50 protein-coding genes, 4 tRNA genes and 2 pseudogenes (2 of these 56 cut by a window edge) are annotated in these 56023 nt (G+C 70.9%); 29 read left to right on the plus strand and 27 right to left on the minus strand.

Annotated features, from left to right (window positions below):
* Together ACQPZW_RS04705 and ACQPZW_RS04710 are read right to left on the minus strand one after the other, a co-directional pair.
* On the minus strand, positions 1 to 765 hold the 5' portion of the coding sequence (locus ACQPZW_RS04705) for an MGH1-like glycoside hydrolase domain-containing protein (RefSeq protein ID WP_433793605.1). The gene continues 609 nt to the left of window position 1, outside the view; the window shows 765 of its 1374 coding nt (coding positions 1–765); its start codon is at positions 763 to 765; the stop codon falls past the left edge of the window.
* 129 nt (positions 766 to 894) lie between these two features.
* Positions 895 to 1961, minus strand: a pseudogene (locus ACQPZW_RS04710) (DNA polymerase ligase N-terminal domain-containing protein).
* Positions 1962 to 2322: 361 nt separating this feature from the next.
* Here ACQPZW_RS04710 and ACQPZW_RS04715 point away from each other — a divergent pair.
* From ACQPZW_RS04715 to ACQPZW_RS04725, 3 genes are all read left to right on the plus strand, one after another.
* Positions 2323 to 3429: an FAD-dependent monooxygenase gene (locus ACQPZW_RS04715; protein WP_433793606.1), complete on the plus strand. Its 1107-nt coding sequence runs from the start codon at positions 2323 to 2325 to the stop codon at positions 3427 to 3429.
* Between the two features lie 112 nt (positions 3430 to 3541).
* Positions 3542 to 5296 carry an aa3-type cytochrome oxidase subunit I gene (gene ctaD / locus ACQPZW_RS04720; protein ID WP_433793607.1) on the plus strand — a complete coding sequence of 585 codons (1755 nt, stop codon included), beginning with the start codon at positions 3542 to 3544 and terminating at the stop codon, positions 5294 to 5296.
* Between the two features lie 471 nt (positions 5297 to 5767).
* Positions 5768 to 7120: an MFS transporter gene (locus ACQPZW_RS04725; RefSeq protein WP_433793608.1), complete on the plus strand. Its 1353-nt coding sequence runs from the start codon at positions 5768 to 5770 to the stop codon at positions 7118 to 7120.
* A gap of 1133 nt (positions 7121 to 8253) precedes the next feature.
* On the opposite strand, the gene ACQPZW_RS04730 is transcribed toward ACQPZW_RS04725, so the two are convergent.
* The 5 genes from ACQPZW_RS04730 to ACQPZW_RS04750 all read right to left on the minus strand — a co-directional run bounded on the left by ACQPZW_RS04730 (position 8254) and on the right by ACQPZW_RS04750 (position 12368).
* The gene (locus ACQPZW_RS04730; RefSeq protein WP_433793609.1) at positions 8254 to 9270 is read right to left on the minus strand and encodes a hypothetical protein; all 1017 of its coding nucleotides are present in this window, start codon (positions 9268 to 9270) and stop codon (positions 8254 to 8256) included.
* Between the two features lie 68 nt (positions 9271 to 9338).
* Complete coding sequence (locus tag ACQPZW_RS04735) at positions 9339 to 9929, minus strand: RBBP9/YdeN family alpha/beta hydrolase (protein ID WP_433793610.1); 591 nt, start codon at positions 9927 to 9929, stop codon at positions 9339 to 9341.
* Positions 9926 to 10414 carry an N-acetyltransferase family protein gene (locus ACQPZW_RS04740; protein ID WP_433797423.1) on the minus strand — a complete coding sequence of 163 codons (489 nt, stop codon included), beginning with the start codon at positions 10412 to 10414 and terminating at the stop codon, positions 9926 to 9928. The genes ACQPZW_RS04735 and ACQPZW_RS04740 overlap by 4 nt, the downstream gene beginning before the upstream one ends.
* 79 nt (positions 10415 to 10493) lie before the next feature.
* Entirely contained in the window at positions 10494 to 11072 is a 579-nt protein-coding gene (locus tag ACQPZW_RS04745; protein ID WP_433793611.1) for an isochorismatase family protein, read from the minus strand.
* A 9-nt stretch (positions 11073 to 11081) separates the two neighbouring features.
* Entirely contained in the window at positions 11082 to 12368 is a 1287-nt protein-coding gene (locus tag ACQPZW_RS04750; protein WP_433793612.1) for a nicotinate phosphoribosyltransferase, read from the minus strand.
* A 130-nt stretch (positions 12369 to 12498) separates the two neighbouring features.
* On the opposite strand from ACQPZW_RS04750, the gene clpS reads away from it, so the two are divergent.
* From clpS to ACQPZW_RS04775, 5 genes and pseudogenes are all read left to right on the plus strand, one after another.
* Entirely contained in the window at positions 12499 to 12789 is a 291-nt protein-coding gene (clpS, locus tag ACQPZW_RS04755; RefSeq protein WP_093620264.1) for an ATP-dependent Clp protease adapter ClpS, read from the plus strand.
* A gap of 48 nt (positions 12790 to 12837) precedes the next feature.
* A complete protein-coding gene (locus tag ACQPZW_RS04760; protein ID WP_433793613.1) occupies positions 12838 to 13338 on the plus strand; it encodes a DUF2017 domain-containing protein in 501 nt (166 codons plus the stop codon).
* A gap of 59 nt (positions 13339 to 13397) precedes the next feature.
* Positions 13398 to 13894: pseudogene (locus ACQPZW_RS04765) on the plus strand (Mov34/MPN/PAD-1 family protein).
* Positions 13895 to 13962: 68 nt separating this feature from the next.
* Complete coding sequence (locus tag ACQPZW_RS04770; RefSeq protein WP_317788346.1) at positions 13963 to 14280, plus strand: MoaD family protein; 318 nt, start codon at positions 13963 to 13965, stop codon at positions 14278 to 14280.
* Positions 14281 to 14285: 5 nt separating this feature from the next.
* Positions 14286 to 15251 carry a PLP-dependent cysteine synthase family protein gene (locus tag ACQPZW_RS04775; protein ID WP_433793614.1) on the plus strand — a complete coding sequence of 322 codons (966 nt, stop codon included), beginning with the start codon at positions 14286 to 14288 and terminating at the stop codon, positions 15249 to 15251.
* Here the strand turns inward: ACQPZW_RS04775 and ACQPZW_RS04780 are convergent.
* On the minus strand, positions 15248 to 15631 hold the full coding sequence (locus ACQPZW_RS04780; protein WP_433793615.1) for a hypothetical protein: 384 nt from the start codon (positions 15629 to 15631) through the stop codon (positions 15248 to 15250). The two genes, ACQPZW_RS04775 and ACQPZW_RS04780, sit on opposite strands and share 4 nt — an antisense overlap.
* Positions 15632 to 15904: 273 nt before the next feature.
* On the opposite strand from ACQPZW_RS04780, the gene ACQPZW_RS04785 reads away from it, so the two are divergent.
* The 4 genes from ACQPZW_RS04785 to rdgB are packed head-to-tail and all read left to right on the plus strand — an operon-like array spanning position 15905 to position 19281.
* Entirely contained in the window at positions 15905 to 16651 is a 747-nt protein-coding gene (locus ACQPZW_RS04785; protein WP_433793616.1) for an MBL fold metallo-hydrolase, read from the plus strand.
* A 50-nt stretch (positions 16652 to 16701) separates the two neighbouring features.
* The gene (locus ACQPZW_RS04790; RefSeq protein WP_433793617.1) at positions 16702 to 17925 is read left to right on the plus strand and encodes a glycosyltransferase; all 1224 of its coding nucleotides are present in this window, start codon (positions 16702 to 16704) and stop codon (positions 17923 to 17925) included.
* A 10-nt stretch (positions 17926 to 17935) separates the two neighbouring features.
* Positions 17936 to 18664 carry a ribonuclease PH gene (gene rph / locus ACQPZW_RS04795; RefSeq protein ID WP_433793618.1) on the plus strand — a complete coding sequence of 243 codons (729 nt, stop codon included), beginning with the start codon at positions 17936 to 17938 and terminating at the stop codon, positions 18662 to 18664.
* A complete protein-coding gene (rdgB, locus tag ACQPZW_RS04800) occupies positions 18661 to 19281 on the plus strand; it encodes an RdgB/HAM1 family non-canonical purine NTP pyrophosphatase (protein WP_433793619.1) in 621 nt (206 codons plus the stop codon). Before rph ends, rdgB begins: the two co-directional genes overlap by 4 nt.
* Here the strand turns inward: rdgB and ACQPZW_RS04805 are convergent.
* Positions 19278 to 20522: an alpha/beta fold hydrolase gene (locus ACQPZW_RS04805; protein WP_433793620.1), complete on the minus strand. Its 1245-nt coding sequence runs from the start codon at positions 20520 to 20522 to the stop codon at positions 19278 to 19280. The genes rdgB and ACQPZW_RS04805 overlap by 4 nt on opposite strands.
* Before the next feature lie 164 nt (positions 20523 to 20686).
* Between ACQPZW_RS04805 and ACQPZW_RS04810 the strand changes: the two genes are divergently transcribed.
* Both ACQPZW_RS04810 and ACQPZW_RS04815 read left to right on the plus strand, forming a co-directional pair.
* The gene (locus ACQPZW_RS04810) at positions 20687 to 21733 is read left to right on the plus strand and encodes a MerR family transcriptional regulator (protein WP_433793621.1); all 1047 of its coding nucleotides are present in this window, start codon (positions 20687 to 20689) and stop codon (positions 21731 to 21733) included.
* Positions 21730 to 23019, plus strand: a complete 1290-nt coding sequence (locus ACQPZW_RS04815) for an MFS transporter (RefSeq protein ID WP_433793622.1) — start codon at positions 21730 to 21732, stop codon at positions 23017 to 23019. The genes ACQPZW_RS04810 and ACQPZW_RS04815 overlap by 4 nt, the downstream gene beginning before the upstream one ends.
* 171 nt (positions 23020 to 23190) lie before the next feature.
* Here ACQPZW_RS04815 and hutH read toward each other — a convergent pair whose 3' ends face one another.
* From hutH to ACQPZW_RS04845, 6 genes are read right to left on the minus strand one after another with little or no spacing between them, the layout of a single operon-like run.
* Positions 23191 to 24726 (minus strand): histidine ammonia-lyase, encoded by a 1536-nt coding sequence (gene hutH / locus ACQPZW_RS04820; RefSeq protein WP_433793623.1) that lies wholly within the window; start codon positions 24724 to 24726, stop codon positions 23191 to 23193.
* Positions 24723 to 25910 (minus strand): imidazolonepropionase, encoded by a 1188-nt coding sequence (gene hutI, locus ACQPZW_RS04825; protein WP_433793624.1) that lies wholly within the window; start codon positions 25908 to 25910, stop codon positions 24723 to 24725. Before hutI ends, hutH begins: the two co-directional genes overlap by 4 nt.
* Positions 25907 to 27184 carry a formimidoylglutamate deiminase gene (locus ACQPZW_RS04830; RefSeq protein ID WP_433797424.1) on the minus strand — a complete coding sequence of 426 codons (1278 nt, stop codon included), beginning with the start codon at positions 27182 to 27184 and terminating at the stop codon, positions 25907 to 25909. Before ACQPZW_RS04830 ends, hutI begins: the two co-directional genes overlap by 4 nt.
* Positions 27184 to 28338, minus strand: coding sequence for an allantoate amidohydrolase (locus ACQPZW_RS04835; RefSeq protein WP_433793625.1), 1155 nt, complete (start codon positions 28336 to 28338; stop codon positions 27184 to 27186). Before ACQPZW_RS04835 ends, ACQPZW_RS04830 begins: the two co-directional genes overlap by 1 nt.
* Positions 28335 to 29966 (minus strand): urocanate hydratase, encoded by a 1632-nt coding sequence (gene hutU, locus ACQPZW_RS04840; protein WP_433793626.1) that lies wholly within the window; start codon positions 29964 to 29966, stop codon positions 28335 to 28337. Before hutU ends, ACQPZW_RS04835 begins: the two co-directional genes overlap by 4 nt.
* A 22-nt stretch (positions 29967 to 29988) precedes the next feature.
* The gene (locus ACQPZW_RS04845) at positions 29989 to 30834 is read right to left on the minus strand and encodes a MurR/RpiR family transcriptional regulator (protein ID WP_433793627.1); all 846 of its coding nucleotides are present in this window, start codon (positions 30832 to 30834) and stop codon (positions 29989 to 29991) included.
* 112 nt (positions 30835 to 30946) lie between these two features.
* Here ACQPZW_RS04845 and ACQPZW_RS04850 point away from each other — a divergent pair, with 112 nt between their 5' ends.
* The gene (locus ACQPZW_RS04850) at positions 30947 to 31768 is read left to right on the plus strand and encodes an MOSC domain-containing protein (RefSeq protein WP_433793628.1); all 822 of its coding nucleotides are present in this window, start codon (positions 30947 to 30949) and stop codon (positions 31766 to 31768) included.
* Between the two features lie 43 nt (positions 31769 to 31811).
* Entirely contained in the window at positions 31812 to 32756 is a 945-nt protein-coding gene (locus ACQPZW_RS04855; RefSeq protein ID WP_433793629.1) for an expansin EXLX1 family cellulose-binding protein, read from the plus strand.
* 52 nt (positions 32757 to 32808) lie between these two features.
* Here ACQPZW_RS04855 and ACQPZW_RS04860 read toward each other — a convergent pair.
* The 5 genes from ACQPZW_RS04860 to ACQPZW_RS04880 form a co-directional block, all read right to left on the minus strand.
* Positions 32809 to 32892: transfer RNA gene (locus ACQPZW_RS04860), tRNA-Leu, on the minus strand.
* 12 nt (positions 32893 to 32904) lie between these two features.
* Positions 32905 to 33372 (minus strand): helix-turn-helix domain-containing protein, encoded by a 468-nt coding sequence (locus tag ACQPZW_RS04865; RefSeq protein ID WP_433793630.1) that lies wholly within the window; start codon positions 33370 to 33372, stop codon positions 32905 to 32907.
* Positions 33373 to 33627: 255 nt separating this feature from the next.
* Positions 33628 to 33852, minus strand: a complete 225-nt coding sequence (locus ACQPZW_RS04870; protein WP_433793631.1) for a hypothetical protein — start codon at positions 33850 to 33852, stop codon at positions 33628 to 33630.
* 170 nt (positions 33853 to 34022) lie between these two features.
* Positions 34023 to 34499 carry a thioredoxin-dependent thiol peroxidase gene (gene bcp, locus ACQPZW_RS04875; RefSeq protein ID WP_433793632.1) on the minus strand — a complete coding sequence of 159 codons (477 nt, stop codon included), beginning with the start codon at positions 34497 to 34499 and terminating at the stop codon, positions 34023 to 34025.
* 19 nt (positions 34500 to 34518) lie between these two features.
* Positions 34519 to 34944 carry an S-adenosylmethionine decarboxylase family protein gene (locus tag ACQPZW_RS04880; RefSeq protein ID WP_433793633.1) on the minus strand — a complete coding sequence of 142 codons (426 nt, stop codon included), beginning with the start codon at positions 34942 to 34944 and terminating at the stop codon, positions 34519 to 34521.
* A 301-nt stretch (positions 34945 to 35245) separates the two neighbouring features.
* Here ACQPZW_RS04880 and ACQPZW_RS04885 point away from each other — a divergent pair, with 301 nt between their 5' ends.
* Positions 35246 to 35617: an Asp23/Gls24 family envelope stress response protein gene (locus ACQPZW_RS04885; RefSeq protein WP_433793634.1), complete on the plus strand. Its 372-nt coding sequence runs from the start codon at positions 35246 to 35248 to the stop codon at positions 35615 to 35617.
* 178 nt (positions 35618 to 35795) lie between these two features.
* On the opposite strand, the gene ACQPZW_RS04890 is transcribed toward ACQPZW_RS04885, so the two are convergent.
* The 4 genes from ACQPZW_RS04890 to ACQPZW_RS04905 all read right to left on the minus strand — a co-directional run bounded on the left by ACQPZW_RS04890 (position 35796) and on the right by ACQPZW_RS04905 (position 38614).
* Entirely contained in the window at positions 35796 to 36770 is a 975-nt protein-coding gene (locus ACQPZW_RS04890; protein ID WP_433793635.1) for a hypothetical protein, read from the minus strand.
* The gene (locus ACQPZW_RS04895; RefSeq protein WP_433793636.1) at positions 36767 to 37489 is read right to left on the minus strand and encodes a DsbA family protein; all 723 of its coding nucleotides are present in this window, start codon (positions 37487 to 37489) and stop codon (positions 36767 to 36769) included. Before ACQPZW_RS04895 ends, ACQPZW_RS04890 begins: the two co-directional genes overlap by 4 nt.
* Entirely contained in the window at positions 37486 to 37977 is a 492-nt protein-coding gene (locus ACQPZW_RS04900; protein WP_433793637.1) for a MauE/DoxX family redox-associated membrane protein, read from the minus strand. The genes ACQPZW_RS04895 and ACQPZW_RS04900 overlap by 4 nt, the downstream gene beginning before the upstream one ends.
* An 88-nt stretch (positions 37978 to 38065) precedes the next feature.
* The gene (locus tag ACQPZW_RS04905) at positions 38066 to 38614 is read right to left on the minus strand and encodes a sigma-70 family RNA polymerase sigma factor (protein WP_433793638.1); all 549 of its coding nucleotides are present in this window, start codon (positions 38612 to 38614) and stop codon (positions 38066 to 38068) included.
* Positions 38615 to 38679: 65 nt separating this feature from the next.
* On the opposite strand from ACQPZW_RS04905, the gene ACQPZW_RS04910 reads away from it, so the two are divergent.
* The 8 genes from ACQPZW_RS04910 (at position 38680) to ACQPZW_RS04945 (ending at position 49288) form a co-directional block, all read left to right on the plus strand.
* On the plus strand, positions 38680 to 40335 hold the full coding sequence (locus tag ACQPZW_RS04910; protein WP_433793639.1) for a copper resistance CopC/CopD family protein: 1656 nt from the start codon (positions 38680 to 38682) through the stop codon (positions 40333 to 40335).
* 158 nt (positions 40336 to 40493) lie between these two features.
* Positions 40494 to 44420 (plus strand): hypothetical protein, encoded by a 3927-nt coding sequence (locus ACQPZW_RS04915; protein ID WP_433793640.1) that lies wholly within the window; start codon positions 40494 to 40496, stop codon positions 44418 to 44420.
* Positions 44421 to 44479: 59 nt separating this feature from the next.
* Positions 44480 to 45550 carry a winged helix DNA-binding domain-containing protein gene (locus ACQPZW_RS04920; protein WP_433793641.1) on the plus strand — a complete coding sequence of 357 codons (1071 nt, stop codon included), beginning with the start codon at positions 44480 to 44482 and terminating at the stop codon, positions 45548 to 45550.
* Positions 45551 to 45787: 237 nt separating this feature from the next.
* Positions 45788 to 46345 carry an oligoribonuclease gene (gene orn, locus ACQPZW_RS04925; RefSeq protein ID WP_433797425.1) on the plus strand — a complete coding sequence of 186 codons (558 nt, stop codon included), beginning with the start codon at positions 45788 to 45790 and terminating at the stop codon, positions 46343 to 46345.
* Positions 46346 to 46422: 77 nt separating this feature from the next.
* A tRNA-His gene (locus ACQPZW_RS04930) sits at positions 46423 to 46498 on the plus strand.
* A 165-nt stretch (positions 46499 to 46663) separates the two neighbouring features.
* The gene (locus ACQPZW_RS04935) at positions 46664 to 47923 is read left to right on the plus strand and encodes a GH12 family glycosyl hydrolase domain-containing protein (RefSeq protein ID WP_433793642.1); all 1260 of its coding nucleotides are present in this window, start codon (positions 46664 to 46666) and stop codon (positions 47921 to 47923) included.
* A gap of 80 nt (positions 47924 to 48003) precedes the next feature.
* The gene (locus tag ACQPZW_RS04940) at positions 48004 to 48522 is read left to right on the plus strand and encodes a SigE family RNA polymerase sigma factor (protein WP_433793643.1); all 519 of its coding nucleotides are present in this window, start codon (positions 48004 to 48006) and stop codon (positions 48520 to 48522) included.
* The gene (locus ACQPZW_RS04945; RefSeq protein WP_433793644.1) at positions 48515 to 49288 is read left to right on the plus strand and encodes a hypothetical protein; all 774 of its coding nucleotides are present in this window, start codon (positions 48515 to 48517) and stop codon (positions 49286 to 49288) included. Before ACQPZW_RS04940 ends, ACQPZW_RS04945 begins: the two co-directional genes overlap by 8 nt.
* 58 nt (positions 49289 to 49346) lie before the next feature.
* Here ACQPZW_RS04945 and ACQPZW_RS04950 read toward each other — a convergent pair whose 3' ends face one another.
* Together ACQPZW_RS04950 and ACQPZW_RS04955 are read right to left on the minus strand one after the other, a co-directional pair.
* Positions 49347 to 50528, minus strand: coding sequence for an Ig-like domain-containing protein (locus ACQPZW_RS04950; protein WP_433793645.1), 1182 nt, complete (start codon positions 50526 to 50528; stop codon positions 49347 to 49349).
* Positions 50529 to 50737: 209 nt separating this feature from the next.
* Positions 50738 to 51955 carry an Ig-like domain-containing protein gene (locus ACQPZW_RS04955; protein WP_433797426.1) on the minus strand — a complete coding sequence of 406 codons (1218 nt, stop codon included), beginning with the start codon at positions 51953 to 51955 and terminating at the stop codon, positions 50738 to 50740.
* A gap of 139 nt (positions 51956 to 52094) precedes the next feature.
* Here ACQPZW_RS04955 and ACQPZW_RS04960 point away from each other — a divergent pair.
* The 4 genes from ACQPZW_RS04960 to ACQPZW_RS04975 all read left to right on the plus strand — a co-directional run bounded on the left by ACQPZW_RS04960 (position 52095) and on the right by ACQPZW_RS04975 (position 54448).
* Positions 52095 to 52167, plus strand: a tRNA-Lys gene (locus ACQPZW_RS04960).
* A 50-nt stretch (positions 52168 to 52217) separates the two neighbouring features.
* A tRNA-Lys gene (locus tag ACQPZW_RS04965) sits at positions 52218 to 52290 on the plus strand.
* A gap of 113 nt (positions 52291 to 52403) precedes the next feature.
* On the plus strand, positions 52404 to 53720 hold the full coding sequence (locus ACQPZW_RS04970) for a HupE/UreJ family protein (RefSeq protein WP_433793646.1): 1317 nt from the start codon (positions 52404 to 52406) through the stop codon (positions 53718 to 53720).
* A 74-nt stretch (positions 53721 to 53794) separates the two neighbouring features.
* Entirely contained in the window at positions 53795 to 54448 is a 654-nt protein-coding gene (locus ACQPZW_RS04975; protein ID WP_433793647.1) for an NADPH-dependent FMN reductase, read from the plus strand.
* Between the two features lie 22 nt (positions 54449 to 54470).
* On the opposite strand, the gene ACQPZW_RS04980 is transcribed toward ACQPZW_RS04975, so the two are convergent.
* Positions 54471 to 56023: the 3' portion of a sulfatase family protein gene (locus ACQPZW_RS04980; RefSeq protein ID WP_433793648.1), read on the minus strand. Its footprint extends 7 nt past the window's final position; 1553 of the gene's 1560 nt are visible here — the last part of the coding sequence; its start codon lies off the right edge, out of view; the stop codon is at positions 54471 to 54473.

The following is a 56023-nucleotide window of genomic DNA, read 5'->3' on the forward strand; positions in this document are numbered from 1 at the left end:
CGGGTGCCGCTCCGCCAGGTCGGTGTCGGAGTAGCCGCCGTCCCGGTAGTTCTCCACCAGCCCCAGATAGCGCGCGTAGTCGGTGTCGGTGGGCCGGTGTGTGACGTCCGAGACGTCCAGGTCGCGCCGGTGGTAGGTGTCCAGCAGCCGCAGGTCGGCCGGGACCGTGGCGAGGGCGTCGTCCCAGGCCGGGCTGTTGTCCAGCCCCGACTCCCACGGGTGCACGATCGAGGCGAGCCCACCGCCGCCCGCGTCCCGCCGATCGCCCAGGAACTCCTGCTGGGCCACCAGCCGGGGATAGAGCCAGCCCAGCTCGATGCGGGCCTGCTGGACGGCGTCCGCCCCGTGCGCGGCCGCGTGACGGTAGACCTCCCAGGCGGCGAGCGCGTGCATCGGCGGCTGGACCAGCCCGGTGCTGCCCCGCGCCGGCCGGCCGTTGTAGGCCGGCACGTTCCAGAACCGCGGCCCCGGGAAGTAGGCGTCCTCCGGGATCTCCGCGTCGAAGACGATGTGCGGCACCCGGCCGTCCGGCCACTGCGCCTCGAACAGGCTCCGCAGGTCACGCCAGGCCCGGGCCGGGTTGACGTAGGCCAGGCCGATCGCCGTGAACGCGGTGTCCCAGCTCCACTGGTGCGGATAGAGCGTCCGCGACGGGACGGTGTGGCGGCCGGTCCAGTTGGCGTCGAGCACCCCGGCGGCCGAGCGCCACAGCTCGGCGCACATCTCCGGGACGACGGGCGCGGTCGGGGACGGGACGGGGTGCATGCTGGCAACGCGCCTTTCCACTGGGCCGCCCGGATCATCGGCCGGCACGCCGCCGGCGCCAGGAGAACGGGCGCACGCATTCTGGCGTCGCCGGCGGGCAGCCCGTAGACCGGGGTGCCGGTTTTCTCGTCAGGCTTCGATCCTCCTCCAGAGGCGGCTCGCGCGGCCGGGCAGATAGGGGGAGTCCAGGCGTTTCGCGACGATCCCCGGCAGGCCCTGCGCGCGGGCGGCCTCACACGCGAACTCGCCCCCACCGGCGAAGAACGGTGGCGTCTGCCAGTGCGGGCCGGTCAGCGCCAGACTCTCCAGCAGCTCGCGGCGCTCGGCGTAGCGAACCAGCTCCACCGTGGAGTGACCCTCCAGCCACAACAGGTCATACAGCAGCAACTGCGCCGGCGTCCGCTCGGCGGCACGTTTCGCCGCGGCGGCGTCCTTCGGAGCCTCGCGGCGGGCCAGCAGGCCGGGATCCGGACGGGCGCCGGCGAAGGCGACGATCTCGCCGTCGAGCACGGCCTCGATCGGCGCGAGCGCCGGCCCGAGTGGCCGGATTTCCGGAAACCACCTGGTCACATCGGTCCCGGTCGCGTCGATGAGACGAAGCCTTCCCCCGAGACGTACGCGAGGACGCGCCGCCCGCCCCACGCCATCTCATATCCCCAGTCGGCGTCGTCGGGTGGCAGCCCCGCGAGCCGGGTCGCCAGCATCGGTGCCACCTCCTCGGGCATCGGCTCCCAGCCCGGCTCGGATGGATCCATCCGCCGGACCATCCAGTCGCGGTCGCCGGTCTGGAAGAAGACGTAACGCCCGTTGGTGCGCTCGCCGTGGAAGGTCACGCCGATCTCGTCGTCACGCCACTTGTCAGCCTCGTAGGTGCCCCGGTCGAAGATCGTCATACGGCCCCCGCCGTACTCCCCGGAGGGGATCTCGCCGGCGAACGCCAGATACTCCAGGGGGTGGTCCTCGGTGTGCCTGGCCAGGTGGTTGCGGGCTTGGTCGCGGGGGAGACCGCGGGGCACGGCGAACGAGACGAGCACGCCGTCGCGCTCCAGCCGGACATCCCAGTGCAGGCTGCGCGCGTGGTGCTGCTGGATGACGAACCGTTTGGTGCCGGTGATCCGCGGGCTGCTCCGTGGCACCGGCTCGGGGGTGCGCCGGGCGTCGCGCTTACGCCGGTACTCGTCGAGTCGGTCGGTCATGCCTCGATTGTCTGCCCCGGGTACGACAGAAATACACCGGTGTAACTCGCTGCGGCCGGGGTCGTCAGCCGAAAGTGTCGTACCCCGGTGGTTGGCTGTCGCCATGAACCGCTCCCCGCGTTCCCTCCACCGTATTTTCGCCCGTCGTCGGGCGGTCGCCCTGGCCCGGGCCGAGCGGGCCTTCGCCGCCGTGACCATCGAGGTGCCCGTCATGCCACAGGAGACTGTCCTCACGGGTTGCACAACCTAAGATCCCGCCCAAATCGGACCTGAGCCTGATCGCGGGTGTTCCCCCGCGACGGTTGCGGGGGGTAATGTTCTGGCTCCCACGCGTATCCATCGACAAGAAAGCGTTGGTGTGATGAGCTTGCGCATCCTCGTGGTGGGCGCCGGCATCGCCGGCTTGGCTGCGGCCCGGGGGCTGCGCGTCGCCGGCTTCCGGCCCGAGGTGGTGGAGGCGCTGCCCGCCACCGTGGTGCCCGGGGCCGGCATCTATCTCCCCGGCAACGCCTCGCGTGCCCTCCGGCTGCTCGGCCTCGACGTCCCGTTGCGCCCGCTCGGCGATCTGATCTTCCGGCAGGTCTTCCTCGACACCCGGGGCCGCGATCTGTTCGAGATGGATGTGGCCGGGCTGTGGTCCGGCGTCGGCGAGTCCCGCGCCCTGTCCCGGGCCGACCTCCAGCAGGTCCTGCTCACCGGGGTCGGCGGCGAGGTCCGCTTCGAGACCGAGGTGCGCGACGTGCAGATCGTCGACGGCGCGGCCAAGGTCGAGTTCGGTACGGGCGCGGTGACGGAGTATGACCTGGTCGTCGGCGCCGACGGGCGGCGCTCGCTGATCCGCGACAAGGTCGGCCTCGGCGGTGCGGCCACGCCGACCGGGCAGATCGTCTACCGGTCGGTCGTCACCGGGGGCCCGCCGCTCACCGACTGGACCGCGGTGCTCGGCCGTCGCTCGGCGTTCGTCGTCATGCCGATGGGTGGCCGCCGGCTGTACTGCTACGCCGACGAGACCGCGCCCGACTCGCCGAACCCGGAGGATCCCAAAGAGCGTCTGCGCGAGCTCTTCGGCTCGTGGGGCGGCCCGATCCCGGCCATCCTCGACAAGATCGAGAAGGTGCAGGTCGCGCGGACCGACGAGGTGGTCCTGCCGTCCTGGTCGACCGGCCCGGTGGTGCTCGTCGGCGACGCGGCACACGCCACCGCTCCGACGCTCGCCCAGGGCGCGGCGATGTCCTTCGAGGACGGGTGGGTGCTCGGCCAGGAGCTGCGCTCCTCCTCCACCGACATCCCGGCGGCGCTGCGGGCGTATGAGGATCGCCGGCGGTCCCGGTGCACCGAGGTGCGCGAGCGGACCCGCGAGCGGGACCGCGCCCGCGACGTCCCACCGCCGTTGCGCGACCCGATGCTGCGCCGTCGTGGCGCCCGCCTCTTCACCGATCACTACCGCGCGCTGGTGTCGCCGGTCTGACGTTTGGTCACCCCGCGACGGCCGAACGACTACGGGGGACTATTCTGCCACCGAGGTACGCCCGATCATCGGGGAAACCCGAGAGGGACGAACGAGACAACGGAGGCAATTCGTGACGACCGTTGCGCCGTCGCCGATCGCGACCCGACCATACCCGGTGCGGCGGCAGGTCAAGGGTTCGGCGTTTGCTCGGATCCTGCGCACGACGGACGCGAAGCAGATCGGGATCATGTACATGATCACGGCCTTCGTGTTCTTCCTGCTGGGTGGCCTGATGGCCCTCCTGATGCGCGCCGAGCTGGCCCGGCCGGGCATGCAGCTGCTCTCACCCGAGCAGTACAACCAGTTGTTCACCATGCACGGCACGATCATGCTGCTGTTCTTCGCGACGCCGATCGTGTTCGCGTTCGGCAACTACGTGGTGCCGATCCAGATCGGCGCGCCGGACGTGTCGTTCCCCCGGCTCAACGCGTTCGCCTACTGGCTCTACCTGTTCGGTGGTCTGATCACCATCGGCGGGTTCCTCACGCCGGGTGGTGCCGCCGACTTCGGCTGGTTCGCCTACACGCCGCTGAGCAACAGCCTGCACTCGCCGGGCGTCGGCGGGAACATGTGGGTGGTCGGGCTGGCGCTGTCCGGGCTCGGCACGATCCTCGGCTCGGTCAACCTGATCACCACGATCCTGACCCTGCGGGCCCCGGGCATGACCATGTTCCGGATGCCGATCATGACGTGGAACATGCTGGTCACCGCGCTGCTGGCGGTCATGGTCTTCCCGTTCCTGGCGGCCGCGTTGTTCGCGCTCGCCGCCGACCGGGTGCTCGGTGCGCACGTCTTCGATGTGGCGACCGGCGGGCCGATGCTGTGGCAGCACCTGTTCTGGTTCTTCGGTCACCCCGAGGTCTACATCATCGCGTTGCCGTTCTTCGGCATCATCACCGAGGTCATCCCGGTGTTCAGCCGTAAGCCGGTCTTCGGCTACAAGGGCCTGGTCGCGGCGACGCTGCTGATCGGCGCGCTGTCGATGTCGGTGTGGGCGCACCACATGTTCGCCACCGGCCAGGTGCTGCTGCCGTTCTTCAGCTTCCTGAGCTTCCTGATCGCGGTCCCGACGGGCATGAAGTTCTTCGTCTGGATCGGCACCATGTGGCGCGGCCAGATCAGCTTCGAGTCACCGATGCTCTTCGCGGTCGGCTTCCTGGTGACGTTCCTGTTCGGTGGGCTGTCCGGCGTGCTGCTGGCCTCGCCGCCGATCGACTTCCACGTCTCCGACTCGTACTTCGTGATCGCCCACTTCCACTACGTGCTCTTCGGCACGATCGTGTTCGCGGTGTTCGCCGGCATCTACTTCTGGTTCCCCAAGATGTTCGGCCGGATGCTCGACGAGAAGCTGGCGAAGATCCACTTCTGGCTCACGATGATCGGTTTCCACGGCACGTTCCTGGTGCAGCACTGGCTCGGCACCAAGGGCATGCCCCGCCGGTACGTGGACTACCTGCCGGCCGACGGCTTCACCTTCCTCAACACGTTCTCCACGATCGGCTCGTTCATCCTCGGCCTGTCGACGCTGCCGTTCATCTACAACGTGTGGAAGTCGTACAAGGTCGGCAAGCTCGTCACCGCCGACGACCCGTGGGGCCACGGCAACTCGCTCGAGTGGGCCACCAGCAGCCCGCCCCCGCTCCGCAACTTCGACCGGATGCCGCGGATCCGCTCCGAGCGCCCGGCCTTCGACGTGAAGTTCCCGGAGCTCGCCGCGGGACACTCGCTGGCCGGCCCGCCGGAGGGTGGCGCCCGGCCGCTCACCGCGGAGTCCGACGGCGGCGCGACCTACCAGGAAGACGTGGCCACCGACCGCGATCGTTGATCGCACGCAAGTCACCGTGATCGGCCCGCACTCATTCCGAGTGCGGGCCGATTCCGTCTTTCCTGTTCCCGTCACCCCTTGTCCCAGGCGCCATCGTTCTCGTCGGTCCTCCGTCTCGTCGGTCTTGTTCTCGTCGGTCCGTCGATCTCGTTCTTTCTGGTCTGGCGTCCCTTCGGTCCTGTTCTCGTCGTTCCTCCGCCCCTTCGGTCTTGTTCTTGTCGGTCTTGCGCCTTGTCGGACCTGTTCTCGGTTGACCTGTGCCCTTCAGCCCGGTTCGCGCTGATTCTGTGAGTGGGGCGAGAAGCGCTCCTGATGTGGTGGCCTGGAGCCGCGACCTGGCTCGGAAGGTCATCCTGGCCTGCGATGCGTCGCTCGTCACACCGGGCGCTCGAATGCCGGGTCGGGGCTCGAAGTGGTTGGCGTTGTGTCGTACCCCCACGGCAGGATGTGCGGTGGAGGTCAGGATCCACCATGTCGCTCACGCCTTACCGCGAAACACTCGCCCTGCCGAAGATCACGTCGGTTCTGGTCGTCGCCACGCTCGCCCGCATTCCGATCGCGGCGGCTGCGGTGGTGCTCACGCTGCACGTCGTCGAAGGGCTTCACCTCACCTACGGTGCGGCCGGGCTGGTCGGTGCGGCCTCCACGATCGGCGGCTCGATCGGTGCTCCGGTGATGGGCCGGCTCATCGACCGATGGGGTTTGCGGCCCGTCCTCGTCCTGACCACGGTGGCCGAGGTCGTCTTCTGGCTGGTGGCACAGGCTCTGCCCTACTGGGCGCTGCTCCCGGTGGCCGCGGTCGGTGGCTTCCTCGCGTTGCCCGCGTTCTCGGTGGCCCGGCAGGCGATCGCCGCCCTCACCCCGGAGTCGCATCGGCTGCCCGCGTTCGCGCTCGACTCGATGACCACCGAGTTGTCGTTCATGGCCGGTCCCGCGTTGGGCGTGCTGGTCGCCACCACCGCCGGCTCCCGCTTCGCGATGATCATGCTGGCCGTCGGCATCCTGTTCGCAGGTGTCGGCCTGTGGCTGCTCGACCCACCGGTCCGAGCCGCCCACGAGGCGCCCGTCTCCGGTGAGCGGGTGCCCCGGCGCAGCTGGCTCAAGCCCCGTTTCGTCGCCATCCTCGCCGTCACGATGGCGGCCACGCTGGTCCTGTCCGGCACCGACGTGGCGGTCGTCGCCGTCCTGCGGGAGACCGGCCAGACCGAGTGGGCGGGCCTCGTCCTGTCGCTGTGGGCGCTCTTCTCCCTCATCGGCGGCTTCCTCTACGGCATGGTCAAGCGCGGTGTGCCGATGCTGCTGCTCTTCACCCCGATGGCGCTGCTCACCATCCCGGTCGGCCTGGTCGGTGACCACTGGGCTCTGCTCGCACTCCTGCTGATCCCGGCCGGCTCGCTGTGCGCTCCCACCATCACCGCCAGCACCGACGCCATCAGCCGCCTGATCCCGGCCGGCGCCCGAGGCGAGGCGATGGGCCTGCACAACTCGGCCCTCACCGTCGGCGTCGCGTGCGGTGCCCCGCTGGCAGGCCTCGCCATCGACAATTGGGGCCCGGCGTGGGGTTTCGTGGCGGTCGGCGCGGTCGGTGTGCTGGTCGCTCTCCTGGTTCTGCCCACCGAGCTACGCCACCGTCGTGACACGCTCGTCCCTGCCACCACTCCACCGCCCGCCGCCGAACGCTCTGTCGCCGCTCCGCCCGCCCACACCGCCGAGCCAGTCGCCGCAGATCCTTCCGATCATGGTGCTGATTCAGCCGCTGCCGGTCGTCCTGTTCACACCGCCGATTCTGCGGGCGCTGTCACTTCAGCTCGTGCCACCGACTGAGCGGCCGCTGCTCCTTCGGTGCTCCTTCGGTTCTCCTTCGGTTCTCCTTCGGTTCGTGCCGGCGAATGAGTGCCCCTATTGCTCCGGTTCGTGCCGCCGATCGAGTGGCTGTTGTTGCTTCGGTTCGTGTCACGGCTGAGTGGCCGTTGTCGCTTCGGCGCGTGTCACGGCTGAGTGGCTGTTGTTGCTTCGGTTCGTGCCGCCGATCGAGTGGCCGCTGTCGCTTCGGCGCGTGTCACGGCTGAGTGGCCGTAGTTGCTTCGGTTCGTACTGCTGGCGGAGTGGCCGCTGTTACTTCCACCGCCTTCCCATGTCCGACTCAGTCCCCGCGTTCGTCAGCGCCCCGGCCGTAACCGGGCCGTCTGCCGGGCCCGGCTCTGCAAGATGCCCTTCATTCGGCTCATGCCTCCGGCCCGACTCCTCGCCCGAGGCACGACAGGGTCTCCGAAGCAGGTAAGCCATCGACCAATTCCTACGGGGTCGTCCGTTGGCAGTCGTGTAGCCCTCCACAGGGAGGTCGGCGCCGCGGGTTGAAGCCGCCGTCACCATCGAGGCGCGACGATGTCCCAGGCCGGCGACTCGCGCCGGCCGTCGGATCCGCCGACCCACGTTGCGCAGGTCAGGATCACATCCGCGAACTGAGTCGTGCATCTTGCCTGGTCAGGGCGAAGCCGTGAGAAACCCCGGCGCGCTTGTCCGGCGACGGCGTGGCCTGGGCCGACGCCAAGGGCCGTGCACGACAAACACCTCGGCAACAGGGCGAACCTCGCGTGCACTGGTGGCATGGCCGATTCACCGATCTGCGAACGTCCGGCAGGTCAGGAGGTCCGAGAGGTGCGGGGGTCCATGGGGTGGGAGCCGGAGGTCCGGGGGTGGGGAGGCCCGGAAGGTCGCGAGGTGCGCGAGGTCCGCGAGGTCCGCGAGGTCCGGGGGGTGCGCGAGGTCCGGGGGGTGCGCGGGGCCGGGGGTGCGCGGGGGCCGGGAGGTGCGCGGGGGCCGCGACGTGCGCGAGGTCCCCGAGGGTGGGAGGTTCGGAGGTCCGAGAGACGCACGAGGCCGGGATCGCCCGAGTGAGGGACGGCGGACCGGGAGAGATGCGTGGTGAGGAGCAGGCCTTCGCGGGTGGAACGGGGTCAGGTGGCGGTCAGACGCAGGAGGACAGGGCCCTCACCGGGCCCGTACTTGGCGGTGTACAGCGCTGTGACCCGGTCCAGCGTCTCCGGGCTGGCCGCGGCCAGGGTCCAGTGGGTGACGCCTTCGCCGGGGGTGGTGACCCGGTGGTCGGGGTGGAAGGCGTGCGGCAGGGCGGCCGGGTTGACGTTCACCCAGTGCTCGCCGTCGTGGACGATGTAGCGGAGCTCGTACTCCGAGGTGTCGTCGTCGACCGTGAGCCGTAGCCGCATCCGGTAGTGCTCGGCGATGTTCCGCAGGCCGACACCGTTCCAGCGGTTCTCGAAAGCTTCGAGGGCCAGCTCGCCGAGGTCTCCGTGGACGCGGACCTCGCGCTGGGAGCTCTCGCTGACGCGCCGGTCGCGGAAGACGCCGTACGACAGCCAGTCGTCGACCCGGTAGAACGCGTGTGCCGGGCCGGTCGTGCTGATCCGGACCTGGAAGGCGGGGCGGTGCCGGGCCGGGAGTCCGGTGGTGAAGCTGTCGAGCCGTTCGATGTTCTGCCGGATCGCCGTGACGGCGTCGGTCGGGGCGACCTGGCGGGCACGTTCGGCGGCGTCGGGGGAGGACGGGTCGGTCAGCATGATCCGGAAGCGGACGCCGCGGTCGAGAGCGCCGCGGATCGCTTCGGCGAACCGTTCCTCGTGCGGGGCCTCCAGTAGTCCGGTCCAGTGTTTCCACAGGTCGACGCGATCGTCTGCGGCCTCGATGCGCCGGATGACAGCGCGGTAGTCGAGCCGGTTGCGCCGTCGCACCGCGTTGCGGCTGAGGTAGAGGACGAGCGGCTGGAGGACGAGCACGGCGAGGGTGAGGTCGATCAGGTTCGCGCCGATGCCGATCCGCAGCTCGTCGGCGAATCCGGGAGTGTGCCGGACCGGGTAGAGCAGCAGGAACGAGGCGATCAGCAGGAGGGCACCGATCGCGGCGTACAGATAGGACAGTCGGTATCTGCTGTCGGACAAGCGACCCCGTCGCGCCATCGGCCCATGATATCGACGCAAGCTGATGGGAACAGGTCGGCCAGGATAAACCAGGCGGGGGGACGCCCTCAGCCCGCCCGATCGGTGAGGGGCGCGTCCGGGGAGCCGCTGAGGCACCAGTCCCGGATCGAGGGCCACGACCCGTACCCGGCGTCCATGTCGAGGTGGGCGGCGCCCGTCAGGACCGTTGTCGGGATGCCGAGTGGCACCCCGTAGTCGGCCGCTGCCCCGGCCGGGCAGTACGGATCGTTGTCGGAGCACACGAGTCGCGTGTGCCGGGCCGCGGCGCTGAGGTGCCCCGCGGTGACGGCCGGCGGATGGAACCCGGCGATCTCCGGGATGCCGGCGGTGACGTCCGGCCCGGGCGGGGCGACGAGCAGCACCCGGTCGACGGGGGCCGGCACCTGGCCGGCGGCGGCCGCGTGCAGCCAGAGCAGGCAGCCGAGGCTGTGGCCGACGACGGTCCGTTCGCCGGCGGGCATCGCGGCCAGGTGGGTCCGGAGAGCGGCGAGCCAGTCGTCGAGGACGGGCTCGTCGGGCTCGGGGAGCTGCGGGTAGACGACGTGCCGGCCGGCCGCGGTGAGCTCGCCGGCGAGCCAGTGGTGCCAGTGGCCGGCCGGGCGGCGATTTTGCCAGCCGTGCAGCAGCAGGAAGCTCATGGGGCGTCGAATTCCAGATACATGACGTGGAGGCCGACCCGGCCGTGGACCGGGTGCCGGAAGGATCGCGGAACGGTGCCGATCACCTCGAAGCCCTCACGACGGTACAGTCCGACGGCGCTGGTGTTGGTCTCGACGACCGCGTTGAACTGCATGCCGGCATAGCCGTTGCGCCGGGCCCAGTCGACGGCGAACCGGCACAGGGCCGTGCCCACCCCGCGCCCGCGTGCCGGGGCCGCCACCATGAAGCTGGCGGTGGAGACGTGCGAGCCGGGGCCGGGCCGGTTGGCCCCCATCTTGGCGGTGCCGACCACCTGCCCGTCCATCACGGCGACGACGGTCAGGCCGGGGGGCTGCTCGACCCACATGGCGCGGGCCACGCCCTCGGGCATGGCCGGGTCGTAGGGGAACGTCTCCTCAGCCGTGACCACGTCCTGAACGACGGCCCACACGGCGGGCCAGTCGGCGTCGGCGAACGGCCGGATCCCCGGCGCCGACGAGCCAGGCGAGCCGTCCGGCGAGGCGAGCGGACGCTCAGGAGAGGACGAGGCGAGCGGACGGTCCTCAGGCGTCAACGACAGGGCTCCCGGTCGTCTCGATCGAGGCGGCGTGGAACTGCTCGATGGCCGCGTCCGTGGTGGCACGGGCCACCCCGGCGGTCAGTTCCAGCAGCACGGTGGTGGCGAATCCCTCTTTCGCGGCATCGAGCGCGGTCGCCCGTACGCAATGGTCGGTGGCGATGCCGACCACCTCGACCTCGGTGACCCCCCGGCCCCGCAGCCACCCGGTGAGGGTTTCGCCCTCCTCCGTCGCGCCCTCGAAGCCGGAGTAGGCGGCCTGGTGGGCGCCCTTGTGGAAGATCGCCTCGATCCGCCCGGTGACCAGCTCGGGGTGGAAGTCGGAGCCGGTGGAACCGGCGACGCAGTGGGCCGGCCAGGTGTCGACGAAGTCCGGGTGATCGCTGAAGTGCGCGCCCGGGTCGACGTGGTAGTCCTTGGTGGCGACCACGTGGTCCCACCGGGCGCCGGCCTTGTCGAGGACCAGCGAGATGCCCTTGGCGACGGCCGCGCCCCCGGTGACCGGCAGCGAGCCGCCCTCGCAGAAGTCGTTCTGCACGTCCACGATGATCAGTGCGCGTGACATGGTTGCCCCCTAGGCGGTGGGAACGATGACGACCGGAATGGCGGGGTCGCCGGCGGAGAGCTTGAGGCCCTCCCACGGGATGGAGATCAGATTCTGCCGGAGGTGGTCGCGTGACTCGGCCAGGCTCGGCGTCTCGAGCACCTCGCCCCCGGCGATGTAGGTGCGCTGCAGCAGCCGGTCGTTGGACTGGTGGTCGGGCACGCCCTGGGAGTAGATGATCTCCTCGGTGGCGGTCCCGGTGGGCTTGTGGCGGCGGATCGCGGTCTTGCGGCCACCGACGGTCGCCTTGTTCTCGGAGCGCTTGACCACCGGGCGGCCGTCGACCTCGACCAGCTTGTAGACCAGGCTGGCGGTGGGCGCGCCGGAGCCGGTGACGACCGCGGTGCCGGCGCCGTAGATGTCGACGGGCTCGGCGGCGAGGGTGGCGATCGAGTACTCGTCCATGTCGCCGGAGACGATGATCTTCGTCTCGGTGGCGCCGAGTGAGTCGAGCAGCTCACGCGACTGCTGCGCGAGAACGGACAGGTCACCCGAGTCGATGCGGACGGCCCGCAGGTCCGGGCCGGCCACCGCGATCGCGTTGCGGATGCCCTGGCTGATGTCGTACGTGTCGACGAGCAGCGTGGTGCTCTTGCCGAGCGCCGCGACCTGCGATGCGAACGCGGCCGGCTCGTCGTCGTGCAGCAGCGTGAACGCGTGCGCCGAGGTGCCCGTGGTCGGGATGCCGTAGGCCCGGCCCGCCGCGAGATTGGACGTGGAGGCGAATCCGGCCAGGTAGGCGGCCCGCGCGGCGGCGACCGCGGCGTGCTCATGGGTGCGCCGGGAGCCCATCTCGATGATCGGGCGCCCACGGGCGGCGGTGACCATGCGGGCCGCGGCGGCCGCGATCGCGCAGTCGTGGTTGAGCACCGACAGGATCAGCGTCTCCAGCACCACGCACTCGGCGAACTTGCCGGAAACGGTCAGGATGGGCGAACCGGGGAAGAACAGCTCACCCTCGCTGTAGCCCTCGATCTCGCCGCTGAACCGATAATCGGACAGCCATTTAGCGGCCACCTCGTCGACGACCCCGGCCGAGCGCAGGAACTCGATCTCGCCCGGCTCGAACCGGAAGTCGCGGATCAGCTCGATGAGCCGCCCGGTGCCGGCCACCACGCCGTAGCGCCGCCCGGTCGGCAGGCGCCTGGCGAAGACCTCGAAGACGCAGCTCCGGTCGGCGGTGCCATCGCGCAGCGCGGCGCTGACCATGGTCAGCTCGTACTGGTCGGTCATCAGGGCCGGCGCGATCGTCTCCACGCTCATACCCTATTGCGCCCACGGCACCGCTGTCCTCCGTGGGGCGGACGACGGGGTCCGACGCGGCCGCTGACCTGGGGTTGGATGCCTGGTTCACCGGTTCGCCGGATCCGGTGGCACCATGGGGGGCATGGCGTTGCCTCAGGTTGCTCCCGTGGAGACGCCGGAGATCGAGGAAGTACCGGCCGAGGACCGGCCGTGGGTGACCATCGTCTGGGACGATCCGGTCAACCTCATGTCATATGTGACCTGGGTCTTCCAGAAGCTCTTCGGCTACAGCAAGGAAAAGGCCGAGAGGCTGATGATGGACGTGCACACGAAAGGGAAGGCGGTGGTCTCCATCGGCGCGCGGGAGCGCATGGAGATGGACGCCAACCAACTGCACGGATACGGTCTCTGGGCCACGGTCGACCGGGGTTGACCGTGGGCCGGCCGGAGAGAGAATCGGCGATCGGGTGGGGTAAAGCACATGTTCCGACGCAACGGTAGCCACTGTGTTGCCACGTTCGCGCACGATGAGGTGCGGGTCCTGCGCAAGGTGGCCGCTGAGGTGGTCGGCCTGCTGACCGACGGGATGGACCACACCGATCCGGTGGTCTCCCGCCTCTTCCCGGACATCTACCCCGATCTCCCGGAGGACTCGCAGGAGTTCCGGCTCTACACCGAGGGCGACCTGAAGACCAGCAAGATCGACCAGGCGGGTGCGATCCTCGCCGCCCTGCCGGACGAGGGCGAGGGGGAGGTCCGGCTGGACGGCGAGGCCGCCGAGGCCTGGCTCCGGGCGATCAACGACGCCCGTCTCGCAATGGGCACCCGGCTGGAGATCCACGCCGACACCGATCTGGGTGACGAGCTCGACCGGGCGGTGCTCGACGATCCGGGGTCGAGCCGGGTGTTCCAGCTGTCGGTGTACGCGTATCTCGGCTACCTACAGGAGTCGTTGTTGAACGCGCTACCCGACATTCAATGATTGCTGATGTGTGCCTCGCCACCGGCCAGGTGGCGAAATGCCACGGTAATGTGAACGCCGTGCTCACCATCGACCGAGCGATCGTCGACGCGATCGTCGCCCACGCCCGCCGGGACCACCCGGACGAGGCCTGTGGCGTCGTCGCGGGCCCGATCGACAGCGACGTGCCGACCCGGCACATCCCGATGGACAATGCTGCACGCTCGATGACGTTCTACGAGTTCGACTCGATGGAGCATCTGCGGGTCTGGCGCGAGATGGACGATCGTGACGAGGAGCCGGTGGTGATCTACCACTCGCACACCGCGACCGAGGCGTATCCGTCTCGCACCGACATCTCGTTCGCCGGCGAGCCCGGCGCGCACTACCTCCTGGTCTCGACCCGCGAGCCGGGCTCGGAGGAGATTCGGTCGTTCCGTATCGTGGACGGTGTGGTGACCGAAGAAGAGGTCAACATCGTGGATGCGACGGTGAAGGCGTGATTTCCGCAGCAGTGCAGTCGTTCATGTTCGGGCAGAGCCCGGCGTCGGTCTTCTATGAGTGTCGCTGCCGCTAGGCGCGTGCGACCCGACCAGACCGACCCGTTCGTCCTTTCATCTCGACTCCTCTAGGAGAAATTCAGCCATGGCCATCGAAGTTCGCGTTCCCACCATCCTGCGCAGCTACACCGGCGGCGCCAAGATCGTCGAGGGCGCCGGTGACACCCTCACCGAGCTGATCGACGACCTGGACGCCAAGCACAGCGGCCTCAAGGGCCGTCTGATCACCCCCGAGGGTGGCCTGCACCGGTTCGTCAACATCTACGTCAACGACGAGGACGTCCGCTTCCTCGGCGCGCTCGACGCCAAGGTCAAGGACGGCGACTCGATCACCATCCTCCCGGCCGTCGCCGGTGGCGCGCTCGGATTCGCTGCCGCCGCGGCGCTGCTCGGCGGTCTGTAAGCTCGATGGCTCGTTACGAGAGCCTGCTGGACGCGTGCGGGGGCACGCCGCTGGTCGGCCTGCCCCGCCTCTCGCCGGCGGTGCCCGAGGGGGCGCCGCCGGTGCGGCTGTGGGCCAAGCTGGAGGACCGCAACCCGACCGGCAGCATCAAGGACCGTGCCGCGCTCTTCATGGTGCGCGAGGCCGAGGAGTCCGGGCACCTGCGCCCCGGTGACACCATCCTCGAGCCGACCAGCGGCAACACCGGTATCGCACTGGCCATGGTGGCCAAGCTGCGGGGCTACCGGCTGGTGTGCGTGATGCCGGAGAACGTGTCGGCCGAGCGGACCCAGATCCTCCGGATGTATGGCGCGGAGATCATCTTCTCGCCGGCGGCCGGCGGGTCGAACCAGGCCGTCGCCACCGCCAAGCAGATCGCCGCCGAGCACCCCGACTGGAAGATGCTCTTTCAGTACGGCAACCCGGCGAACGCCCGCGCGCACTACGAGACCACCGGTCCCGAGCTGCTGCACGACCTGCCCACGATCACGCACTTCGTGGCCGGGCTGGGCACCACCGGCACGCTCATGGGCACCGGCCGCTTCCTGCGGGAGAAGGTCGACGGCATCCAGATCATCGCCGCCGAGCCGCGGTATGGCGAGCTGGTCTACGGGCTGCGCAACATCGACGAGGGTTATGTTCCCGAGCTGTACGACGCCTCGGTGCTGACCCGGCGGTTCTCGGTCGGCACACGGGACGCGGTGTTGCGTACCCGTCAATTGATCGAGGTCGAAGGCATCTTCGCGGGTTTCTCCACCGGCGCGGTGCTGCATGCCGCTCTCGCGGTGGCGCATGAGGCGGTCAAGGCCGGCAACCGGGCCGACGTCGCCTTCGTGGTGCCCGACGCCGGGTGGAAATACCTGTCGACCGGTGCCTACGGCGGCACGCTCAACGAGGCGGAAGAGGCCCTCGAGGGCCAGCTCTGGGCCTAGTACGTCACGGCGAGGTAGACGTCCGCGGCCATCGGCGCGGCGGCGGCCAGTAGTAACAGCCAGGGCAGGGCGCGCTGGTGGATGGCGAGGAACGCGGCCACCACCAGCGCCACGCTCGCCAGGGTGAGCACGGCCAGCGCGGGCAGATACCAGATCGGCGCTCCGCTGAAGACGGCCAGCACCGCGTAGAGGCCGACCGCGACGCCGCACAGGCCGAGTCCGGCGCTGTAGACGGCGATCGCGAGCATCCGCCCGGCGCCCGGCGGTGGGTCGTCCGGCGCCGGGAAACGGAAGACGGCCGGTTCCGTGGGCGCGGGCCGCCTGACGATCTCCGTGGGCGTCACGACGCGAGTGGTGGGGACCTGCTCGAGCGCGGTCACGTCGCCTCCATCCGATGATCTTCAGAGCACTCACCCTGAGCAACGCGATTGGATCACCGGACGTGACGGTGCAAACGTGATGAGCCTGGTCATCACGGTTGTGATGTGCGTTGTCGATTTAGCGACAAATCGATCAGTTGTTAACGTCGAGCGCTGGTCGCGGCGTACGCTTCGCTCCGTGATTGACTGGTCAGACAAGTCCGGCTCGGCCACATCCAGGCCGGGCATCGGCCGGTCCTGTGGGGCAACCCGGTGTGAGCCAGAGGTATCCGGATGCGACTAACCGTTCTCGGTTGTGCCGGCAGTTTTCCCGGCCCCGAGTCGGCGTGTTCGGCCTACCTCGTGGAAGCCGAAGGGTACCGGCTCTTGATCGACTTCGGTTCCGGGTCGCTTTCCGCCCTCCAGCGGTACTCGGACATGCGTCGTGTCGACGCCATCCTGCTCACTCATCTGCACTGCGACCACATGCTCGACGCGTGCACCTACGTCGTGGTGCGCCGTTACGACCCGGCCGGCCCGCTGCCGGCCGTGCCCGTCTATGCCCCGCTGGGCGCCGCGGAGCGGATCGCCGCCGCCTACAGCACCGAGGGCGAGCCGGTCGACGACGTCTACACCTTCTACGGGCTGCAGCCCGGCACGTTCCCGATCGGCCCACTGCAGGTCACCGTCGATCGGGTCAACCATCCAGTCGAGACATACGGCGTGCGCATCGAGCACCAGGGCCGGGTGCTGGCGTACTCGTCGGACACCGCGCCCTGCGAGGCGCTGCTGCGCCTGGCCGCCGGCGCCGACCTGTTCCTGTGTGAGGCGAGTTACCAGGACGGTGTGGAAAACCCGCCCGACCTGCACCTGACCGGCGGAGAAGCCGGCGAGGCGGCGACGAAAGCGGACGTCGGCAAGCTCCTGCTCACCCATCTCGTTCCGGCCTGGGCCAGTGAGGCATCTATTGTGGAGGCGGCTACCGCCGCCTATGCGGGACCGGTCGAAGTCGTCCGCCCCGGCGCCAGATACGATCTCTGAGCCGGAGCGGGGGGTAAGGGACCGGGCAGTCGTGACCTTGGAGTTGTTGCATGCGCATTGTTCGCCTGGCCAACTTCGTCACGGTTCATACCGGTGGCCTGCGGACCGCGTTGCGTCAGCTGGGCCGTGGCTATCAGGCCGCCGGGCACGAGGCTGTCCTGGTCGTTCCCGGTCGTGTGCATTCCGACAAGATGACCAAGCAGGGCCGTGTCATCACCCTGCCCAGCGCCCCGTTGCCGCGCACCGGTGGCTACCGCGTGCTCGCCGGCCGCCGCGAGCTGGTCAAACTGCTGGACGATCTGGAACCGGACCGGATCGAGGTCTCCGACCGCACCACGCTGCGCTGGACCGGTGACTGGGCCCGCCAGCGCGGGGTCCGGTCGATGATGGTGTCCCACGAGAGCCTGGCCGGCCTCCTCGGTGTCTGGGGCATGCCCAAACGCGACGCCCTCGCCGACCGGTTCAACCGGCGCACCGCCGAGGCGTTCGACACGATCGTATGCACCACGGCGTTCGCCGCCGAGGAGTTCCGCCGGATCGGGGTGCCCAACCTCGTCGAGGTGCCGCTCGGCGTCGACCTCGATCTCTTCCATCCGGGCAAGATGGACGTCTCGGTCCGCGCCCGCTACGCCCGTCCCGACGAGCTGCTGATGGTCTACTGCAGCCGGCTCTCCGCGGCCAAGCGCCCCGAGCTGGCCGTCGACACTGTCGCGTCACTGCGCAACGGCAAGGTGCCGGCCGTGCTGGTGATGGCCGGTGACGGCACCCGGCGGACCGCGCTGGCCTATCGTGCCGCCCGGCTCCCGGTCCGGTTCGCCGGGCACATATCCGAGCGTGGTGACGTCGCGGCGCTGCTGGCCAGCGCCGACGTGGTGCTGTCGCCCGGCCCGGTCGAGACGTTCGGCCTGGCCGCGCTGGAGGCGCTGGCCTGCGGCACACCCGTGGTGGTCAACGAGCAGAGCGCACTGCCCGAGGTGGTCGGCGCCGCCGGGGTGGCCGTGCCGGGCACCGCCGAGGCGTTCGCCGACGGCGTCAGCCGGATCATGGAGCGGCCCCGGGTGGAGCGCCGGGCCGGGGCGCGGGCTCAGGCCGAGCGGTTTGGATGGCCGAAATCGGTCGAGGGCTTCCTGCAGGCCCATGAGGCGTATCCGGCGCCGGTGGCCGGTCTCATCAGGCCGGCGGTGCCGTTCAGCGGTCTGCCGTCGCCCCGCCGCTTCGCGGCCCCCGGCCGCGAATCCGGGGCGGACGAAGCGGGAGCCGCACGCTACGCATAAGGTACGTAGCATGGCGCGACCCGACGGCCGTATGGCCGATCAGCTGCGACCGGTGACGCTGACCCGGCGCTGGAGTATTCACCCCGAAGGTTCGGTGCTGGTGGAGTTCGGAAACACCCGCGTGCTGTGCACCGCGAGTGTCACCGAGGGGGTGCCACGCTGGCGCAAGGGCTCCGGGCTCGGCTGGCTCACCGCCGAGTATGCGATGTTGCCGAGGGCCACGGACACGCGCAGCGACCGGGAGAGCGTCAAGGGCAAGGTCGGCGGCCGGACTCAGGAGATCTCCCGGCTGATCGGCCGGAGCCTGCGCGCCTGCATCGATCTGAAGGCTCTCGGCGAGAACTCGATCGTCCTCGACTGTGACGTGCTCCAGGCCGACGGCGGTACCCGTACGGCCGCGATCACCGGGGCCTATGTGGCTCTGCACGACGCCGTCAGCTGGCTCGCCGACCGCAAGTCGCTGGCCGGCAAGATCGACAAGGTGCTGCACACCTCGATCCAGGCGGTCAGCGTCGGCATGCACGACGGCGAGGCGCGCCTCGACCTGGACTATCGCGAGGACGTCTCGGCCGAGGTCGACCTCAACGTGGTGTGCACCGGCACGGGCGACTTCGTCGAGGTGCAGGGCACGGGGGAGAACGGCGTGTTCCGCCGGGCCCAGCTGGACGCGATGCTCGACCTCGGTGTGCAGGGCTGCGCCGAGCTGGCCGTTCTGCAGCAGAAGGCGTTGACCGCGTGAGCGCACGGCTCCTGCTCGCCACCGGTAACAAGAAGAAGCTCGTCGAACTGCAGCGCATCCTCGATGCCGCCCTCGGTGTCGCCCAGATCGAGCTGGTCGGCCTGGGTGACTTCCCGGGCTACCCCGATGTGCCGGAGACCGGCCTCACGTTCGGGGAGAATGCGCTGATCAAGGCCCGTGAGGGCGCGAAACGTACCGGTCTGCCCACGGTCGCCGACGACTCCGGCATCGCGGTCGACGCGCTGAACGGCATGCCCGGCGTGTTCAGCGCTCGCTGGTCCGGCACGACCGGCGACGACAAGGACGACGCCAACCTCGACCTGGTGCTGGCGCAGATCTCCGACGTGGCCGACGAGCACCGGGGCGGGGCGTTCGTCTGCGCCGCGGCCCTGGTCCTGCCGAACGGGCGCGAGCACCTGGTCGAGGGCCGCCAGACCGGCCGGCTGTTGCGCAGCCGGCGCGGCGAGGGCGGTTTCGGTTACGACCCGATCTTCGTCGGGGACGGCCAGGAGCGTACGAACGCCGAGCTCAGCCCCGCGGAGAAAGACGCCATCAGCCACCGTGGCAAGGCGTTCCGCGAGCTGGCGAAGGTGATCGCCAAGGAGTTGCCCCGCTAGTCCCGGACCATCGTGAGGAGACGGTCGAGGACGCGTTCGTCGCGTCCGAGGCCGTCGTGGGCATACTCGTTGGTCACCCAGGGCCGCACGTTCCCGATGTGGCTCGCGGTGGCCAGCGACATGTCCCGGTCCACATACATGTCGTCGAAGTAGACCGCGGCCGCCACCGGCACCTCGTTGGCGGCCAGCCGGTCGACGTCGTAGAGCGGCGCCCAGTCCGCCTTCGCCGCGAGCCGGCCGGCCGCGTCGGCGAGCGGGATCAGGGCCGGGTCCTCCTCGAACAGCCAGGGGTAGATCATCTCCCCGGTGAAGCGGACCGGCCCGCCCGCGTCCAGGTCGAAGGCCGGGAACTCGTCGCGGACCCGATGGGCCGCCCACCCGGTCGCCGCGCCCTGCCCGTAGATCGCCTCGTGCAGTGCCGCGAACAGCGGCTGCTCGGCGAACGAGATCGCGGCGTCGACCCGGCGCAGGAACACCTCCGACAGGTCGTCGCGGTGGAACGCCTCCTCCAGCAGATGATGCAGCAGGTCGAAGCGCGCGTTCGAGCCCAGGTGGATGCCGAGCGTCTGGAACCTGCGCGGGGTGAGCCGGTCCCCGGAAGGCAGCCGGGCGTCCTGCTCCCGCAGCGCGTCGACGACCCGCCGGGCGATCGCCTCGTCCTCCGGATACCGCGCGAAATACCGTTCGTTGTGTGCCAGCACCCGCGGATAGGCAGCCCGGTAGACGTCCTCCGCGGTCGCCGTCAGCCCCGGCAGACCACCCGTGATGATCACCTCACGGAGGCCGTGCGGCGCGAAGCTGAGGTACGTGACGGCGCAGAACCCGCCGAAACTCTGCCCGAGCACACTCCACGGCCGATCGCCGGCCAGGTGGGCGCGCAGCAGCTCGGCGTCGGCCACGATGCTGTCCGCCCGGAAATGTGCCAGATGACCGGCCGGATCCTCGACTCCGGCCAGCGTCTGCCGGGTCAGTGGCGTGCTGCGCCCGGTGCCCCGCTGGTCGAGCAGCACCACCCGGTAGTCACGCGCCGCCCGCCGCAACCACACCGGCAGGTCCCGTGGCGACCGATTCCCCGGCCCACCCTGCAGATAGAGCAGAAACGGCCGGCCTTCAGCCGCAACCCCGGCCTCCCGCACCTCCCGCGCGAAGATCTCAACGCGCGGTCCGTCCGGATCCGCATGACTCAGTGGTACGGCCAGAGTGTGCCCGGCGAAGACGAGCCCGGAGTGACGATGGATCATCCACCGAGCCTCCCGTATCGACGGCGGCCACCGGAACCCCGGTGCCGGCGCCGGCTCGCCCATCGAGAGCCGGCCCGGGCCGGGAAGCCGGCTTGACCTTGCCCTTGGGGCAGGGCCCAGTATTCGACGGTGCCGGTCAGGGCGACCGGGACGAGGGAGGCGCGGTGCGGCTGCTGACGATCGGGGTGTTCGCCCGTGCCGCCGGGCTGTCGCCGAAGGCGCTGCGGCTCTACGACGAGCTGGGGCTGCTGCGGCCGGCCGCCGTCGACGGAGACTCGGGCTACCGGCTCTACGATCCGCAGCAGCTCGAGCGGGCCCGGCTGATCGCCTGGCTGCGCCGGCTCGGCATGCCGCTCGTGGCGATCCGGCGGATCTGTGATCTGCCCGCCGCCGAGGCGGCCGTCGAGGTCGACGCCTACTGGCGGCAGGTGCTCGCCGAGACCGCCGAACGGGGCCGGCTGGCCACCTTCCTCATCGACCACCTCTCCGGGAGGGGCAGCACGATGGGAGCTCTGGGGATCCGCTATGCGGCACGGTCCGAAGCCGGCCCGGTGCGGGACAGCAACGAGGACACCGCCTATGCCGGGCCGCGGCTGATGGCGGTGGCCGACGGGGTGCGGGGCGGGGCCGGTGACCGGGCGAGCGCGGCCGCGGTCGACGCGCTGAAACCACTGGAGACCGTCCCCGTACCGGCCGAGGATCTGCTCGGCGCGCTGGCCGAGGCGGTCCGCGACGCCGGCCGGGCGGTCGGCGCGATCGAGGGCGAGGCGGCCACCACGCTCACCGCGATGCTCTGGTCCGGGTCACGGCTGGCGCTCGCGCACATCGGCGACACCCGCGCATACCGCCTGCGGGCCGGGGAGCTGAGCCTGATCACCACCGATCACACCTACGTACGCACACTGGTCGAGCAGGGCCGTCTCAGCGAGGCGGAGGCCGCCACCCACCCCCAGCGGTCCCTGCTGGTCCGGGCGCTGACCGGACCGGCCGATGTGGAGGCGGACCTGTCGGTGCACGAGGCCGCGGCCGGCGACCGGTATCTGCTCTGCTCCGACGGCCTGGCGGCGGCCGTCCCCGCCGGCGACCTCCACGCGGTGCTGGCCGGTCCCGGCGACCCACGGGAGGTGCTCGACGAGTTGATCGCCCGCGCCTACGCGGCCGGAGCCGACGACAACGTCGCCGCCGTGGTCGCCGACGTGGTCCCGGCGTGAGGGCGGCCCTCACCGACCGTCGGCCCCTGGCCGTGCCCGCGTTCCGCCGCTGGTGGACGGCGTCGCTGGTGACCGCGGTCGGCGGCTCGTTCAGCGTGGTCGCCGTGCCCGCCCAGCTGTACGCGACGACCGGCACCTCCGCGGCGCTGGGCGGTTCGGCGGTGCTGTCGTTCGCCGGCCTGGTGATCGGAGCGCTCACCGCCGGGACCCTGGCCGACCGCTGGGATCGGCGGCGTGTCCTGCTGGCGGCACAGACCGGTCTCGCCATGACCTACGCGGCACTGTGGGCGCTGGCCGTCGCCGAGGGCCCGCTACTGATCCTGCTGGCCCTGGTGACCTGTCAGGGCCTGACCTTCGGAGCGATCTCGGCCACGACGGGCGCGGTCCTGCCCCGCCTGCTGCCGCAAGAGCTGCTGGCCGCCGGAAACAGCCTGAGCTCGCTGGTCCGCTACGGCGGCTGGATCCTGGGCCCGCTGCTCGGCGGCCTGCTCATCCCGGTCGCCGGCCTGAGCACCCTCTACCTCTGCGACGCGGTCGCCCTGCTGGCAGTCCTCCGCGCGGTGCATCGGCTCCCCCCGATGCCCCCGGCCGCCGAAAGCCGGTCAGGCCGGGACGATGGTGGTCCCGGCTCGTCCTCGACGTCCGGGGACCCGGCCGGACGGGACGGCGGTGGCCTGCGTGACGGGTTTCGCCATCTGCGGACCAGCCGCCTGCTGATGGCGGTCCTGGCCGTGGATCTGGCCGCCATGGTGCTGGGCATGCCGGTCGTGCTCTTCCCCGAGCTGGCCCGCGAGACCTATGGCGACCCGGCCGGTGGTGGGCCGGTGCTGGGCCTGTTCTACGCCGCCTATCCGGCCGGGGTGCTCCTGGCCGGGCTCTTCTCCGGCACGTTCACCCGGATCCGCCGCTCCGGCCGGGCGATGGCCGCCGCCGCGACGGCCTGGGGCGTGACCGTCGTCCTGCTGGGTGTCACGGCCCACCTGTGGGTGGCGCTGGGCGCCCTGGTGCTCGGCGGCGCCGTCAACTTCGTGTTGAGCACCCACCGTAACGCGATCACCCAGGCGCACACCGACGATGCCCTGCGCGGCCGGGTACAGGGCCTGCTCACCGTGGTGCTGACCGGCGGCCCGCAGCTTGCGAACCTGCTGCACGGCGCCGCCGGGGCGTGGATCGGCCCACGCCCGGCGATCGTCGCGGGTGGTCTGCTCACGGTGATCGCGGTGGCTGCCACCCGACGAGCCGTCCCCGAGTTGGGCACAGCCGCTGAGGCCCCCGACCTCGAATGATCCCCCACCGTCCCCGGTTAGGAATCGACCGGGACCGGCCAGAGGAGAGCCGGGACCGGCCAGAGGAGAGCCGGGACCGGCCAGAGGAGAGCCGGGACCGGCCAGAGGAGAGCCGGGACCGGCCAGAGGACAGCCGGGACCGGCGAGAAGACAGCCCGAAGGCCGGGATCGTCAGCGGAGGACGCCGACCTCCGCCTCGATCGCCGCGCGCAGCGCCGGCCCGGAGACCACGGCGCGGGCCTGCTCCAGGATCGGGGCCAGGAACACGTCCGGGCCGGGCTCCCCGGCGAACGGGGCGACCGCGGCCAGCGCCGCCCGCCCGGCCGCCGAGGGGGTGAGCGGGGCGCGTAGCTGAAGGCCGCGGACGGCGGAGAGCAGCTCGACGGCGAGCAGGCTGGTCAGGTTGTCCAGGACGGTCCGCAGCTTCTTGGTGGCGGCCCATCCCATCGACACGTGGTCCTCCTGCATGCCGCTGGTCGGCAGCGAGTCCACCGACGCCGGGGAGGCGAGCCGGCGGTTCTCGGCGACGATCCCGGCCGCGGTGTACTGGGCGATCATCAGCCCCGAGTTGACGCCCGCGTCGGGGGAGAGGAAGGGCGGCAGCTCCCGGGAGCGGGTGACGTCGAGCAGACGGTCGACCCGGCGTTCGGCGATGGCGCCGACCTCGGCCGCGGCGATGGCCAGGAAGTCGGCGGCGAAACCGAGCGGCGCACCGTGGAAGTTGCCGGTCGACTCGACCCGCCCGTCCGGCAGCACGACCGGGTTGTCGACGACCGACACGAGTTCCCGCCCGCTGGTCGTGATGACGAAGTCGAGGGTGTCGCGGGCCGCTCCGGCCACCTGCGGAGCGCACCGCATGGAGTACGCGTCCTGCACCGCGTGTGCCAGGTCGTCGCGGTGCGAGTCCATGATCGCCGAGCCCTGCAGCAGCCGGTGGATGTTCGCGGCCGAGGCGGCCTGCCCCGGATGCGGGCGGATGTCGTGCAGCTCGGGCAGGAACGGCCGGTCGGATCCGAGCATCGCCTCGATGGCCAGGGCCGCGGTCACGTCGGCCATGGTGAACAGGTGCCGGGCGTCGGCGATCGCCAGCAGCAGCATCCCCAGCATCCCGTCGGTGCCGTTGATCAGCGCCAGGCCCTCCTTGGCGGCCAGGTCGAGCGGGCTCAGCCCGGCGCTGCGCAGTGCTTCGGCGCCGGCGATCCGGGAGCCGTCCTTGGCGAGCACCCAGCCCTCGCCGAGCAGCACGAGCGCGCAGTGCGCGAGCGGCGCCAGGTCACCGGAGGCGCCGAGCGACCCGTGCTCCGGCACCCACGGCGTGATGTCGTGGTTGAGCAGGTCGACGAGACCCTGGGCGAGGACCGGCCGGACCCCGGAGCGGCCGAGCGCCAGCGACCGCACCCGCAGCAGCATCATGGCCCGCACCACCTCGCGGGGCATGGGCGCGCCGATGCCGGCGGCGTGCGAGCGGATCAGCGCGTGCTGCAGCTCGGCGCGGCGGGCCGGTTCGATGGAGGTGCCGGCGAGAGCGCCGAACCCGGTGGAGACGCCGTAGACGGGCCGCCCGGAGGCCTCGATGCCGTCGACGATGGCCCGGCTGCGGGCCATCGCCTCGACTGCCTCGGGCGCGATCTCGACATGCGCGTCGGTGCGGGCGACGGCGACCACGTCGGCCGCGGAGACGCCGGTGGACTGAACGGTGACGATCATTGAAGCACTCCGTTGTGCAGTACGGAACGGACCAGGGGGACACCGGGCCGGTAGGCCAGATGCAGGTGGGAGGGCGCGTCGAGCACGATCAGGTCGGCGCGGGCGCCGACCGCGATCCGGCCGACGTCGCCGCGGCGCAACGCCTGCGCGCCACCGGCGGTCGCCGCCCACACCGCCTCGGCCGGGGTCATCCGCATCTCACGGACGGCGAGGGCGATGCAGAAGGACATCGAGGAGGTGTACGACGACCCGGGGTTGCAGTCGGTGGCCAGTGCGACGGTGACGTTCGCGTCGAGCAGCCGCCGCGCGTCCGGATAGGGCGAGCGGGTGGAGAACTCGGCGCCCGGCAGCAGGGTGGCGACGGTGCTGGAGTGCCCGCCGTCGGCGCACATGCAGTCGATCGCGGTCGAGGCCAGCGCGTCCACGTCGGCGTCGTCGAGATGAGTGCAGTGGTCGACGCTCGCGGCGCCCATCTCGACGGCGAGCCGCACCCCGGGGCCGGGGCCGAGCTGGTTGCCGTGCACGCGCAGTCCGAGTCCGGCGGCCTGCCCGGCGGCCAGAATGGTGCGGGATTGGTCCTCGTCGAAGGCGCCGCGCTCACAGAACACGTCGATCCACTTGGCGTACGGCTTGGCGGCCGCCAGCATCGGCCCGGTGACGAGGCCGACGTACTTCCACGGATCACCGGCGTGCTCGGCGGGCACCACGTGCGCGCCGAGGAAGGTGGTCTCGCTGGTCAGCTCCGAGGCGATCCGCAGGGAGCGGGCCTCGTCGTCGACGTTCAGCCCGTAGCCGCTCTTGATCTCGACGGTGGTGGTGCCCTGCCGGCGCATCTCGGTGACCAGCCGGGTGGTGGCCCGGCGCAGATCGTCATCGCTCGCCGCGCGGGTGGCGCCGACGGTGGTGCGGATGCCGCCGCCGGTGTAGGGCTCCCCCGCCATCCGGGCCGCGAACTCGGCCGCCCGGTCCCCGGCGAAGACGAGGTGGGCGTGGCTGTCGACGAAACCGGGCAGCACGGCCGCGCCGTCCACGTCGAGGACCGCGTCGGCGGCCGGGGCACGACTGGCCGGGCCGACCCAGGCGATCCGATCGTTCTCGGTCACCACCGCCATGTCTCGGGCGAGCCCGAGACGACGGTCACTGTTGGTGACCAGCTCACCGATGTTGGTGACGAGCAGACTCATCGGAGCACCTTCGCCAGCTCTCGGGGGACGTCGACGAGCGTGTGCACGCCGTCGGCGACGATCCGCCGGCCGCCGGAGATCACGTGCGTGACGTCGGCGGCGGTGGCGGCCAGAATCGCCTGCGACGGGTGCGCGCCGGTGGTCCGTACCGTGGAAAGAGAGATCGCCACCAGGTCGGCCCGCAACCCGGGCGCGATGGCGCCCGCATCGTCCCAGCCGAGGGCCCGATGCGCCGTCGCCGCCGCGACCAGCGACGCGGCCGGGAAATGGCCACGGCTCTCACTGGCCAGCCGCTCGTTCATCTCCAGCCCACGAATCTCCTCGAACGGGTCGATCACCGCATTGCTGTCGCTGCCGAGACTGAGCGGCACATGCGCGTCGGCCAGGGTGCGGGCCGGGCCGATGCCGTCTGCCAGGTCACGTTCGGTGGTGGGGCAGAAACAGACACCGGTGCCGCTGTCCCCGAGCAGCTTCACATCACCCTCGGTGAGGTGGGTGGCGTGTACGGCGGTGGTGCCGGGCCCGAGGACACCGTGCCGGTCCAGCAACTCGGCCGGGGTGCAGCCGTGCACGGCCCGGCACTGCTCGTTCTCGGCCCGCTGCTCGGAGAGGTGCACGTGCAGTGGCGCGCGACCGGCCAGCTCGGCCAACTGGCCGGCGGGCACCGCGCGTACCGAATGGATCGCCGCCCCGACGACCGCGTGCGGCCCGCCGCGCAGATCGGCCACCCGCGCCGCCCACCCGCCGGCGTCGCCGTCGCCGAACCGTTCCTGCACACCGTGCAGCGGTGTGCCGTCCACACCGCCGGTGAGGTAGAGCGTGTCGAGCAGGGTGATCCGGATCCCGGCCTCCTCGGCGGCCTGGATCAGCGCCGCGCCCATCGCGTTCGGATCGGCGTACCGGACCCCGCCCGGCGCGTGGTGCAGGTAGTGGAACTCACCGACGCAGGTGATCCCGGCCAGCGCCATCTCGGCGTAGACGGCCCGCGCCAGCGCCAGATAACCGTCCGGGTCGAGGGTCGCCGCGACCGCGTACATCTGGTCCCGCCAGGTCCAGAAGCTGCCCCGGCCGGTGTGCGTGCGCCCGCGCAGCGCCCGGTGGAAGGCGTGCGAGTGCGCGTTCGCGAGGCCCGGCAGCACCAGCCCGGGCAGTGGCTCGCCCGCGGCCGGCGATCCTGGGGTGACCGCCGTGAACCGGCCGTTCTCGATCTCGATCCGCACGTTCTCGGCCACCCCGTCCCCGACCCAGGCGTGCCGCGCGTGGAACACCGTCATCACGTCAGGTCCTCCAGCACCCGGGCCAGGGCTTCGACACCGGCTTCGCAGTCGGCGTCGGAGGCGTGCTCGGCGGGCGAGTGCGACACCCCGGTCGGGTTGCGGACGAACAGCATCGCGGTCGGCACGTGCGCGGACAGCACCCCGGCGTCGTGCCCGGCCCCGGTCGGCAGGATCGGCGCGCCGCCGAGCAGCGCGGAGATCCGCTGCGCGAGGTCCGCCTGGAAGGCGACCTCGCCGGTCACCGACTCGGCCGTCACCTCCAGGGTGGTGCCGTCCCGGCCGGCCCGCTCGGTCGCCTTCTTCACGACCGTGTCGACCAGTTGGTCGAGGGTGGCCGTGTCCGCGGCGCGGGCGTCGAGCCAGCCGCGGACCAGCGACGGGATGGCGTTGGTGGCGTTCGGCTCGACCTGCACCCGGCCGACCGTGGCATGCGCCCCGGAGAGCCGGGCCTCCTTGTTCGCGGCGAGCACGGTGAACGCGAACGTCAGCATCGGATCGTGCCGGTCGGTCATCCGGGTGGTCCCGGCGTGGTCACCGACGCCGGCGAAGTCCATCCGCCACCGGCCGTGCGGCCAGATCGCGCTGGCCACCCCGACCGGCGTCTGCAGGGCGACACCCTGCTCGATGTGCAGCTCGACCACCGCCGCGAGACCGGTGACCCGTTCGTCCCGCCCGGCGGGCGGGGCCCCGAGCGCCTCAGCGAACGAGACGCCGTCACGATCCGTCAGGGCGGCCGCGCGAGCCGGGTCGACAACCCCGGTCAAGAGCCGGGACCCCAGGCACGGTACGCCGAAACGCGCCCCCTCCTCCTCGACGAAGGCCGCGACGCCGACCTTGCGGTCCGCGGGCACCCGGTCCACGGCCAGGAACGCGCTCACGATCCCCAGCGGCCCGTCGTAACCGCCCCCGTGCGGCACCGAGTCGAAATGCGACCCGGTCAGCACGGTCCCCGGCGCCCACGGCTCACCCCGCCACGCGAACAGGTTCCCGTTGCCGTCGTCGGTGACCGTCATGCCCCGCCGGGCGGCCTGCCCCCGGAACCAGTCCCGCAGCGTCAGCTCCGGCTCGGTCAGCGCGAACCGCAGATAGCCGCCGCTGTCGGCCCGCCCGACCGGCGCGATCTCGGCCCACAGCTCGGCGAACCCGCTCATCGCGCCATCGGGATCTGCACGCCACCGGCCGAGTGCGACTCGTATCCGGCGTCCACGTGCCGCAGCACACCCATCGCCGGGTCGTTGGTCAGCACCCGCTCGATCTTCTGCCCGGCCAGCGCCGTCCCGTCGGCCACACACACCTGACCGGCGTGGATGCTGCGCCCGATGCCCACCCCGCCACCGTGGTGAATCGACACCCAGCTCGCCCCGGAAGCGGTGTTGACCAGCGCGTTCAGCAGCGGCCAGTCGGCGATCGCGTCGGACCCGTCGAGCATCGCCTCGGTCTCCCGGTACGGCGACGCCACCGACCCGGCGTCCAGATGATCCCGCCCGATCACGATCGGCGCGCTCACCTCACCGCGCGCGACCATGTCGTTGAACCGGACACCGGCCTTGTCCCGCTCGCCGTAGCCCAGCCAGCAGATCCGCGACGGCAGCCCCTGGAAGGCGACCCGCTCCCCGGCCAGCCGGATCCACCGGGCCAGCGGGTCGTTGTCCGGGAACAGCTCCAGCACGGCCCGGTCGGTGGCGGCGATGTCGGCCGGGTCACCGGAGAGCGCGGCCCACCGGAACGGGCCCCTACCCTCGGCGAACAGCGGCCGGATGTACGCCGGCACGAACCCGGGGAAGTCGAAGGCCCGCTCGTACCCGGCCAGTCTCGCCTCACCACGGATCGAGTTGCCGTAGTCGAACACCTCGGCCCCGGCGTCCTGGAACCCGACCATCGCCTCGACCTGCCTGGCCATGCTCACCCGCGACCGGTCGGTGAACTCCTCCGGCTTGGCCCGCGCATACTCGGCCATGTCGTCCAGCTCCACGCCGGTGGGCAGGTAGCTGAGCGGGTCGTGGGCGCTGGTCTGGTCGGTGACGATGTCGATCGCCACACCCTTCGCCAGCAGCTCCGGGAAGACCTCGGCGGCGTTGCCGACCACCCCGACCGACAGTGCCTTGCGCTCGGCCTTCGCCTTCAACGCGGTCGCCACCGCCTCGTCCAGCGAATCGGCGATCACGTCCAGGTAGCGGGTGTCGACACGGCGCTGCAGACGGGTCCGGTCGACGTCCACGATCAGGCAGACGCCACCGTTCATGGTCACCGCGAGCGGCTGCGCGCCACCCATGCCACCGCAGCCACCGGTCAGCGTCAGCGTCCCGGCCAGGTCACCGCCGTACTTCTTGGCGGCCACCGCGGCGAACGTCTCGTAGGTGCCCTGCAGGATGCCCTGCGTGCCGATGTAGATCCACGAGCCGGCGGTCATCTGGCCGTACATGGTCAGGCCGAGCTGCTCCAGACGGCGGAACTCCGGCCACGTCGCCCAGTCGCCGACCAGGTTCGAGTTGGCGATCAGCACCCGCGGCGCCCACTCGTGCGTGCGCAGCACACCGACCGGCTTACCGGACTGCACGAGCAACGTCTCGTCGCCCTTCAGCTCGTCCAGCTCACGCACGATCGCGTGGAACGACGGCCAGTCCCGCGCCGCCTTGCCGGTCCCGCCGTAGACCACCAGATCCTGCGGCCTCTCGGCCACCTCCGGGTCGAGGTTGTTCATCAGCATCCGCTTGGCGGCCTCCTGCGGCCAGCCCTGCGCGGTGTACGCCGTACCGCGCGGCGCCCGGATCTCCGACATGCTCGTCTCCTCCCTACGCGCTCTACGCGAGAAAAATGTGCCGCCGCGCGGCGGTGGCCTCGAACTCCTCGAGGCGGCTCTGCACCGGCTCGGGGGCCGCGTCACACATCGCCTGCAACAGCACCATGGCCATCGTCATCGGGCCGGTGTGCAGGTCGAACACGAGCTGCGTGCCCACCGCGGCGGGCAGCACCACGTCGGCGTGCTCGGCCACCGGGCTGACCGCCGAATCCGTGATCGCGACCACCGACAGCCCGGCCGCCCGTGCCTCGCGGACGGCCTCCACCGACTCGCGCGGATAGCGGGGGAGCACGATCGCCAGCATCGCACCGGCACCGTCCGCGCGGGCCTGATCGAGCCGGTCCAGCAGACTCGTCCCACCACCGTCGAGCACTCGCACGCCGGGGAACACCTTGGCCGCGAAATACCCGAAGTACGCAGCCAACGGCGCCGCGGCCCGCAGGCCCAGGACCGGCAGGGGACGGCTCCCGATCAGCAGGGCGGCCGCCTTGCGTACGTCCTCGGGGTCGTGCAGTTGCTCCCCGAGCCGCCGCAGGTGCTCCGTCTCCGCGTGCACCGCGCGCTGCATCGCGTTGCGCTCCGCCGGCTCGGCCGGCGCGTCCGCGGTGAGCGCCCGCAACTCCCGCCGCAGCGCCGGATAGCCCGAGTGGCCCAGCGCCATCGCGAACCGGGTCACCGACGGCTGACTCACCCCGGCCAGCTCGGCGACCTCGGCGGCGGACAGATACGCCGCCTTCGCCGCGTGCTCGACCAGGCTGTGCGCGATGCGCCGCTGCGTGGGGGTCAGGCGCGCGCCCTGGAACAGATCCAGCACACGCCCGGCGGCTTTGACCGCTCCGTCATTCACGGAAGCAGCTTATGCATAAGAACTTTCAGAAAACCAGACTTCATGTCCCTTCAACACCCGACCCGACCCTCCAGAAACTCGACCACGACGCCGCCGTGGCAGGGTTGCGGGCATGCGGATCAGCTCGCTCCACACGTACCCGGTCAAAGGCTGTCACCGCCTCGACCACGACGAAGCCGCTGTCGAACCGTGGGGCCTCGCCACCGACCGCCGCTGGATGATCGTCGACGCCGACGGCGTCGGCATCACCCAGCGGGAGACCGCCACCCTCACCCAGCTCACCGCCCGCCCACACCCCGGCGGCCTGCACCTCAGCGCCCCCGGCATGCCCGACATCGACCTCCCCGAACCCGCCGACGGCCCCGAAGCCCAAGTACGCGTCTTCCGTTCCAAGACACCCGTCCCCGCCCGCATCGCCGACACCGACTGGGTCACCGCCTTCCTCCGCCGCGACGCCCGCCTGGTCTGGCAGGCCGACCCCACCACCCGCGCGGTGACCGAGTTCGCCCAGCCCGACGACCGCGTCAGCCTCGCCGACGGCTACCCCGTCCTGCTCGCCAACACCGCCTCCCTCGACGCCGTCAACGACTGGCTCCTCGAAGCCGGCGACGACCCCGTCCCCATCCACCGCTTCCGCCCCAACATCGTCGTCACCGGCGCCCCCGCCTGGGCCGAGGACGACTGGCTCGGCCGGCGCCTCCACATCGGCGACCTCACCTTCCGCGTCGCCAAGCCCTGCGGCCGCTGCCGCGTCACCACCATCGACCAGGAGACCGGCGAGACCGGCCGTCAACCGCTGCACATCCTCGGCCGCCACCGCCGCTTCGGCACCAGCCTCGACTTCGCCGTCAACCTCATCCCCGACCTGACCGGCCACCTTCACGTGGGTGACCAGGTCACCGTGCAGAGTGACGGCGCCTTAGGAGAGTCTTAGGAGAGTTGCCCCCACCCCCGCCCGGCGACCAGGATGCCAGGTCGTGAGTGCTCATCGATCCGCGTTCAGTGCCCGATGGCTCGCCGCCGGCGGCGCCGCCGTCCTCGCCGGCATCCTCGGCGTCGCCATGCTCCTGACGAACGGCGGATCGGCCTGCGCCGCCCCACCGGGCACCACCCAGAAATCCGGCAAGGCCACCTTCTACGACCTGGCCGGCACCTCCGGCAACTGCTCGCTCGAGGTCCCCGCCGACGACCTCTACGTCGCGCTCGGCCCCTCCGAGTACTCCGCGGGCGCGTCCTGCGGCGCCTACCTCGACGTCACCGGCCCCAAGGGCAAGGTCCGCGTCAAGGTCTTCGACTCCTGCCCCGAATGCCCCGCCGGCCACATCGACCTGAGCCGCACCGCGTTCAAGAAGATCGGCGCCGAGATCGACGGCATCATCCCGATCAAGTACAAGCTGGTGACGAACCCGGCCACCCCCGCCGGCATCAGCGTGCGGATCAAGGAGGGCGCCTCCCAGTACTGGTTCGCGGCCCGCATCGACAACCACGCCAACCTGCTCTCCAAGGTGCAGGTCGCCAGTGGCGGCGGCAGCTTCAAGAGCGCCCACCGCACCGACTACAACTACTGGCTCATCGACGCGGGTGCGGGCTCCGGACCCTACAAGATCAAAATCACCGATGTGTACGGCAACACGGCCACCGTCACCGGCGTGAAGATGTCCCCCGGCACCGTCCAGAAGACGAGCACCCGCATCACCGGCGGCTCCACCACGGTCACCACGGTCGAGAAGGCCGCCACGCCCACCGCCAAGGCCACCACCTCGACCCCGGCCAAGGCTGCCAAGTCGGCGCCCCCGTCCGCCGCGGCGACCTCGGCCGCGCCGCTCCCGGAGTCGGCCACGGCCCCCAGCGCCGAGGCCCCCGCCGCCGACCAGCCATTGGTGGACCTGGCCGCCGCCGAACCGGCCCCCTCCTCCTGCTGACGACACCACAACAAAAGCGGCCCGGCTCTCAGAGCCGGGCCGCTTTTGTGGGTGCGGAAGAGGGGACTTGAACCCCTACACCCTCACGGGCACGGGTACCTAAAACCCGCGCGTCTGCCTATTCCGCCACTTCCGCCCGATTTGCCCGTCAAGGCAAAGCGCTGTGAAGAGTGTAATCGGTCGGATGTCTCTCCAGTCCACTGCTCACGGCCGATCTGGCCGCCGCGGTGTTGAGTCCGGCTTCTCGGAGGATGTTCTCCACGGTGGATGCCGAGACCGTGATGGGCAGCGATGGCCGCACCCGGAGAGCCGCAGCGACCTTACGCGGGCCCCACGTGGGATTCGCCACCGCGAACGCGACGATCTCGGCACGGGTGATGCCGGGAATCCGCGGCCGCCGGCGGGCGGCTGCCACGGCCAGCGTCCCGGTGGCCTCCCAGCGGCGCATCAGTGCGTACACCTGGCTGGTGCTGCAGCCCAGCGTCCGCGCCCCGTCGGCGACGGAAAGGTCTTTGCGGGCCACCCGCTGGATCACCTCGATCCGGGTCTCCTCGGTGAGCTGCTCCGATCGTTGCGGAGTCGCCACGGGATCGCCCCGCTCGTCGACTCGGACCACCGCAATCCGATGGCGGGCCGGTTGCGCCCCGCGTAGTTCGCCGTCTGGCTGTGGCAGTTGGGGCAGAGGAATCGGAGGTTCTCCGCCCGGCAGTTCCAGAACTCGCCGTCGATGTGGTCGACCTGCAGGGTTAGAGCCCGCCCGTTCCAGGCGCCGCCGATGCCGCACTCGGCGCAGAGGTACGGGCGGCCGATCTCTCGAGCGCCCGGCGCAGCAGAGTCGGGGCCTGCCGCTTCGCCTCAGGCGGGCGCATGATCAGGATCTCGTCGGGTCGGCGGCGGCGCGGGCTGCGTGTGCCCCGGGCATGCGCACCCCCAGGAAGTGTGAGGTGTCGATGCCGAGCTGCGTGATCCGTCGGCGGAGGTGAGCGTGTGAGCCGCCGTTCAGTCGAAGGCCGAGGTGGCGCAGGACGCTCGTCATCGTGGTGGAGGCGGCGACAGCCTCCGTCAACATGTCGCGTGTGTACTTGGCGTGAGCCATGGTGTCTAGCGTACAGGGCGCATGGGGTCGCGTGGAATCGTGCACGGCGGCCGCCTTGCGGGTTGGTTACCGCATGACGGCCGCCGTGAGTCCGGGTTCCGCTTGCCGGGGAAGGGTTCGTCCTCACCATCGGCCGGGGGCGCCCGGAGTTAGGGCTTTCCGCTGACTTTTCAGTCGAGGCCCAGGTCGCGGCGGAGCTTGGCGACGTGGCCGGTGGCCTTGACGTTGTAGAGGGCGTGCTCGACCACGCCGTTCTCGTCGATGACGAAGGTGGAGCGGATGACTCCGGTGACGGTCTTGCCGTACAGCTGCTTCTCGCCGAAGGCGCCGTAGGCGATGAGAACGCTCTTGTCCTCGTCGCTGACGAGCGGGAACGTGATGGCGTCGTGCTCGCGGAACTTGGCGAGCTTGGCCGGCTTGTCGGGGGAGATGCCGACGACCTCGTATCCGGCGGCCTGCAGGGAGGCGAGGTTGTCACGGAAGTCGCAGGCCTGTTTGGTGCAGCCGGGCGTCATGGCGGCGGGGTACGCGTACAGCACGACTTTGCGACCGCGCAGGTCCTTGAGGGAGAGGCTGTCGCCGGTGTCGGTGGGGAGGGTGAAGTCGGGCGCTGCGTCGCCGGCGCCGAGACGCACGTTGTCTGTCATGGAACCGACCCTAGTGTGGTCATCCGGGGATTCGTTGTGTGCTCCACAGTTCGCGGGCGGCGGCGAGGTCGCGGGGCCATTCCTCGCCGCGGCGGGTGAGGGTGCGTTCGCTGATCTCGTAGTCACCGACGAGGCGGTGGAATTCGTCGAGAACGTCGGCTTCGCGGAACGGTTTGCAGGAGAAGATGTCCACGAAGATCTCGCGTAGATGCGGGTAGGTGTGGATGGCCGCGTGTGATTCGGCGAGGATGACGACCGCGGATTTCCCGGCCTTTTCGGGCGGTCCGTCCTCGGTGGCGACGAGCGGGCCGGCGATGACCGTCATGCCGATGCGATCGACCAGGTCACGCATGAAGCGGGTGAGGGCCGCGTCGTCGGCCAGGAGCCGGGTCTCGGCGATGCCGGAGAGCCGGAGGGTGAGTTCGTCTCCGTAATGGTCGGGCATCGTTCCTCCTCGAGTAATGCGATAACTGAACGTTAGCAATTGTTCACGCCCCGTGTCCGTATTGGTTCATGCCAATAATGGAGCCCTGTGGATTCCGTTTCGGCGGTCTCGTGGAAGCCGGTTTTCGGTTCCTCCGAATGCTGTTCGGGAACGGAAACGGCGGCGTTCCGCAAGGTGTTCTGCACGTCGAGTGACAGCCTTCGCGAGAATTTCACGTCGCGGGGCGCCGACCGGGATGGCATCGGCGCGCCGTGCGTGAGTACGCTGCGCGGCACAGGCGTCGAGAGTGGAGATCAGCGCTATGAGCGAGGCTACGGACGGCACGACCCAGCCGGGCACCACCACGGTTTCCAGCGAGGTCGTCGAGAAGATCGCGGTCGCGGCGGCGAAGGCCGTGCCGGGTGTGGCGGAGTTGGGCGGTGACGTGGCCCGCTTCTTCAACAGCGTCCTCGACAAGGTCGGGCTGGACCAGGTCGGCGACGGCAGCCGTGGCGTCACCGCGAAGGTGACCGGCAGCGACGTGACGGTGAATGTGGTGCTGGTCCTGGAGGCGGGCCGGGTGGTGGCCGAGGTGACCGCCGCGGTGCAGCAGTCGGTGACGGCGGCTCTGCAGGGTTACGGCCTCAACGTCCTGGCCGTCAATGTCAACGTGGACGACATCGCCGGCGTCTGACCCCTGCCCGGCAGACAGCCAGCCAGACAGACAGGCAGGTGGGCGGGCGGGCGAGCCGGTGGCGGATGGACGTGCCGTCACGGAGAACCGGAGACCGAAGAACCGGAGACCGAAGAACCGGAGAACCGGAGACCGGAGAACCGGAGACCGGAGAACCGGACGACTCGGGGACGGGAAGTCAGGCCGGCGCCGGCTCGGGGACGGCGGCGCGGAGGCGTAGGACGCCGGTGAAGGCCAGGCCGGCGCCCACACCGATGGCGCAGGCCACGGCGACCCGGGGGAACCAGGTGGGCCCGGCGGACGGGACGACGGCGGCGAAGAAGACGTCGGCGCTGCCGAAGCCGGCGAACGCGGCCAGGATGAAACCGGCCAGCGTGAGATAGAACGGCGGGCTCCAGCGGACCGCCGCGCCGGCGAGCAGGCCGGCGAGGATCGGTACGGGCGCCCAGCCGGCCCCGTCCAGGGCGGTCGTCACCACGTACCCCCAGGTGATCAAGCCGCCGAGGAGCGCGAGTGGACCCGCCACCCCGGGCCGCGGCCGGGCGAGAAGGACGACGGTGAGGCCCAGCAGGGCCGAGCCGAGCCACCACGCCCAGGCCGCCGGGGGTGGCTCGTAGTCGATGGCGCCCTGGATCTCGAAGGTGCGCGTCTGGTCGCGCAGGGGCACCACCCATTCGCGCACCCGGTGTGCCCGGCCGGGGTCGGCGGTCACCTCGGGTGGGGGAGCGGGCTCGGTCCAGCGGGCGCGCTGGTCGTGCCAGCGGACGGTGGTGTCGCCGGAGACGCGGCGCCAGGTGGGCGCGGTGGTCGGGTCGGCGGCGGCCGGGATCGCGGTCTCGCCGCCGAGGGTCTGGTTGATGTACGTGGCCGGCGAGTTGACGTTCTCGTAGGTGCCGTCCGGTCGCACTTCCAGGTACGGCTCACCGGAGTAGCCGAGGATCTCGACGGCACGGCCGCTGTCGTTGCCGAGCTCGAGCCGCGCCCCGCCTTCGACGACGCGGACGGTGACACCGTCGAGGGGGCTGCTGAGCCCGGCGACGGTGATCCGGTAGTCGCTGACCGAGGTGGTGTCGCCGGCGTGGGCGGACGCCGGAGTGGCCGGCACGAGGATCGCGCCGGCCACCGCCAGGATCGTGGGGAGGAGCCGTCTCACCCGGCTGCCCTGGTGACGGCCTCGGTGAGCACGTCGGTCGTCGGTTTCTCGATCTTCTGCCCGGCGACGAGGACGGTCGGGGTGCCGGTGTATCCCCGGTCCGAGAACGTCTTGGTCGCCCGGGTCGCCCACGGCTCGTAGGTTCCCTCGTTCACCGCGGCGACGAAGGTGTCGCTGGTCAGGCCGACCGACGCGGCCAGCTCGATGATCTTCGTGTTGCTCAGGCCCTCGGTGTTCTCCTCCGGCCGGTTGGCGTAGAGCACGTCGTGCAGCTCGGTGAACTTCCCCTCCTGGCCGGCGGCCGCGGACGCGGCGGCGGCGCGGGTGGAGTACTCGGTGCCCTTGGAGAAGTGGTCGAGGATCGCCACCGGATGGAACCGGATGGTGATCTTGCCGGAGTCGGCGAGCTGTTTGAGCGCGGGCCCGCTCGTGGTCTCGAAGTTGCCGCAGGCCGGGCACATGAAGTCCTCGTAGACGTCGACAACGACCGGCCCGCTGCCGACGGCGAACGCGGTGCCCTCGTCGACGGCGGCGCTCGGGATGACGAGTGTGCCGTCGTCCTTCCCGCTCAGCACGGTGTAGCCGATCAGCCCGGCGACGAAGAGCACCAGCACTACGGCGACCGAGGTCCAGAGGGTCACGGTGCGGCGCCGCTCGGCCGCCTTCTGGTCGGCGACGATCTGCCGCGCCTTGGCCGCGCGGTCCTTGCCCTTGCTCATCTTTCCCCCAGGAGGACGCCGTCGAGTGAGAACCGGGTACGGGGCCGCCATACCAGGAGCCCGGAGAGTGCCAGGAACGCCAGATCCCGCAGGATGTCGAGGCCGTACGCGGTGCTCTCGCCGCGGCCCAGCTCGCCGCCGCTGCTGAAGCACCCGCAGTCGATCCGCAGGCCGCGCGCCCACGCCGAGACGATGCCGGCGATGAAGACCGTCAGGAGCAGCGCCGAGATGACGGCGGTGAGCCGGGTCGACAGGCCGATCAGCAGGAGCAGGCCGAGCGCGATCTCGAGGAACGGCTGGACCGCACCGACCACCTCGGCGGTGTCGTACGACATCACCTGGTACGCGTTGACGGCCCGGGCGGACGCGGCCAGGTCGCCGACCTTGAGTGCGCCGGCCACCAGCCAGACCGTTGCGAGACCGAGCCGTGCCGCTGTGCCGATCCACGGCCACGCGACCGCCATGCGGGTCCGCAGTGAGGTTTCCATGGTCACCTTGGGGTAGTCGGAGTCCGTTCCTCTGAGGTTCCCGGCCATGGTGACTCGCAGCATCTTCACAGGACCAGAGGCGGAAGTCCTAACTCGCCCGGGCTTGTGCCACAGCCTCCATGAGCTCGTCGCGGGCGCGGGCCACGCGGGAGCGGATGGTGCCGACCGGGACCGACTCCACCTCGGCCGCCTCGGCGTAGGACAGGCCCAGCACCTGGGTCAGCAGGAACGCGGTCCGCCGGTCCTCACCGAGCCGGCTGAGCAGGTCGTTGCTGCTGAGCCGGTGTGCCGGGTCGGGTGCCGGCGCCTCGACGGCGGCCTGCGCCGCGAGCCGGGCGTCGAGCCGACGGCGGCGCACCACCGAGCGCAGGTGGTCGGCACAGGCGCGACGGGCGATGCCGAGCAGCCAGGTCCGCACGCTGGACCGGCCGGCGAAGGTGTCCAGGGCTCGGAAGGCCCGCAGGAACGTCTCCTGGGTGAGGTCGTCGGCGGCGCCCGGGTCGACGAGCGCCGCGGTGAACCGCCAGACCTCGGCCTGGGTGGCGCGCACGAAGGCGGCCTGCGCCGTCCGGTCGCCGTCGCGGGCGGCCAGGGCCAGCGCGGTGGTCTCGTCCGTTTCTCCGTCGCCTGCCGTCACGAGGCGTCATGGTACGCGCTCAGGCAATGCGAGTGACGATCTGGAACCATGCAGGGATGCCAGTCATGACCATGAACCGACGCCGGGTGACGACAGCGCTGGTCGGGCTGTTGATCGGACTCTTCGGGTCGCTGCTGGCAGCGGCGCCGGCGAGCGCGCACGCCGCTCTGACGGGCAGCGACCCGGCCGCCAACTCCGTCGTCCCGGATGCGCCCAACCGGGTGACGCTGAAGTTCAGCGAGTCGGTGCAGTTGATCGCGGGCAAGATCCGGGTGCTCGCGCCCGACGGCTCCCGCGCCGATCAGGGCGAGCCGACGGTCAGCGGCACCGAGGTGACGATCCCGCTGCGCCCGGGCGGCGCCCGCGGGACCTACCTGGTCACCTACCGCGTCACCTCGGCCGACAGCCATCCGGTGGCGGGCACGATCACCTATTCGGTGGGCGCGGCCTCGACGCCCCCGACCGGCGGCGATGATGCGAACGTCACGGTGGATCCGCTGGTCAAGGCCCTGATCCCGGTCGGCAAATATATGGGGTACGCGGGACTCGTGCTCCTGGTCGGCCCGGTGCTGGTGCTGGCGCTGCTGTGGCCGCACCGGCTGGAGCGGCGCGGTCCCGGCCGGCTGGTCTGGACGGGCATCGGACTGGTCGCCGGCAGCACCCTGCTCGGCCTGTGGCTGCAGGCGCCGTACACGTTGGGAACCGGCCTGTTCGACGTCACGGTGAGTGACATTCGCGATGTTCTCGGCACCACCTTCGGGGCGGTCATGCTGGTCCGGCTCGGTGTGGTGGCGGCCGCCGCGTTCCTGCTGCGCCCCCTGCTCGACGGGCCGGGCGGGGGAGAGTCGCGGCTCGACCTGGCGCTGCTCGGCGTGCTCGGGGTGGCGGCCCTCGCGACCTGGCCGTTGACCGGTCACCCGACCGCCTCGCCGGTTGCCGGGGTGTCGGTCGTGATCGATGCTCTGCACCTGGCGGCGATGGCCGTCTGGGTGGGTGGCCTGGTGATGCTCTTCGGGTTCCTGCTGCCCCGGGCGACCGGTCGCGAGCTCGGCGCGATCCTCCCGATCTGGTCACGCTGGGCGATGACCGCGGTGGGGGTGCTGGTCTTCGCGGGCGTGGTGCAGGCGCTGATCGAGGTGTCCGACGTCGATGGGCTGCTCAACAGCACGTACGGCCGGATGATCCTCGCCAAGATCGGCCTCGCGGCGCTGGTGATCGGTGTCGCGGCCTTCTCCCGCAAGCTGGTGGGCAAGCGGGCCGACGACGACTCGCCCGGCCCGCTGCGCCGGATCGTCGCGGCCGAGCTGGCGATCATCGTGGTCATCCTGGGCGTGACGTCCTTCCTGGTGCAGGAGCCGCCGCCGCGGACCGTGCAGGCCGCCGAGAGCGGGCCGGCCTCCACCACGGTCTCGCAGACGCTCACCTCCAAGGACATGTCGCTGCAGGTCAGCATCTATCCGGCGGCGGTCGGGAACAATTCGATCCACCTGTACGCGTACACGCTCGACAGCAAGCCGCTGCCGGTCGTGGAGTGGAAGGCGACGGCCGCGCTGCCGGCGAAGGGGATCGAGCCGATCGAGATCCCGCTGCTGCGGATCACCGACTTCCATGCCATCGGCGACATCGGGCTGCCGCAGGCCGGGGAGTGGACGTTCAAGTTCACCGCCCGGACCAGCGAGATCGATCAGGACACCCTGACGATGACCGCCGATATCTCCTGACGTTCCACGCCGCCTGTCGCGTGCTCGGCGAGGCCCGGCCCCTGCGGGGGTTCGGGCCTCGTTTCACATCTATCGGGGAACGCGTGCTGATTTGACCACTTTGGGGTTATTTGCGTCTGTATGGTGCGCGAGGTAAGGCCCGGGAAGGGGGAGAGAAGATGCGGGTGTTCCGCACGATCCTCGGCATGCTGTTACTCACCATCGGACTGCCCACACTGCTGGGCGGCGGCGGGCTGTGGGCGGTCATGCAGCATCGCGACCCCGGCGGCGCGTTCACCGGCGAGCTCCAACGGCTCACCGTCCCCGGATACGCCGTCGTCATCCCCGACGTCGACCGGCTCCTGCGCGACGACGCCCCGTTTGCCCGCATCGGCGACACCCAGCTACGGCTCTCCGCCGCCACCGTCGACGGCCGTGCGTTCCTCGGCCTCGCGCCGTCCGACGCGGTCGCCCGCTACCTCAACGGTGTGCCGCACACCCAGGTCGACTCCATCGACATCGGCACCGGGCTCCTCCCCGTCACCACCTCGCGTGTCGGTGGCCGCGGCGCACCCGTCGGATCGCCCGGACAACAGTCGTTCTGGACCGCCAGCGGGCCCGGCCTGCTCAGCCTCACCCCCGCTGAGCTCACCGACCGTCCGTACAGCCTCGTCCTGATGAACCCCGACGGCGCCGCCGTCCTCCGCCTCGCGGTCGTCGCCGAGGTCCGCCCCGGCTGGCTCGGCTCCAGCACCTGGGGCCTGCTCACCCTCGGCACCCTCCTGATGATGGCCGGCGTGACCGTCCTCGTCTGGCCGGGCCGTCGCCGCGAGGTCGTCTACGTCGTCGAACCCAGCCAGGTCCCCGAGCTGATGCACGCCATCGGCGCCCCCCTGCCCCTGCCCGGCGGAGTCGCCTACTTCGCCGGCACCCGCAACGGCGGCGCCCACCGCCCCCGCACCCTCGCCGACGTCCGCCCCCGCCCGCCGGCTCTCCCGCAGTTCGCCTGGCCGCCGAACGCCCCGGGCACCCGCACCCCCGAACTCCCGGCAGGCGGGCCCGTCACCCTCGCCACCGCAACCCTCGACCCCACCCCCGGCGGTACGGCCACCGACGACACCTTCGACGAGGAGGACCCCGGTGCCGGCTACCCCGTAGGCGCTGCGCCCGCCGGAGTCCTCGCCGCCCCCGCCGTCCCGTCGGCGGGCCGCAGCCCCGATTCCACCGGAATCTCCACAGCCACCCTGACCCCCGCGGCCCCCTCCGGCCCCTGGACCCCGACCGCCACCTCTTCCGCGGCGACCTCTTCCGCGGTGACCTCTTCCGCGGCGACGTCTTCCCCGGTGACCTCTTCTGCGGCGACCGTTTCCGCGGCCCCCTCTTCCACCGGTTCCTCCTTCGCCCCCGCCCGAACGCCTCTCGTCGGGGCGTCGGGGACGGGTGATGCGGACGCCGCCCCCACCGGCGCGCGCACGCCGGCCCCCGGCCAGCCGCTGAGCATGCTCGGTGAGGCCTCGACCCTCGCCGGGCTCCAGGCCGGCCAGGTCCCCGCCCGCCGCGGCGACCGGCGCCCGCACACCCCGGCCGAGCTACCGCAGTTCCAGGCCACCGCGGTCGGAGCCTGGGTCGCCGCGACCGCCCCCGAACGCGCCCGCCAGACCGAGGCCCGTGCCGCCGCCCGCCTGGCCGAGGCCGCCCGCCGTAACGCCGGCAAGTTCACGCCCACCCAGCCCGGCAGCCGCAACACATCGCCGAACGTCCGCATCCCGATAGCCGCCCCCCGCCGCGACAACGGCGACCTCCCCGCCGCGGCTCCGAAGGACACCTCCGCCTCCACCACCCCACCCGAGGCCACAGCCCTCGAGACCACAGCCCCCGAGACCGCAGCTGTCGAAGCGGCCACCGCACCCGTAGCCCCTTCGCAGGCCGCACCCTCTTCGGTCGTCGCCGCTTCGGCCGCCGGCCCTTCTCCGACGGCTTCCTCGAACAAAGCAGCTGCTCCTTCAGCCGCCGCCTCCTCTCCTGCTGTCGCTGCGTCGTCGGCTGGGGCTGCTTCGTCCCTCGCTGTTCCTTCGTCGGCCGGCGGACCTTCTTCGGCTGCCGTGCGATCCGAGGCCCCCACGCCTTCCGAGGCCCCCACGCCTTCCGAGGCCCCCACGCCTTCCGAGGCCCCCACGCCTTCCGAGGCTGCCGCGCCTTCCACGGCTGGCGCGCCTTCCGAGACGGCGGCGGCTTCCGAAGCTGTCATCACGCGCATCGCTGTTCACACCGGTCCAGCGGTGACCGACTGGATCGCTACCGGGACCAGCCGCATCGGCACTGCTCGCAGTCCCCGTCCTGGCCCGCGTCCGTCCCCGAGGTCCCCCGCCGCCCCGAGCCGTCCCGCGGAGACGGCCAAGGGTGCGGCCCAGGCGCCGCCGCAGAAGAAGTCCACGCCGGACAACACCTCCCCGCGGCCCTCGAACGGTGCCCGGGCCGACGACACGGGCGCGGGTTCCGCCAGCGCGCCGCCCGAGTGGCCTCCGCGGGGGAGGCGAGCCGCCGACGCCCCGACCGATCGACCAGCAGCCGAGAGTGACACCGCCCCGGCGAAGCAGCCCCGAGCCGGTGCGCCGAGGCAGCCCTCACCCAGCGAGGGACGCGGAGCGATCGTGCCGGAGGGCGGGACACCGGAGGAAGTCGCCGAGCAAACGGTCCCGCCCGCGGGCGGAAGGACGGATGGGTTTGACGCTTCGACTTCCGCCGGCTTGACGGGCTCTGTCGCGGACGGCGACCCGGCCGCCGCTGACGTGATCACCGAGACCGGCGGCGTCCGTGCGTCGATCCATGCGGTGGAGACCCCGATCCCGGCCACGGAAGAGTCCGCCACCCGGCCGTCGACGGGCGTCCACACCGTGGAAGAGACCGTTGCCTCCGATGAGGAGGTCCCTCAGCCAGGATCGGCGACGAGGGCCACACCAGCGCCGATGGCGACAGGAACGGCGGCGGCGACGGGAACAGCGACGGGAACGGGAACGGCTGGATCGGGAACGGCGGCGGTAATCGCGAGCGGTCCGTCGTCGGCCAGGCCCGGACCGGCTCGGGCCGTGCGGCAATCCAGCGAGCCCCGGCGGTCGGTGCACGCAGTGGAAGCGGATGGCTTGACCACTCTGCCGAGGAAGCCATCGCCGGTTCCCACTCGGGGCACTGCCGCACCCTCGCGGCACATCCCGTCCGAGCGCCCCGGCGAAGCGGCTCCGAAGGCTACCGGCGAGCCCATCGCGAAGACGGCGGCGGTGACCGACGACGGGCCGAAAGCAGCGGAGGTCACCGAGGCAGCCGAGCGCAGACCGCAGGTGGCCGAGGCGACCGAGAGCAGGCCGCTGGCGGCTGGAATGACCGGGGGCCAGCCGCAGTCGGCCGAGGGCGAGCCGCAGTCGGCCGAGAGCAGGCCGCCGGCGGCGGGAACGACCGAGGCGCAGCCGCATGCGGCCAAGGTGGCCGGGGGCAAGCCGCATGCGGTCGAAACGACCGAGAACAGGCCGCAAGTGACCGAGAGCAGGCCGCAATCGGCGGGAGTGGTCGAAGACCGGCCGCAGCCGGCGGGGGTGACCGAAAGCAACACGGCAGCGAAGAGCGGGAGCGAACCGCGGACGGCCGGGGTGAAGGCGGGCAGGGCACGGGCGGCCGAGGACGCCGGCACCGCGGCTGCGGCGGGGGAGAAGGGCGCGGCGAGGCGGCCCCGGAAGGCGACCGGGGGCAAGGGCGGCGGGGACGATCTGGTGGCCCGGGCTCAGGGGCGGGCTGCCGGCGGGGCGGCCCCGGCTCGGCCCGCGCCGACGGCACGGCGCGCTCCGGCCGCCTGGATCAAGGCCGCCGAGTCGGTGGCCGCGCGTGCCGGCCAGGCGAACAGCGGGACGGCGGCGGGCGTACCGGAGGAGGACGCGCCCACCGGGAGCCCGGTGTCGCCGTCGTCGGCGAGCCGGCTGCTCAGCTACCGCGAGGAGGCCGCCGAGTTGCTGGCCGGTGCCGGGGACGGCGAGCGTCGCCGGCGTCGGACGGTCGGTGGCCGGAGTCGTTCCAAGTCCGACCCGCAGCCGGGTCCGGTGGACCAGGAGAAGCAGTAGCCTTGCGGTCCGCTGCTTTGCGGTCAGGAAGTGGCCGCAGAAGCGCTTAGCGTCGAGGCATGACAGTCCTCTCCACGCGCGTCCTGAACCGGACCTACCTGCGGCGCCAGATGCTGGCCGACCGGGCTCCACGTGGCGCTGCCGAGATCGTCGAGCACCTGGTGGCGGTGCAGGGGCAGGAGTCGGACGCGCCGTATCTGGGGCTGTGGGCACGGTCGGCGGAGTTCGCGATGACGGACCTCACCGGCCTGCTGACGGACCGGACGGTGGTGCGCAGCGCCCTGCTGCGCGGCACCCAGCATCTGTGCACCGGCGACGACTACCGATGGCTGCGGCCGACGATGCAGCCCGCCCTGGAGCGGATGGCGGGCCGGGCGGGACGGCTCGGCGGCTGTGATCCGGAGGCGTTCGACGCTGCGGGCCGGGAGGTCATGGCGGAGGGGATGCTGACCCGGCCGGAGATCGCCCGGCGGCTGGCGGCACGGTTTCCGGAGGCGGACCTCGGCGAGCTGGCTCTGGTCGTACACCTGCGATTTGCTCTCCTGCACCCGCCGCCCGCCGGGACGTGGGGGCATCGCGGGCGGGTCGGATGCGTTCTGGCCGAGGATTATCTGGGGCGTCCGCTGGACGCCGCGCCGAGCGCGGAGACGCTGGTGTTGCGCTATCTGGCGGCGTTCGGGCCGGCGTCGGTGAAGGACGTCCAGGTCTGGTCGGGTCTGACCCGCCTGGCGCCGTTGTTCGGGACGTTGCGGCCGCGGCTGCGGGTCTTCCGGGACGAGAACGGCATCGAGTTGTACGACCTACCGCACGCGCCGATCGAGGACGAGGACGCGCCGGCCCCGGTGGTGTTGCTGCCCGAGTTCGACAACGCGGTCCTGGGGCACGCGGACCGGTCGAGGATCCTGCGTCCGGATGACCGGCCGCTGGTGATGCCGGGCTGGTCACAGGTGCATCCGACGGTGCTGGTGGACGGTTTCGTGGCGGCGACCTGGTCCCGGAAGGGCCCGCTGGTGGAGATCGCCCCGTTCCGCCCGTTGACGGCCGCGGATCGCTCGTCGGTGGAGGCGGAGGCGGAGCGGCTGGTGGGGTTCGTGGCGCCGGGTGAGAAGCCGCAGGTCCGGTGGGCATGAAAGAGCCCTCCGTGCTGCCGACACGGAGGGCCCTTTACCGGGGGGAACGGAGTAACCGAAGGGGGGCTTCGTCCGTTAAGTACACTTTACCCGGCATTCGGCGAAGTGGGAAGTCCGGGCAACAAACCGGACAAACAGCACGTTGAGCGGCTGTGGCCTCGTACGTGCCGAACAACGGCGTGCCGCCCGGCGTAGGCTGTCGGCGTGGCGGATCTTCTGGTGTGGATCGACTGTGAGATGACCGGTCTCGACCTGGGCAAGGACAAGCTCATCGAGGTCGCGGCCCTGGTCACCGATCCGGAGCTGAATGTGTTGGGTGAGGGCGTCGATCTGGTCATCCATGCCGATGACGCGGCGCTGGACGCGATGCCGCCGGTGGTGCGCGACATGCATGCCAAGTCGGGCCTGACCGACGAGGTCCGGCGGTCGGCGATCACCATGGCCGAGGCGGAGGAGGCGGTCCTGGCGTACATCAGGGAGTTCGTGCCCAACCCGCGGACCGCGCCGCTCTGTGGCAACTCCATCGCCACCGACCGCGGCTTCCTGGCCCGGGACATGCCGGCGCTCGATGCCCACCTGCACTACCGCATGATCGACGTGTCCTCGATCAAGGAACTGTGCCGCCGGTGGTACCCGCGAGTGTATTTCGGGCAGCCGGCCAAGGGCCTCTCGCACCGGGCGCTCGCCGACATCCGGGAGAGCATCCGCGAGCTGGAGTACTACCGTCGCACGGTCTTCGTTCCCCAGCCCGGGCCGGACGTGGAGGCGGCGAAAGCGGTGGCGGCGGAGCTGTAGGGAACCCGCTCGACGGGACCCCCGGGGCAGTCGTTATGATTGGTCGGCACCGCGGGGTTGGTAACCGTCAGGGCATGGTGGTCGTAGCTCAGCTGGTAGAGCACCGGGTTGTGGTCCCGGGGGTCGCGGGTTCAAGTCCCGTCGATCACCCCATGTGAAAGGCCTCGTCTACGGACGGGGCCTTTTCGTTGTAGTTCTTTCGGTGGACTCGCTCCCATATGGTGAGCGGCCGAAAAATTTCTCGTGGGAGCGCGCAACCTTTTGCGGTCGTCGAGCCACAGGGGTGTGGATCACTCGTCGTCCCCAGGAGCTCCCCTCATGCTCGCCAAGCGCATCGTCGTACCGCTCTCGGTGCTGGCCGTCGGCAGTGCGGCCGCCGTCGTCGGTGTCCTCAACGCCGATGCCGCCGAGGCCACCGGCTGTTCGGTCACGTACTCCGTCGTCAACCAGTGGGGCTCCGGGTTCACCGGCGACGTGAAGATCAAGAACACCGGCGCCACGACCATCGACGGCTGGAGACTGGATTTCGCCTTCCCGGCGGGACAGCTTCTGGCCGGCGGCTGGAACGGCTCCTGGAGCCAGAGCGGCGCGCGGATCGGCGTGACCGACGCGGGCTGGAACAGGACGATCACCCCGGGCGCCACGGTCACCGTCGGCTTCAACGGCGGATGGACCGACGGCAACGCGGTACCCACGGCGTTCACGGTCAACGGGGTGACCTGCGGCGCAGTGGCCACCACGGGCTCGCCGACGCCCTCTCCCGCGGTCTCGAAGGCGCCCACCACTTCGGCGCCGGTCTCGAAGACGCCCACGGCTTCCCCGTCGGTGTCGAAGGCGCCCACCGCTTCCCCGACGGTCTCGAAGACGCCCACCGCCGCCGCCAAGGGCGCCGAGAACTGCACCGACTATGCGGCCCTGATCCGCGGTGGGTACTGGGTGAACAACAACGTCTGGGGCAAAGCCGACGGCACCGGCTCGCAGTGCGTCTGGGAGAACGGCCTCAGCGGCGACAGTCTCAGCTGGGGTACCAGGTGGACCTGGGCCGGCGACAACACCAAGGTCAAGTCGTACGCCAGCGCCGTCCTCGGCTGGCACTGGGGCTGGAAGGTCCCCGCCGGCACGGGCCTGCCGGTCCAGCTCAGTGCGGGTAAGGCCGTCGACGCCGACTGGAACTTCAAGGTCACCCAGTCGACGGCCAACGTGATGAACGTCGCCTACGACCTGTGGCTGCACGACATGGCCAACCCGGACTGGCAGAACAACCCGACCGACGAGGTCATGGTCTGGCTGTACAGGTCGGGTGGGGCCGGGCCGGTCGGCACCAAGCAGGCGACCGTGACGATCGCCGGCACCACCTGGGACCTCTACAAGGGTGACATCGGCTGGAAGGTGTACTCGTTCGTGCGTACCTCGAACACCTCGGCGGCCGACCTCGACCTGGCCGACTTCACCGACGACCTGGTGGCGCGAGGCTGGCTGGCCAAGACCAAGTATCTCTCCAGCGTGCAGGCCGGCACCGAGATCTTCACCGGTTCGGGGCAGCTCGACACCACCGCGTACTCCGTGAAGATCGGCTGATCTCGGTCGCCCCGGGCTCGTCCCCACGGCCCGGGGCGACCGTCGTTCCCCCTAATCCCCTGACGGTCAGGAACGGTCCCTTGTCCGAGATCGGTACCGAATACGCCTTCCGGCGCTTCTTCGACGACCATCACACCGACCTGTCGCGGCTCGCCTACCTGGTGACCGGCGACTCGCAGGCCGCCGACGACCTGGCCGCGGACGCGTTCGTGGAGGTGTGGCGGCACTGGGAACGGGTCCAGGCCGCGGACAGCCCGATCGCGTACGCCCGCGGCATCGTGACCAACCTGGCCCGTCAATGGATCAAGAAACAGACCAGGGAACGGTCCGGGCTGCTCCGGCTGGGCCTGCTGCGCCGCGAGCGCGGCGAGAGCGACACCCCCGCGGTGCTCGATGTGCGGGCGGCCCTGCAGCGACTCCCGCAACGCCGCCGCGAATGCGTGGTCCTGCGGTACGCGTTCGACGTGCCGGAGCGGGACGTCGCCACGATCCTCGGCATCTCGGTCGGCGCGGTGAAGAGCCACACCTCGCGGGGCGCCGCCCAGTTGAGTGAGTTCCTCCGCGGGATGCCGCTGATGATGGGAGGCCACCATGGCTGAGCGCCCACAGTCCGACCTGGGCTCGGTGCTGCGCCACGAGGCCGAGCGGCACCTGCCCGACCGGGACGTCATGCTGACCCGGATCGTCCAGCGGCGTACCGAGCCGGCCCCGAGCCGGTGGGTGTGGTCGTTGCGGCCGGTCGCCGCCGCGGCGTCGGTGGTGGCGACCCTGGTCGTCGGGTTCGCCGGCATCAGGCTCGCCGGCGACCGTCCCGAGCCCGAGCGGGACCGCGCCCCGGCGGCCGGCGAGGACTCGCCGGCGCCGTCGTCGTCCCCGGCGGCCCGCAGCAAGGCGCCGGCCCGTGAGGGGCCCGGGCGTGAGGAGCCGGTGGAGAGGCGGCCACCGCCCCCGGCGACGGTCACCCCGACCTGGCGGCCGGTGGACGGGTTCCTCAGCTCGGCCGCGGTCGTCGACGGCCACTCGATCGGGACGTGGGCGCAGGGCAACGTCACTCTCACCACCACCGCGACGATCACCGCGCTGGACGTGGTGATCACTGTGGCGAAGACCGCCGAGGTCCAGGAGGCCGGCAGGTGGACGACGATTCCGGCCGACATGGTCACCACGGCGGTGAGCGAGGAGAAGGAACGGCTCGTCTACCGGTTCACGCTGAGACAGGGCACGCTGGCGCCGGGCAGCTATGTCTTCGCGGTGCAGTACACCCATGCCGACGGCGAACGTGACCCGGCGCGCGACACCTACGGGGCACTGGCCACCGCGGGCGGGCGACAGGCCGGTGTGACCGGCGCCTTCCCGGCGACATGACGAGGGCGGGCCCCGATGATCGGGGCCCGCCCTCGTCCAAGCCGTGGGAGAAGAGCCGTCAGCTCAGGTAGCTGCCCTTCTTGTACTCTTCCCAGCTCATGTTCCAGTTGGTCCAGCCGTTGCCGTTCTTCAGCTTCTCCTCGGTCCCGGAGACGGTGATCACGTCACCCATCATGGTCCGCTGGAACAGCCACTCGCCCAGCGCCTCGGAGACGTTGACGCAGCCGTGCGAGACGTTGCGCTTGCCCTGCACGCCCTCCGACCACGGGGCGGCGTGGATGAACTGGCCGCTGTACGTGATGCGCTGGGCCCAGTCGATCGGCGTCTTGTAGCCGTTCACCGGGTCCTCGTCGGTGGTGTCGAAGACGGTGTGCGCCGCCTTCTCCATGACGACCATGGTGCCGCTGGAGGACGGGGTGCTCGACTTGCCCAGGCTCACCGGGATCGTCTTGATGACCTTGCCGTCCTGCTTGACGGTCATCTGCTTGGTCTTGTTGGAGACCGTCATGATCATCTCGCGGCCGATGGTCAGGTCGACGGTCAGGTTGGACCGGCCATACCACCCGTCACCGAGCTGCACACCCTTGAGGTTGACGCTGTAGAAGACCTTCGAGTTGGCCTTCCAGTACGTCTTGGGCCGGAAGTGCACCTCGGTCGCGCTGATCCAGCGCCAGGTGCCCTCCTGTGCGGGGGTCGCCGTCACCACCATGCGGCGCTCCACCTCGGCCCGGTACTTCTCCGGGATGGCCCGCCCGAACTTCATGATCAGCGGCATGCCGACGCCGACCTTCTGCCCGTCGGCCAGGAAGCTGGTCGCCCGCACGACCTTCGACGGCTCCTTCATGGTGGTGAAGGTGCTCGTGGCGGTGTTGGTCTTGCCGTCGGCCGCGGGCGTGCTGACGTTCACCGTGTATTTCGTGTTCCACGCCAGGCCCTCGGCCGGGCGCCAGACATTCGCGTCCTTGTCGACGGTGCCCTTGACCTCTTTGTCCTTGGCGGTCACGGTGACCTCGGTGTTCGCCGGGTCCTCGCTGCTGTATTTCACCTCGGACCAGAGCTCGACACTCTTCGCGTCGGCCGCGGGAGACGTCACCGCGACGGTGCTCAACGTCGGCTCGGCCGCGGGGGCCCGCGACGCGGTGGTCCCCTCGGGAGTCTTGCCGCCGCCCTGCCAGGAGGGCTCGTCGTCGCCGCTGCACGCGGCGGTCAGCAGCAGAGTGCTCGCGAGCACCGCGGCCACGGCGAGACGCAGACGCCCTCGGCGGGCGGCCGGCGCTGACCGCTCTGCCGACCGAATTCCATCCATCTCCATGGTCCCCTCACGGCGTCGTTCTCCTCGGCGCCCAATAGTGCTCCAAAAACAGCGTCGCACCAATCCCGGTTTCGTGCCGTGACCGGCCTTACGCCATCGATGTACCCCGCCGGGGAGAACGAACCACGAGGAGACCCCTAGAGGGCGCTGCCCTCCTTGAACTTCTCCCAGCTCACGTCCCACGGCGTCCAGCCGTCGCCGTAGCCCAGCTCGTCCCCGGTGCCCTTCACCACGACCGGGTCGCCGATCAGCGACTTCTCGAAGAGCCAGCGGGCGTTCGACGGGGACACGTTGACACAGCCGTGTGACACATTCGTGCGTCCCTGCGCGCCGGTCGACCACGGAGCCGAGTGGATGTACTGACCGCTCCAGGTCAGTCGCTGCGCGTACTCGATGTCGGTGCGGTAACCGGCGGCGCCGTCGGTGTCGGTGGTGTCGAAGACGGTCGCCGCCTTCTTCTCCATCACCACCATGTGCCCGCTGGACGACGGGGTGCTCTTCTTGCCCAGGCTCACCGGGATCGTCTTGACCGTCTGGCCGTCCCGCAGGACCGTCATCTTCTTCGAGGCGTTGTCGACGTTCATCTCGAACTTGCGGCCGATCTTCACGGTCGCCGAGCGGTCCTGGTCGCCGTAGCGTCCGCCGCCGGTGGGCAGCCCGCCGACCGCGATCCGGACCTTCATCGCCGTGCCGGTCTGCCAGTACTCGGGGGCCCGGTAGTAGGCCTGCGTGCCGGCCGCGGTCCACGACCAGACACCCGGCTGGGCGGGCGACGTCTCGACGAACATGCGCTTCTGCACGGCGGCCCGGTCGGCCTTCTTGATGCCCGGGTTGAACTCGACGACGACCGGCATGGCCACGCCGTAGGTGTTGCCGTCGAACAGGTACAGACCGGTCCCGGTCTGCCGGCCGGGCGCGCCCATCGTGGTGAACGACGTGGCCGCGGTGGTGCTGCTGCCGTCCGCGCCGGTGGCGACGACCTTGGCGGCGTACTTCTGCTGGGTCTTGAGAGGCTTGTCCGGCACCCACGCCGACTTGTCCTCACGCAGCTTGCCGGAGACCGCCTTGCCCTTGGCGTCGGTGAGCGTGACCGAGGACACCTCGCCGCCGCTGACCTTGACCCCGATCTCCGCGCTGACCGGCACGTCCTTCTTGTTCGCAGCCGGCGTGATGGCCAGCGTCACCGGCCCGGCGGCGGTCGTGCTCTCGGTGGCCGGGGCGGACGCGCCGGAGCTGGCGCCCGCGGAGGGGCCCGGCTCGGCGAAGGCCGGTTCGGATTCGTCGCTGCACGCGGCGGTAGAGGCGATCAGGCCGATCGCCATGATCGTCGCCAGTGAGCGGCGGAGGACAACCATCGTCAAGCCCCGTTCTTTAGTTCTCAGCGCAGACATACTGACGCATCGGTGCAAGCGACGGGTCCCCCTTCCGGTGGTTAGCGGCCGATTTCGAGGATCTTCCGAGCCCGTGCTAACGTTTTCCTCGTTGCAGGGCAGAGCGCTGCTAGCTCAACTGGCAGAGCAGCGGACTCTTAATCCGCGGGTTGTAGGTTCGAGTCCTACGCGGCGCACTCTTCCTGCTGACAACCGATGGGTGTGTTAACGTTCTGCCCGTCATAAGGCGCTGCTAGCTCAACTGGCAGAGCAGCGGACTCTTAATCCGCGGGTTGTAGGTTCGAGTCCTACGCGGCGCACAAGTGATCGAAGGCCCCATCCATGCGGTGGGGCCTTCGCTTGTTTCTGTGACTTGCTGTGAAGACGGCCCGGGCCCTGTTTGCCGACGATTTTGTTGACAATCATGTGCCGGGTGAGACGGATCGCAGTGCTTCTGGCCGTACCCCTGCTGGTGTTCCTCGGCGCGAAGCCGGCCGCCGCGCACCCGATGCCGCACTCGGTGGTCGTGCTCGACGTGCACGAGACGTCGGTCACCGCGTCGCTGGAGCTGCCGGCCGGCGACCTGGCGACCGCCAGTGGGATCGCCACCGACCTGCCGGCCCGCACCGGAGAGCTGCGCGCCTATCTCGCCGCGCACCTCAAGCCGGCCGGCGCCGACGGCAGCGCCTGGTCGGTGACCGTGGGTGACATCGACCTGACCGAGGCCGAGCAGACCTCCACCGGGCCCTATCAGGAGGTCACCGCTGAGATCGAGCTCACCCCGCCGGCTGGAGGTGACGTACGACACTTCACTCTCGGCTACGACATCATCGCGCACAAGGTGGTGACGCACACCACGCTGGTCTCGATCCGGCAGGACTGGGCCGCGGGCCGGGTCACCGAGGGGGACGAGACCGAGCAGGTCGGGGTCATCGCGATCGACAACCGGACGATGACCGTGCCGCAGCTCACCGTCGACCTCGGCGCGGGCAGCTCCTGGCAGGGCTTCCTGGCCATGCTGAGACTCGGCGGCCTGCACATCCTGGAGGGCACCGATCACCTGCTCTTCCTGCTGATCCTGCTGCTGCCGGCGCCGCTCACCGCACAGCGCGGCCGCTGGGCCGGACCGGCCGGTGCCCGACGGGCGGTCCGCCGGATCGGCTGGATCACGCTGGCCTTCACCGTCGGGCACTCGGCGGCGCTCGTGCTCAGCGCGGCGACCCGGGTGACGATCCCGGAGCGGCCGGTCGAGGTGTTCATCGCGGTGAGCATCCTGATCGGCGCCGCGCACGCCGTCCGCCCGCTCTTCCCGGGGCGGGAAGCGCTGGTCGCGGGGCTGTTCGGGCTCGGGCACGGGATGGCCTTCTCCTTCACGCTGGCCGACCTGCGGCTGTCCACCGGGCAGTCGGCCCTCAGCCTGCTCGGTTTCAACCTGGGCATCGAGCTGGTCCAGTTGCTGCTGGTGGCGCTGACGCTGCCGGCCCTGCTGGCGCTGTCCAGGCTGCCGGTGCAGCCGTGGCTGCGCGTCGGTGGGGCGGCGCTGACCGCGGCGGCCGCGGTGGGCTGGGTGCTGGACCGTCTCGGCGTGGCCAACCCGGTCGCCGAGACCGCCGACGCGGTCGGCGCGAACCACCCGGCGATGCTCGCGGTGCTGGCGGCCCTGGCGGTGGCCGGCGCGTGCCGGCTGCTGATCAACAGGGAGCGGGGTGCGGCGAGCCCGGTGTCGGCACGGTCCCGCGGCCGGGCGTGATCGGTCGGAAACCGGCCACACCGTAAGCCTTCCGGGCGTCGGCTCGGGCCCGTCGGGGTCGTATCGTCGGCGGCATGACCCGCGTCCTGCTGATCTCGGGGAGCACCCTGCCCGGCTCGCTGCACACCGCCGCCCTGCGCACCGCCGCCCGGTTCGCGCCACGGGAGATCAACGCGATGCTGTATGAGGACCTGCGCGACCTGCCCGCGTTCGTGCCCGGCGAGACCCCACGGGGAGCGGTCGCCGAGCTGCGCGCGATGGTCGACGCCGCGGACGCGGTCCTGTTCAGCACCCCGGAGTACGCCGGCTCGATGCCCGGCAGCCTCAAGAACCTGCTCGACTGGCTGATCGACGGCGGCGAGCTGGGTGGCAAACCGGCCGCCTGGCTGTCCGTGGTCCGGCCGGGTGTCGACGAGGGCGCCCGGGAGGGCCTGGAGTCGGTGCTCGAGCACGGCGGCGCCCGGCTGCTGCGCCCCGCCTGCATCCGCCTGCCGCTGGAGATGGCCTCGATCGACGACACCGGCGTCATCGCCGACGGCCGTCTGCACGTGGCCCTCCAGGACATGCTGGAGGCACTGGTCCGGGCACTGTCCGAGGCCCGCCCGCGCCCGCAGCCGTCCTGGCAGGCGCACTCCAGCGTCTACCCGGTGGTGCGGCGCCCGGACGGGTCGGGCGGCTCCCCGTTCGGTCACGCGAGCGGCCAGAGCGCGCCGAGCTGGCTCAGCTGACCGCCCGGCCCGGCTGACCGGCTCAGCGGCCCGGTTCGTCGAGGCCCGCCGCGCGGGAGGCGGCCCAGCAGGCGTCCGCGCCGGCACAGGTGGCGAGGCCCCGGACCGCGGACCGCAGTGAGGCGAGCCGCTCCGGGCTCAGCGTCCCGGCCACGTTCTTGATCATTTCCGGGTCGGCGGTACGGTCGAAGTACTCCACAGCGCCGTCGACGTACTCGATGTAGGTGAACGTCTCGGTGCGCAGCGCGTCGTAGGACGGCGGGATGTTCACGCTGTCCCGCTCGTAGTCGGGGTCCTTCGGGTCGGTCGCCGGATCGTGGTGCTCGATCAGCGCGGCGCCGCGCCACTCGGCCGGCGCGCTCCCGGACAGCAGCGGTGCGATGCTCCGGCCGTCGACCTCCTTCGGCGCGGGCAGACCGGCCCACTCGGCGAAGGTGGGCCGCAGGTCGATGTTCGTCACCACCCGGGTGGCCTCGCGCCCCGCCTCGACCCCAGGCCCGGCCATCACGAGCGGCACGTTGACATCGGTGTCGAACGCGGTCTGCTTGCCGGAGGGCAGAGAGTACTCACCCAGGTGGTAGCCGTTGTCCGAGGTGAACACCACCATGGTCCGGTCGGCGACGCCCGCCTTGTCCAGAGTCGACCGCAGCCGGCCGATCATCCGGTCGACCGACTGCACCGACTGGACCCGCAGGCGGAAGTCCTCGTCGATGTCCCGTTTCTGCTCCCGGGTCAGCTTGGGCTTGCCGGCCAGCCAGACGGTGCCCTCCGGCACCCGATTCCACGCGGCGGTACGGGGTGCGCGCAGCCCCGGGAAGAGGTTCGCGTCCCGAGGCGCCGGGGTGTACGGGTGATGCGGCGTATAGGTGGACACCTCGATCATGAACGGCTTCCCGGTCGCCGCCGTGGTGCTGATGAAGTTCACCGCCTTGTCCGCGAGCACGTCGGTCAGGTAGTCCCGCGGCTTCGACCCGTAGGAGACGACCCGCCCGTTCTCGTTGAGCTTGTAGTCGAAGTTGGGGTAGGCGTTGCCACCCGCGAACCACTGGTCCCAGCCCGGCGGAACGTACGGCCCGGGGCCGCCCATCCGGATCCCCGGCTGGTACTCGTTGAGGTACTTGCCGAGGAACGCGGTCCGGTAGCCGGCGCTCTGCAGATCGGTGGCGAATGTGGACCGCTCCTGCCCGCGGCTGTGGAAGAGCCGGAACCCGCCGTCCGACCCGTGGTTCTTCACGATCCCGGTGTTGTGCGGGAACTGGCCCTTGAGCAGCGACGCCCGCGACGGGCAGCAGAGCGAGTCGGTGACCGTGTAGTTGGTGAACGTGGCGCCGTCCTGCTGGAGCTTGCGGACGTTGGGCATGTACGGCACGAGATTCATCGAGAGGTCGTCGACCAGCACCAGCACGATGTTCGGCCGCGCCGACGGAGCCGGGCGCGCGGCCGGGGCCGCCGCGGTGACGGGCGCCGAAGACGCGGGCACGGCGGCGGCGGGCGAGCCGGGTGGCGTCTGGCCCGCGCTGCATCCGGCCGTGACCAGCAGCGTCACGACGGCGGCGAGGTGCCCGAAGGTGCGGA

Source organism: Actinoplanes sp. CA-252034 (genome assembly GCF_050956125.1).
Classification (GTDB): Bacteria; Actinomycetota; Actinomycetes; order Mycobacteriales; family Micromonosporaceae; genus Actinoplanes.

What these genes read in the sequence shown, in the direction of transcription:
- ACQPZW_RS04715 (WP_433793606.1), top strand. Translation starts at nt 2,323, where the DNA reads ATGAGCTTGCGCATCCTCGTGGTGGGCGCCGGCATCGCCGGCTTGGCT.
- ACQPZW_RS04725 (WP_433793608.1), top strand. Translation starts at nt 5,768, where the DNA reads ATGTCGCTCACGCCTTACCGCGAAACACTCGCCCTGCCGAAGATCACG.
- ACQPZW_RS04730 (WP_433793609.1), bottom strand. Translation starts at nt 9,270, where the DNA reads ATGGCGCGACGGGGTCGCTTGTCCGACAGCAGATACCGACTGTCCTAT.
- ACQPZW_RS04735 (WP_433793610.1), bottom strand. Translation starts at nt 9,929, where the DNA reads ATGAGCTTCCTGCTGCTGCACGGCTGGCAAAATCGCCGCCCGGCCGGC.
- ACQPZW_RS04745 (WP_433793611.1), bottom strand. Translation starts at nt 11,072, where the DNA reads ATGTCACGCGCACTGATCATCGTGGACGTGCAGAACGACTTCTGCGAG.
- clpS (WP_093620264.1), top strand. Translation starts at nt 12,499, where the DNA reads ATGGCGTTGCCTCAGGTTGCTCCCGTGGAGACGCCGGAGATCGAGGAA.
- ACQPZW_RS04760 (WP_433793613.1), top strand. Translation starts at nt 12,838, where the DNA reads ATGTTCCGACGCAACGGTAGCCACTGTGTTGCCACGTTCGCGCACGAT.
- ACQPZW_RS04770 (WP_317788346.1), top strand. Translation starts at nt 13,963, where the DNA reads ATGGCCATCGAAGTTCGCGTTCCCACCATCCTGCGCAGCTACACCGGC.
- ACQPZW_RS04775 (WP_433793614.1), top strand. Translation starts at nt 14,286, where the DNA reads ATGGCTCGTTACGAGAGCCTGCTGGACGCGTGCGGGGGCACGCCGCTG.
- ACQPZW_RS04785 (WP_433793616.1), top strand. Translation starts at nt 15,905, where the DNA reads ATGCGACTAACCGTTCTCGGTTGTGCCGGCAGTTTTCCCGGCCCCGAG.
- ACQPZW_RS04790 (WP_433793617.1), top strand. Translation starts at nt 16,702, where the DNA reads ATGCGCATTGTTCGCCTGGCCAACTTCGTCACGGTTCATACCGGTGGC.
- rph (WP_433793618.1), top strand. Translation starts at nt 17,936, where the DNA reads ATGGCGCGACCCGACGGCCGTATGGCCGATCAGCTGCGACCGGTGACG.
- ACQPZW_RS04805 (WP_433793620.1), bottom strand. Translation starts at nt 20,522, where the DNA reads ATGATCCATCGTCACTCCGGGCTCGTCTTCGCCGGGCACACTCTGGCC.
- hutH (WP_433793623.1), bottom strand. Translation starts at nt 24,726, where the DNA reads ATGATCGTCACCGTTCAGTCCACCGGCGTCTCCGCGGCCGACGTGGTC.
- hutI (WP_433793624.1), bottom strand. Translation starts at nt 25,910, where the DNA reads ATGAGTCTGCTCGTCACCAACATCGGTGAGCTGGTCACCAACAGTGAC.
- ACQPZW_RS04830 (WP_433797424.1), bottom strand. Translation starts at nt 27,184, where the DNA reads ATGACGGTGTTCCACGCGCGGCACGCCTGGGTCGGGGACGGGGTGGCC.
- ACQPZW_RS04835 (WP_433793625.1), bottom strand. Translation starts at nt 28,338, where the DNA reads ATGAGCGGGTTCGCCGAGCTGTGGGCCGAGATCGCGCCGGTCGGGCGG.
- hutU (WP_433793626.1), bottom strand. Translation starts at nt 29,966, where the DNA reads ATGTCGGAGATCCGGGCGCCGCGCGGTACGGCGTACACCGCGCAGGGC.
- ACQPZW_RS04850 (WP_433793628.1), top strand. Translation starts at nt 30,947, where the DNA reads ATGCGGATCAGCTCGCTCCACACGTACCCGGTCAAAGGCTGTCACCGC.
- ACQPZW_RS04870 (WP_433793631.1), bottom strand. Translation starts at nt 33,852, where the DNA reads ATGGCTCACGCCAAGTACACACGCGACATGTTGACGGAGGCTGTCGCC.
- bcp (WP_433793632.1), bottom strand. Translation starts at nt 34,499, where the DNA reads ATGACAGACAACGTGCGTCTCGGCGCCGGCGACGCAGCGCCCGACTTC.
- ACQPZW_RS04880 (WP_433793633.1), bottom strand. Translation starts at nt 34,944, where the DNA reads ATGCCCGACCATTACGGAGACGAACTCACCCTCCGGCTCTCCGGCATC.
- ACQPZW_RS04885 (WP_433793634.1), top strand. Translation starts at nt 35,246, where the DNA reads ATGAGCGAGGCTACGGACGGCACGACCCAGCCGGGCACCACCACGGTT.
- ACQPZW_RS04895 (WP_433793636.1), bottom strand. Translation starts at nt 37,489, where the DNA reads ATGAGCAAGGGCAAGGACCGCGCGGCCAAGGCGCGGCAGATCGTCGCC.
- ACQPZW_RS04900 (WP_433793637.1), bottom strand. Translation starts at nt 37,977, where the DNA reads ATGGAAACCTCACTGCGGACCCGCATGGCGGTCGCGTGGCCGTGGATC.
- ACQPZW_RS04910 (WP_433793639.1), top strand. Translation starts at nt 38,680, where the DNA reads ATGACCATGAACCGACGCCGGGTGACGACAGCGCTGGTCGGGCTGTTG.
- ACQPZW_RS04915 (WP_433793640.1), top strand. Translation starts at nt 40,494, where the DNA reads ATGCGGGTGTTCCGCACGATCCTCGGCATGCTGTTACTCACCATCGGA.
- ACQPZW_RS04920 (WP_433793641.1), top strand. Translation starts at nt 44,480, where the DNA reads ATGACAGTCCTCTCCACGCGCGTCCTGAACCGGACCTACCTGCGGCGC.
- orn (WP_433797425.1), top strand. Translation starts at nt 45,788, where the DNA reads ATGACCGGTCTCGACCTGGGCAAGGACAAGCTCATCGAGGTCGCGGCC.
- ACQPZW_RS04935 (WP_433793642.1), top strand. Translation starts at nt 46,664, where the DNA reads ATGCTCGCCAAGCGCATCGTCGTACCGCTCTCGGTGCTGGCCGTCGGC.
- ACQPZW_RS04945 (WP_433793644.1), top strand. Translation starts at nt 48,515, where the DNA reads ATGGCTGAGCGCCCACAGTCCGACCTGGGCTCGGTGCTGCGCCACGAG.
- ACQPZW_RS04955 (WP_433797426.1), bottom strand. Translation starts at nt 51,955, where the DNA reads ATGGTTGTCCTCCGCCGCTCACTGGCGACGATCATGGCGATCGGCCTG.
- ACQPZW_RS04975 (WP_433793647.1), top strand. Translation starts at nt 53,795, where the DNA reads ATGACCCGCGTCCTGCTGATCTCGGGGAGCACCCTGCCCGGCTCGCTG.